This is a genomic window from Pedobacter hiemivivus, from assembly GCF_004331685.1.
GTDB lineage: Bacteria > Bacteroidota > Bacteroidia > Sphingobacteriales > Sphingobacteriaceae > Pedobacter > Pedobacter hiemivivus.
The window spans coordinates 1-57,671 of record NZ_SJSM01000029.1; the positions used below are offsets into that span (position 1 = coordinate 1).

The window sequence follows — 57,671 nt, forward strand, 5'->3', positions numbered from 1 at the left end:
TTTATACAAAAGACATTTTCTGGTAACCTGATCATCAATAGTAAAAGCTTCAATCCTGTTGCTGTATTCAGAGCTGTAATAGCGGATGGGACAGTCGATCAGGAACAGACAGAAAAATGGGATGATATCGAATTGGTGAGGGATTCTAAATTTTTTAATAGCCCTAAAATAGCACTTAAAGCGATTGAGCAGGAACATGAAAAAGTAAAAAGTGGAGCAGATTTCCCCCAGTACATTCAAGCGATCAAAAAGTTAGGCGTAGAAGAATTTGTGACCTATGTATCTGATAGCCATACCCAGTATTTTAGAAATAATGGCCCTCAACTAAGCTCCAAGGCAAAGTATGAACCTTTAGTCGTCGCTGCTGTAAGTCATAAGAAAAAGTTTGCGAAGTATTTGAAAATGCATCAGGCAGGGCAAACGGATTACCTCAGCTTTTGCAAACATTGTGCAGAAACAGGAATCGATAGATGGATAGTGAATTTATCATTGATGACCTGCACTTATTATGATCAGAAAGATCAGCTCATCCTGACAGAATCGATCCCAGGACCCGAATAAAATTGATTTTAATATTCTGTACTCTCCAGCCAACCGCTTGTCAAAACATCCGCTAAATGCATGGTTTTTAAAGGAATATTATTTTTATCGATGTAACCTTGTAAGTGCAGCAGACATGATAAATCTGTTGAAATGATATATTCTGCCCCTTGTTCCAGCGCATTATTCACTTTTTGCTGGGCCATGGCAGAAGAAATCGCGTCGAATTTAACGGAAAAAGTACCACCAAAGCCACAACACATGTCCGTATCTTTCATTTCAACCAGCTCCAGTCCATGTACTTTAGCTAGCAGTTGCCTAGGCTCTTCTTTAATCTTGCATTCACGTAATCCGCTGCAAGAATCATGATAAACAGCCTTACCATCCAATTCCGCACCAAAGTAATCCCGCTTCAATACATTCACCAAAAAATCAGACAGCTCAAATATATTACCCTGAATATTTCTGCATTTATTATGCAAATTGGTATTGGTAAACAGATCATTAAAACCATTCTTTACCATCCCCACACATGAGGCCGATGGTGCAACAATATAATCCGTTTCAGAAAAATCATTCAAAAACTTAACACCCGTCTCCTTGGCCTGCTCCCAATACCCTGCATTATAAGCCGGCTGTCCACAACAAGTTTGCGCAGAATTATAAAACACCTCACAACCAGACTTTTCTAACAACCTAATCGTATTGAAAGCGGTTTCTGGATACAATTGATCAACAAAACAAGGCACAAATAATTCTATCTTCATGTAGTTCTCTTTAAGAATGACGATCGGCACTAGCCAATTTCACTTCTACTCTTCTAAGCAGCACCAAAAATACCAAACCTATTATAAAAAACGATGCCAAAACGAGAATAGAATTACGCATACTCCCCGTTGCTTCCTCAATAAAAGCAAAACTGAAAAGACCAATCACAATAGCCAGCTTCTCCGTTACGTCGTAAAAGCTAAAATAAGATGCGGTATCAGGTGTGTTAACAGGCAAATATTTTGAATAAGTAGATCTGGATAAAGATTGAATCCCCCCCATAATCAGGCCAACAATTGCCGCCAAACCATAAAACTGATATTCATTGGTTATAAAATAAGCACATAAACAAGTAGCGATCCATATGATCACGACAAAGATCAGCACCTTAACATTCCCTATTTTTTTAGCAAAATGCGACATCAACATCGCTCCCGCGATCGCCACCAACTGAATAATTAAAATCACAGCAATCAGCTTTGCCGTCCCCAGATGTAACGTTTTCTCTCCAAAACCCGCAGCAGCAAGCATAATCGTCTGTACCCCCATCGAGTAAAAAAAGAAGGCCAACAAAAGCGTCTTCAAAAACTCCATATGCTTTAATTGTTTCCAAACTTTAGCCAGCTCCTGAAAACCACTATGAATTACCCGCTTGTTAATAGCTTCATGGTTGGGGCTACTAGCCGGCAACCATCTAAAAGAAATCTGAGCAAAGCCGATCCACCATAAGCCAACGAGTAAAAATGACAATCGCGGTGGAAAGGAAAGATCTACAATCCCAAAAAGCTCAGGTTTCAATACAAAAACAAAGCAAACAAGCTGTAACAATACACTTCCTATATAACCATAGGCATACCCCTTAGCGCTTACCCTATCCTGCTGATCAGGCGTGGCTATTTCCGGCAAATAAGAGTTATTAAACATCACTCCACCCACATAGCCCATTGCGGCTATAGCAAAACAGATGATCCCAAATTCCAGACTATCCAATTTGAAAAAATACAAACCAATACAAGCAAAACCACCCATATAGGTAAATAACTTCATAAAAAGCTTCTTATTCCCCCTATAATCGGCCATTGAAGACAATACAGGCAATAAAATAACCATAACTAAATAGGCTACAGAAAGCGCATAATTAGACAAAGCCGTATTGGTAAACGTCCTACCGAAAAAACTAACCTGATCACCATGTTCCTTGGTCGTAGTTATAATGGTATAATAGGCAGGAAATATAGTTGAAGTGATAACGAGATTGTATGCAGAGTTGGCCCAATCGAAAAATGCCCAGGATCGGATAACCTTTTTATTATTTTTTTCCATGTGTTAAATAAGGCCACTAAAGTAGCTAAAAAACCACAATCGGCACTAATTTACTTTCTCAAGCTTGGTCGCTCCTGATTTTTTTTCATCTACCTTCTTAGGATTCCCCTTATAATAGATCTCACTCGATCCTGAAGTTTTAACCTTCAACTCATTCAAGACATTAATATTGGCTTTTCCGGTTCCCTCAGTTTCGATATTGTATACCCCTACAACAAAATCAAAGGCATCGACCTTTGCTGTTCCATTAATTTTTAAATCATGTACTCCTGCTTGTCCGGTCAACGCTATTTTACCAACGCCATCCACTTTAGTAGTTACCTTGGCAGCACTCAAATCCAAACTCACATCAGATGCTCCAGAAAAAGTAAGCCCTACATCACCGGCGTAAATACGTCCATCCCCCACAACTTTAACCGCACCAGCCAAATCTAAACCTTTCAATTCACCTATCCCCGCATGAACCACAATAGAATCAGTACCACAATACTTATCATAATCTAGTTTTATCTTTAATTCAGATCCAGATACATCCGCTTTAACATAAGTAATGATGTTGGAGTCGGCATCAACCTGAATCCTATAACTACTATCCTGTGTCAAAACCAGCTTAATCGCCCCATCAACTTTTATTTTATCAAAATTCTTTACGGATACCGCTCTGCTGACATGATTACCAGAGTCTTCGATACACTTGTTTTCGCATCCTGCAAATAAAACAGGGATAAATAGGGCAATTAGGGATATGTTTTTCATAAGATTAAAGGTAATAATTTTTACCATCTGTTTTAATTTTTCCAGCGTCCAGCAATGCACGTATCCGTTCTAAGCGTTCGTTTTCTGTCCCAGTGGCCATTGCAGTAACCAAAGTATCGATGGTATGCATTTCCACTTGCAAAAGCGTGGCAATCTCAAAATCTATTTTATCTTCCAGTTGATCCGCATCATCCAGCTTTTTCTCTGCCAGACAAACATCACATATGCCGCATTTATCGGACTCTGGCTCATCAAAATAAGTCAACAGTTGGATACTTCTGCACTCCTTTTTAGTGGCATAAGCCAACACAGCATTGACCTGAGCAGTTTGCAATTGCTTTCGCTGTTCAATATATTTCACATCAATATCCATGTGATTAAAATCCAACCTCGGAAGTAAATATTGCAATTGTGGCTGATCTGATTGCGGCAAATAAGACAACAATCCTTGCTCCTGCAAGGTATTCAAATGGCGGACAACATCCTTAAACGAAGACCTGATTTTACCTGCAATATCACCCTCACTAATCTTTACATACTGCTCAAAAGCACCTCCATAAGATCTTAATATAGCTTTTATAAGCGGATCATAACCAGCATTCTCTATCTGAAACCGATAAATATCTTCATTACCTACAATAAACAATAACCTCGAAGGCAGAAATATATTCTCTGATAAAGTCAGATACCCATCATGCTCTAAAAATTTTAGTGCAGCCATGGTTTTAATGATTCCAATATTAAACCTTTTACAAAAATCAGCCAAATCAAAACCAAAGGTCAAGCCTTCACCAGCACCGTAAGCCAACTGATAGTAGTTACCCAAGTAATGGTAAACTTTTTTAATCTCATCAACAGAAGGAAAACTGTCAGCATACTTAGTCTTCAAAGCATACTCGTCCGACTTATTGGCCAGCAAAACGGTATATGCCTTTCGCTCGTCCCTACCTGCCCTTCCTGCTTCCTGATAATAAGCCTCTAAACTATCTGGCAGATCCAAATGCACCACAAAACGTACATCAGGTTTATCTATCCCCATACCAAAAGCATTGGTAGCCACCATTACCCTTATTCGATTGCGTTTCCAATCCTCCTGCTTCCTAAAGCGCTCTTCTTTTTCTACACCTGCATGGTAAAAGTCTGCTGCAATTCCATTCCTGCTCAAAAAAGCAGCAACCTCTGCCGTTTCCCGCCTATTACGTACATATACCAGCCCACTTCCTTTCACATTAGTGACAATCCCGAATAGCTTTTTATACTTATCTTCATCATCCAACACTACATAACTAAGGTTTTTACGGGCAAAGCTTTGAACAAATACTTTAGGATTTTTAAATTGTAGTTTTTCTACAATATCATTCCTCACAAAGCGGGTGGCAGTTGCTGTAAGTGCCAGTACAGGTACATCAGGAAGTATCGCTCTAATCTCACTCACCTTCAAATAAGGTGGTCTAAAATCATAGCCCCATTGCGAAATACAATGTGCCTCATCAACGGCAATCAAGTTGACATTCATGTAGGAGATACGTATACGCACCAATTCGGATAGTAAACGTTCTGGTGATAAATACAAAAATTTGATCTTTCCGTAAATGCAGTTGTCGAGCAATATATCAATCTCCCGTTTCCCCATTCCGGCGTAAATAGCCACGGCTTCAATACCCTTTGCTTTCAAGGCCTCCACCTGATCTTTCATTAAAGCTACCAAAGGAGAAATCACAATGCATATCCCCTCTTTAACCATTGCCGGTACCTGGAAGCAAATAGATTTACCTCCACCCGTAGGTAATAGCGCTAACGTATCATTTCCCTGTAAAACTGATCTGATGATCTCATCCTGTAGTGGTCTGAAACTATCAAATCCCCAATATCGCTTTAATATCTCTGCTTCGTTCATATGACCAAAGAGTCTTTATACTATCCTGCCGTCATTACGAATTACCAATGACAGATTGTTTTTAATCGGTCGTCATCCCGGTGAAGACCGGGATCTCGCAAGAGAAAAGCCGCTTTGCAGGTGCGAGATCCTGAAATGAATTCAGGATGACGACGAGCAAACAGCATGACGACGAGCATATAGCATCTCTGTCAAAATTGCAATCAAAATGTAGCTTTTATATAAACTCTAATCCTCAAAACTATAAAAATGAACTGATATTACTAAATTGCGGGCTTAAATTACAATCCGACTAGTATGAAACTATCGTTTTTACTGTTATCTCTGGTATTAATATTTCAATCGTCATTCGCTCAAGAGAAAAAATGGGAAGTAGACAAATATAAAGGTCCGACAAAAACCTTCACTTTAAACACGGATGAAGGCACCTGGATGAACCTGGATGTGAGTCCGGATGGTAAAGACATTGTGTTCGACATACTAGGTGACCTCTACATCATGCCCATTACCGGCGGTTCGGCAGTATTATTAAGCGGCGGACCAGCCTGGGACATACAGCCTCGTTTTAGTCCCAATGGCCGATACATTTCCTATACCAGTGATCAAAACGGAGGCGATAACATCTGGATCATGAACCGCGATGGCTCTGGCAAAAGGCAAATTACTAAAGAAACCTTCCGATTGCTAAATAACGCAACCTGGATGCCCAACAGTGAATACCTCATTGCAAGAAAACATTTTACGGCTTCTCGCTCTTTAGGTGCCGGAGAAATGTGGATGTACAGCATATATGGTGGCGAAGGCGTACAGCTCACCAAAAGAAAAAACGATCAGCAGGACGCCGGAGAACCTAATGTTTCACCGAATGGCAGATATCTTTATTACAGCGAAGATATGTCGCCCGGCCCTAACTTCGAGTACAGCAAAGATCCCAATGGGATGATTTATGCCATCAGACAGCTTGATTTAACAACAGGCAAAATAACCAACCTTATTGCGCAACCGGGTGGTGCGGCAAGACCACAGATATCACCCGATGGCAAAATGATGGCCTATGTAAAACGAATCAGACTAAAATCGGTACTTGTTGTACAAAATCTGCAAACAGCAGAAGAATGGCCGATATATGAAGACCTCTCCCATGATCAACAGGAAACCTGGGCTATTTTTGGCGTTTACCCCAACTATGCCTGGACACCAGACGGCAAAAGCATCGTGTTTTATGCCAGAGGGAAGATCAAAAAAATAGACTTAAACTCGCTATTCACCAACAACATCCCATTTCATGTAACCACTTCGCAAACCATACAAGAGGCATTACACTTTCCGCAGCAGGTCTTTACTAACGATTTTACGGTAAAAATGATCCGGCAGCTTACGACTTCTGCCGATGGAAAATTTGTGGTCTTTAACGCCGCCGGCTTCCTCTATAAAAAAGATCTCCCAAATGGCACACCTGAACGATTAACCAAGGGCCTTGATTTTGAATTTGAACCCGAAATTAGTGCCGATGGCAAATCAGTTATTTATGCCACCTGGAGCGACGAATTTAAAGGAGCCATAAAAAAAACAGACCTAAAATCAGGCAAAACGGTTACGCTAACCGAAGAAAAAGGCTTTTATTACTCGCCTTCCTTCTCCAACAAAGGGGATAAAATCGTATTTAGAAAAGGTGTAGGCAATGACGTATTAGGCTATGCTTATGGCCGTGGAACAGGAATTTTTACCATGTCAGCCAATGGTGGCCCTAAAACCTTGATTTCTGAAAGTGGCATCAGACCAATATTTAATACCGACGACACCAGAATTTATTTCCAATCCAATGAAGCTGGCAAAAAGGCTTTTAAAAGTGTAGATCTAAATGGAGGTAATGAACGTACCCACTACACTTCAACTTATGCTACCCAATTTGCACCTAGTCCTGATGGCAAATGGATGGCTTTTACCGAGTTATTTAACATCTATGTAACCCCAATGGTTACTGCCGGCACAGCACTCGAACTTTCCTCGACCAACAAAGCCATTCCACTTACCCGGATCACTAAAGATGCTGGGACGTACTTGCACTGGAGTCACGACAGTAACAAAATCTTCTGGACACTAGGTGAACAGTACTTTAGTCGCGAGATCAAAACAGCCTTCAATTTTACAGAAGGATCTGCACAAAGTATCCCTAAACCAGACAGCATTGGCCTTGCCATTGGTTTAAAACTTAAAAGCGATGCTCCCGTTGGATTAATCGCCTTAACCGGTGCCAGAATCATTACCATGAATGGCGATGAGGTGATTGAAAACGGCAGTATCCTTATAGAGAACAATAAAATTGTATCTATTGGCAAAAACCTACCTATTCCAGAAAACACCCGGGTGATTAATGTAACCGGAAAAACCATTATGCCCGGTATGATTGACGTACATGCGCATTTACGCACCAGTCCGGATGGCATAAGTCCACAGCAAGACTGGTCGTACCTAGCCAATCTCGCCTTTGGTGTAACCACCTCTCACGATCCATCCAGCAATACGGAAATGGTATTCAGTCAATCGGAAATGATAAAAGCAGGAAGACTCGTTGGCCCTCGCCTATACTCTACAGGTTCCATTTTATACGGTGCAGATGGCGACTTCAAAGTAGTCATCAATAACCTTGAAGATGCCTTATCAAACCTCAGAAGGCTAAAAGCTGTAGGCGCATTTTCGGTAAAATCTTACAATCAACCTCGCCGTGATCAGCGTCAGCAGATCCTCGAAGCAGCCAGACAATTAAAGATGATGGTTGTTCCCGAAGGTGGATCTACATTTTTCACCAATATGAACATGGTAGCTGATGGACATACAGGCATTGAACACAGCATCCCGGTAGCCCCGGTTTACAAAGATATTACCAGCTTCTGGAACAAAACCGCAGTAGCCTATACCCCAACGCTAATTGTAAGTTACGGTAGCCAATGGGGCGAAAACTACTGGTACGACAGAACCAATGTTTGGGAAAATGAACGTTTAATGGCCTTTACCCCTCGTTCTATCATAGATCCTCGTGCCCGAAGAAGAATGACCTCCGAGTATGGTGATTATGGCCACATCGAAGTAGCTAAAGCGACAAAGCAAATTGCAGACGGTGGCACAAAAGTAAACTTGGGTGCACATGGACAGATCCAAGGTTTAGGCGCGCATTGGGAATTATGGATGTTGGCACAAGGCGGAATGACTCCATTGCAAGCCATTCGTTGCGCTACAGTAAATGGAGCTGCTTATTTGGGGATGAGTAAAGAAATTGGGTCTTTGGAAGTCGGCAAACTGGCTGATCTTATCGTGATGGACGCCAACCCGCTTGACGACATCAGAAACTCCGAAAAAATCAAGTATGTGATGATTAACGGAAGGATTTACGATAGCTTATCGATGAATGAAATAGGTAGCCGTGAAAAAGTGCGTGGAAAATTATGGTTTGAAACTGGAAAAGGCATGGTATATACCTTCCCTACTGGTATTTCTGAAACCTGGACATATACAACTCCGAATTGCGAGTAATACCATATGTCCAGGTCATCAGGCCATCTTATTTTTGCAGCTCCAGATAAACTGGCCCTAATAGGCCAGCTCTAGGATTTCCACGGTAAGCAGAAGGAATCGTTTGATAATGATTAGACAATGTGCTATACACCAAAACCTCTACCTCATTATCGCCGGCTTTCAGAAACGAACTAATGTCGGCTTTATACGGCTTAGACATCAACGTTACTACTTCCTTTCCATTCACTTTAACAGCACAGGTGGCTACCACTTCCCCAAGGTCCAAAGTAATTTTTCCTTTGAGCTGGTCTGTAGTTATCGGCATAGTTTTACGGTAATAAAGTCCACCAGAATAATGTCTCATTTGCCCTGTTTCAGCCCAGTCGCCAGCAGCTAGTAAACCCGATGTACAGAACAATTTGATAGGGAAAGGGAATACCGCAACATCCTGAATACCGGTTTGAGTTTCAATTTCCATCGCTACTACTGCAACTTTTTCTTTCTTTTCTAGCAACGTAATCCGATAAGTATTCAACCCCTTCTCTGTTTTTAGCAATTCAATATTCTTGCTGGCCAACGGTTTGCCATCTATCCACACCTTAGGATTGTTTCCGTAAATACCCATTTCCATTTTCTCTAAACCAGGTGCCGATTTGAACCGATAGCTGTAGGTCTTATATTCCCCCTTATTAGGGTCGAACATGAGCTTGGGCGACATATACCAGCGCATAGCTAAGATTGTAGAATATGGCGACACTATTTCTGGCAACGGGCTTGATGCCGGCAAAAAAACAATTGCACTTCTTGGCCGCTCATCGCGGGAGTTCGGTCCAACTTTAAAGCCCTTTTTAGGCACATTTTCATAGCCAGCTAAAACCGAATGCCAACCTTTTGTAAGCTGGATTTCTCTGCCTTGGAGCAATTTCCCATCAACATAGAATCGATCAGGCTGCCGTTCTCCAGGTTCAACTTGATACAATTCTGACTTAGGAGCGTACACAAACGTACTAAACAGGTGGCTGCCAGCACCGTCTAAAATCAGGAAGCCATCATTAACTTTAGCTTTTAACCCATGATAACCTTGAGGTCCCGGATGATCCCAAACGCCAAAACGCCAGGAGAAGCGATACGGCTTCCAGGCACTTAGTTTTCCATCCAAAGCCTGTTGTATCAACGTATCGAATTTCCCTGTAGAGTCCAGTAACCACTGCATCTGGTATCCATAGTCATAAATTCCTTCTTCCCAATTCTGGTCAGAAAATGATGGAGATGTCCAATCTTTGGCAATGTCATTGCTGGTACTGAATTTAAAGGTACGCGCTTCCGTACTGATCTTTTCTGCAGTAGCAGGCAATCTGAAATCTCCCCATTTATTGTCCATTGTAGGTAAATAACTAATCATCCAATCACCATTAACAGGTATTTTCTCTATTGCCTTTGTAGCCAGCTGACCTTCCGTTGCAATCAAAGGAGTGCCGGGCGAAAAGACGATGATACTCGAATTACTATAACCGGCATCTGATCGGATATAGGTACCATCACTTGTTTGTTTAATGACAGGTAATATTTTTGTCTGCCCCGTCTTGGCGTCCCATAATTCAGGACGTCCCTGCATCCGGTAAAAAACTTCGTTACCAGGTGTTATATTCATGGTCATGTACAGATCTTTGTCACCAATTTTGCGGTGCAGCACCTTACCTCCTCCTTCACCTGGGATAAAATCCGGCGTAATGTGCTGTGCCAGTATGGCTGCAATATTCAGTGTATCGGCAAGTAAGCCTTTTCCACCGGAAGCATTCCGACGGAGACCGGACTTTTTACCTGCTTCCTGTTCCTTTGCCGTTAAACCGAAAATCTCCTTTACAATAGCATCAACTTCCTGATCGTTACTGCCTTTACGTGTACTGGCCATAGGTAATGCACCTGTGGCTACGACTATTCCTCCTTTACGGTAAAAATTTAGTGCCTGCTGCAAGGCCTCATAATGCATCGCCTTCATGTCAGGTAGGATCAGGATCTTGTAAGCCATATCTGATATTTTCAGGGATTTGTCACTGATTTCTGTTTTAAGGAGTGACCTGTAATCCATAAAATCATAATCCAGACCGGCATTGCTTAATGTTTTTGCGGTGGCAAAACTTACATTAGGTCTGGTACCTGGAAAAGCCTGCATCGGTTCGGTAGGATACATCAAAGCGATATCACTAACGTGAGTGCCCTGACTCATCACAAAACTTAAACGCTCGCCATATTCCAGCCATTTTTTCATATGCGGCCAGTAAGGCATGCGGTAGTGAAAATCTGGTGGCGCCCACTCCCACCATCCGCCATGGGTAGTGTAATAGAGGCCATGCATACAAATGAGATTACCTCCTGCAATAAAATGATGGTCCAGCTGTTCGGTCAGCCACTCGCCACTACTGCCCCAGCCCATGCTGTGAAAGGCCTCCAGCCAGGTACGTGGACGCTTGTACAAATGCGCAACGGAGCTGGACACTTTGGTTTGTATAAAAGAAGAGCCCCTGGCTGGGGCATCATTTCCCGGTGCGGTATACCAGCTTTCTACACGAAAGTAATCTACATAATTTAACGGCTCCAGTCCCCGATCCAGGTTATCTGAACCATAGATGAGGCCACGACTTGCATGCCAGTCATAAATGGGCTTAAAATATCTTTCTTCTGCCAGTTCCATCAGCACATCCGCATAATCCATACGTATCTTTGGGGTGATTGCGCCGATATTTTCTTTTAACGCGGGCAGATAAGGCAGTACATCATAGCCTTTTATTCGAGTAAATTGCTGAGCAAAATCTTCCGACCAGGTATTCATGTTAAACGGTATGAACAGCTCATCCTGAAAGAAATAGTTCATCCCTTTGCGGCCCTGGGCATCCATCTTGTCTTCGAAGCGCTGAAAGTAATGTTTAACCAATTCTTTACCATGATCTGGATGCAACATGTAATTATTTCCGGCCAAAACGGTATAAACTTTCCAGTCTGCCCCCTTAGGCGCCTTAAATTCTACGGTCCCATTTTTGACTTTATCCTTAAGGTTTATGAACGTAGCTGAGCCAGGTTTTACTGGCCATGCCGTGATGCTCACCACATTAGCTGGAACCACAATTTTTAAGCTTGTATTTGCTACTATGCTATCTACCTTGATCGTTAGTGCTCCTTTATACGACTTGAATTTATCAAGATCACGCACCTCATCTGTTGAATATCCATTACCTACCCACCCAATTGTGTAATCGTCTAAACCTACAGCCATCCCCCTTTTGGCAGCCTCACCTGAAAACCAGTTCCATGTTTTCCACCATTCATCTGAATAAACAGCTGGATTACCAGCCTCAGTTCTTCCATAAAGTCCGTAGCCATTTTTTTTATTAAATTCATAATCAGCACCCTTCGGATCAGTATGAAGATAACTAACAGCGAATCCATCCGTCGCCGATTCTTTGAGTATATCCAGTTGTTCGGTCAAACGTGCACGGGACAGTGTATCACCATTCCACCAGAAAAAAGGAACATTACCATATCCTTTAGGCGGATTAGCGAAACCCGGACGCACATCAAAGCCTGGCTCCCTACTGGGGTAACCGCTATATTTCGTATCATGAGAAAGGTCATTTTTCATCTGTGCATCAACTACTGCACAATAAAGTACCAGACCAAATATCAACAAGAACTTAAGTTTAATTTTCATGGTTTGCATAACTCGTTATTTAAGGAATTGAATGATCAGCTGGCATATTTACCCCGCCCCATATTTTCTTAGCCGTCCATGGTTCCGGACTTGCTGTCCAGAACCTATCGTTTGCTGGTAAACCTAGTGGCAACAAGCCCACCGTGCATAAGTACAGACTTCCTGTAGACATATAATATTCCCCCATATCAATCTGGTGCCCGCAAAAACCTATCGTTAGCCAACCGTTTTTATCAAATGTGCCTGGGGCCTCTATCATCCGTTTAATCACCAGAGACATGGCGCCCCTAACTTGTACCGGACTGATGAATGAGGGCAGTTTGTCCATTAAAGTAATCTGGGCAAGACCCTGTAATGCACCAAATCGGTACACCAACGACCTACCCACCGGCGGAAACGTACCTTCAGGAGATATAGACCTTTCCTGAATATCTGCATACCTCACAGCTCTTTTTAAAATGGTATCGTATACCTCCGATTTTTCAAGCCCTTTATCAACCATTGTTTTTACAATATCAATAAGCATGGGGTGTATTACATAGCTATTATAGTAATCGAAATGAAACTTCGGCCCATCGCCATATATCCCATCCCCCTTATACCATTCTTCTAGTTTTTTAATAGCATAATCTATCCTGACCACATCCGCACCTTCATCAATGCGCATCAGAAAACTTTCTATCATTGCTGTAAAAAGGAGCCAGTTGTTATAGGTGGGCTTGATGTTACGTGTTGACTTAAGCGCATTGATCACATCGCTTTTCGTTTTAGCGGATAAGGGTCCCCAAAGTTCTTTAGGTGCCCTTATCAGGGCTTGCGCTAAAAAAGAGGCATCTACCAGTGCTTGTTCATATTTTTGAGAAGTAAACTGCATGAAGTCTGGCGACATGGGGTCGACAGCATTCGCCAGGCTTTTGCGAGCCAGTAAAATGTACTTTCCTCTTAACTTTCCTTCTTCTGTTTCATCAGCTCCAAGTTCGAGCCAAGGTGCCATTCCCGCCATTAGTCGGCCAAATGCTTCCAGATAAGTTACAGTTCTGCGATCGTAAGTGCTAGCGGGATTTACCTCAACCGGCATATTCTTTTTAAGTGTCCCCTCGCTTAAGTTGTTTAAGACAGGCGCAGCGATCCGGGTCATTACATTTACCCAATATTTTCTGTCCTCTGGATTTTGACTTCCATTATATGGTTTCTGAGCAGCCACTTCAACAGCAGTAGCATTTAACCCTATCCCCAGCAGTGTCGTAGAAGGTATTAAAGATAAAAAGTGCCGTCTATACATATTTAAAGCTTTAAATTGTCATTTAGTGAACTAGCTGCAACTTAATTGTTTTGAGTTCCTCAGAATTTGGCCCCATCATTACAGTGAAACTACCCGGTTCTGTGATCCATTTACCATCTTTCCAGAATTCTAGCGCGCGCGAAGAAATCGGTAGAGACACTTTTTGAGCTTCGCCGGGACGTAGACTGATGCGCTTAAATCCTTTTAATTCTTTAATTGGCCGTGCCAGTGAAGAAATATCATCACGAAGATAAAGCTGTACAATTTCGTCGCCCGCCATTTTACCGGTATTGGTGACTTCAACCTCGGCAAAAACGCTTTCATTGGCTTTCATACTGGCTTTAGAGAGTTTTACTTCCCCATACTTAAATTGGGTATAGCTTAATCCATAGCCAAATGGATAAGTAGCACCTTCAACAGTACCCCACATCATTCTTGGTCTACCTGGTATTAAAGTATTGTAAAACGCAGGAACTTGCCCTACATTACGAGGAAAAGTAACAGTTAATTTTCCAGATGGATTGATGTCGCCAAATATGGCTTCTGCGATAACAGTACCTGTTTCTTGACCAAGAAACCAACCATCTAATATCGCTGGAACATGATCTTTGGCCCACTGGATGGCGGCCGGTCGACCGTGCAATAAAACCAGCACTACCGGTTTGCCAGTAGCCATAATGGCTTGCATCAACTTATCCTGGTCGCCCGGTAAAGAGATATCATCCCGATCTACATTTTCCATAACGGTTTTATCGTCATCTCCCAATACCAGAATGCACACATCAGCCTCTTTGGCAATAGCAACCGCTTCTGCGATCTGCACGTCTTTAGGATGCTGTATATCGGTACCTTTTGCATACAATACCTGTGCATTTTTGCCGACTGCTTTTTCAATCCCTTGTTTTACAGTGATGAAATGTTTAGGCTGCTGGGTTGAATAAGTCCCTAACCTGATGGTATCGGCATTAGGACCTATTACAGCTATCTTTTTGAACTGACTTTTTTTAAAGGGCAACAAGTTGTTATTCTTTAACAGAATAAGACTTTTTCGAGCAGCTTCAAGTGCCAACGCATCATGTGCAGGATTGTTTAATACAGTTTTATAGTTTGACCTGGGACTGGATAATGAACCATCAATCTGCGAAAAAAACACATCGGCATTTACATCCGCGTCTTTTGTGCCTTTCTGCAATTCGGTCATTTCTTTACCCAAAGGATTTTCTTCTTCATCAAGGTGTAAGGCGATTTTAAATTCCAGCACCTTCCTAACGGCATTGTCCAGTAGTTTTACAGGTACTTCTCCGCTTTTAACAGCCGCAACCAACGGTGGGCCGTACATTCTTTTATCCGCCCAGGTCTGTTTAAAAGCCAGCTCGGTATGTACACCTGCTTCGAGCGCTTTTCTGATTGTTTCTTCCCTAGTTTCAGTAGCAAACAAACGGTCTTGCACCCACCTCAGGTCATTGTTATCAGAAACACCCAATCCATTAAAACCATATTCTTTTCTAAACACATCGTTTAAAGTATAAGTATTGATATGACAAGGCACACCATTTAAGGTATGATGGGCAGGCATAACCGAACCTACCTGTGCCTCTTCTACCGCAGCCCGAAAAGGTGGAAGATGAACTTCATGTAAACTGCGGAGAGAAATTTCGACCGCAGCACCGTTAGCACCTAGCAAAGGCTCACTGTCAGCAACAAAATGTTTGGCCGTTGCCACTACCCGATCTTTACCGAAACGGTCTTTACCACGACCTTGCAGGCCGTTGATAAAAGCCGCACCAATCTTACTCACCAGATAGGCATCTTCAGCGTACCCTTCTTCAAAACGACCCCAACGGGCGTCGCGCAATACACCGAGCATAGGGGTATAACAATGGTGAATACCTAAAGCCCTGGCCTCTTTTGCGATCACTGTAGAAACCCTTTCTACCAATGAGGGATCCCATGAACTGGCTATTGATATCGCTTGTGGAAAGGAAGTGGTTCCGGCAGCAACCACACCATGCAAGCATTCGCCAGCCTGCATATGAGGAATATTTAACCGCTTATTAGCATTTGGGTAAAACGATGCGAGTTGATGTGCTTTTTCTTCTAAAGTCATTTTGCTCAGCAGCACTTCAACCTTTTGTCTTTCCTGTTGTGTTAACGGAATATAACCGCTTTTTTCTTGTGCCTGTGCACTTAAAAGCTGCAGAGCGGTAAAGAAGAATAATACAAATTTAATTAACCTCATAAGCATTTAGTTGTTGCCTGGATTTCGAAAAAAGAATAAACTGCGCAGGAATTCACCTGCACAGTTTGGATTTGTGCGTATTTAGAAAAAATTAATAACCTGGGTTGTTCAACATTTTAGCCCCCACGTTTAGGTCAATTGCGGCTTGCGGAAGTGGCATCAAGTTATTGTTTAGCGATACAGATGCTCCAGATGCGGGATTACCAAATCTTTTGGTCCTGTCATAAAGCAGACCGAGACGGGTTAGTGTTAGCATTCTGAATTCCTCTCCAAATAATTCCCGGGCACGTTCATCCAGAATATAGTCAATTGTGACATTAGCTGGATTGGTCAGTAATGTTGCTTTTGCACGGTCTCTTACCACATTTAAATCTGCCATTGCTAAATCAGTTCTTGATTTACCCAGATAAGCTTCAGCTCTTAAGAAATAAGTTTCCGGAAGACGCGCTACATAGAAATCTCTCACATAGCCATTATCAGGTAATCCACCAATATGTCTATCTGTTCCAAACTTTGCCCAGTTAGGATAAACATATAACATTGTATCTTCACGAGTAGTCAGGAAAGATTTTGGGATCAATTGTCCTGGGTTAAATGCAGGATTCACTGTCTTAATATTTGGACCAAAATAGAATTTGCGCTTGATATTGGTTTCATTCGTTCTCATGTCGGTTCCAGCGTTTTTCCAGATATCATAGATCGTATAATTCGTGGGCCTTACGAAAGCTACGCCACGTCCGGTAGAATCATGCGCCACATTTGTATAACCAGCCTTAATCAGTGCCCAAGGTTGGGACCACATCATCCGCTCTATTAAGGGCCTGGTAAAACCAGTAACACCACCCGGTATTACTCCACCTGTCGGAGTAACCTCAAATTGAGCCACCAACAGACCTTCCGTATTACCGGTCTGTCTATTCTGATTCCCCATAGCAAAAAGGTCATAGTAATAATCTTTATTTACATCATATACGGCCGAAGTATTTCTCGACCCAAAACGGGCTTTTACCAGCGCATAACTACCATCAGTGCCATCAATAACTCTTGTTGCCGCAGCAATTGCGCCATCATAATCTTTCAAAGAAATATTTACTTCAGCAAGAAAATGATCCGCCGCAGCACGTGTTACCCGTCCGATCACAGTAGTGGTTAAGGGTAAATTTAACCTTGCATATTCCAGATCAGCTTTAGCAAAGGCCCAGCATTCTTGCCGCGTTGCTCTTACAAAATCAACTTTAGGAGTAGTTACCGCCTCTGGTACAATAGGCACTCCCCCGTATGCATTAGCCAGATTACGGTAGGCAAAACCTCTGAAAAATCGACCTTCAGCAATTGTGGCAGCCTTCTCTGCTTCGCTTGCCCATACGACCTTAGGATTTGATGCAGCACCAATTAATGTATTGGCTACCTTTATATTGTCATACATCAGATTGAAGAAATCTGTGGCAAACTCTTCCTGTGCATTAACCAATCCCCAGTTATTAAACTTAACCGAATTATCTCGCGGATCAAACATGACATCAGTTCCGAGACCAAGGACAAATGCCTCATGGGTCTGATCTTTTGAAGAATATAAAAGTTGTAGATTTTTGTAGAATGTAGCACTTAAGCCGTCAAACTGAGCCTTGCTTGTAAAAGCCCCCGCAATAGTCAACTTGTCTTTCGGTTCTTCTCTTAAAAATTCATTATCCTTGCAGGAAGCGATCATTAACGAACCTGCTGCCAAGATGGCGAGTATATTTTTATATGATTTCATAATTTGTCTTATTTAATTAAAAGCCCACATTTAAACCAAATGAAACAGTACGCATTAATGGCAGTGAGGTATTGACAGTACTGCTAGATGAACCACCGTTACCTCCGATTTGAGCACCATTTGCCGGATCCAATCCGGTCCAACCAGTTAACGTAATCAGGTTGGTGCCACTTACAAAAGCTTTCAGGTCATTCACCTTCAATTTTTCTGTGATCGGTTTAGGAAAAGTGTAGCTTAATGACGCATTTTGTAATCTTGCAAAAGTTCTTGACTGATAAAAACCATATCCATAGGGATTTGAATAATTAGGCCTTGGATTTTTATTACTTTCTCTATCCGGCATCCAATATTCGTCATTTAACCAATTAGCCTGAGTAGGTAAGGTTTGCCCGGGATTTAATCCTCTTAAATTAGTAGAAGAGAAAAAGTTATTCTTTCCACCCCCAACTATAGAGTTGATGCTAAAATACAACTGAAAATTCTTGTACATGAACGTATTAGAGATGTTAAAATTAAAATTCTCTTTTCCGTAACCTATTATTGAACGGTCTTTAGGGTCAATCACACCATCATTATTTAAATCACGGATTTTCAGGTCACCAGGAGCAAAAATATTGACACCAGATTGGGTTTTATATTTATTCATATACTCCGTATCTGAACTTTGAACAATACCGTCTACAGTATAATCATAATTAGCCCCTAAAGATTTTCCAATGAATAAACTTAGGCCAACATTATCATCTTCTATACCATTGCCGTCAACATCAGTTCCATAAAGATGAACAAGTTTATTTCTATTCATCCAGAAGCTTAAACCAGATTGCCATTTGAATCCACCTTCAGATTTAATATTTACGGTATTTACGGTGATCTCTATCCCTTTATTTTGTACCTCGCCCATATTGGCATTTACTTTACTGAAGCCGGTAAAGACTGGAAGCCCCCGAACCAGCAGTTGATCCGTTGTTTTACTTTTATACACATCAATATTTCCTGATACCCTGTTATCGAATAAGCTAAAATCCAACCCAAAGTTCAACGCTGCTGTTTTTTCCCAGGTGAGTATTTCATTAGCTAAGGTAGATGGGGTCATGTATGCTGTACTTGTGCTTCCGAATACAGTAAAGCCTGGATCAACAAGTGCCTGAGTAGCTAAGGGAGCAATTCCTTGATTCCCCGTATTCCCATAGGAAATCCTAGCCTTCAGATAATTAACAAATTTTAGCGACTTCATAAATCCCTCTTCACTTAAAGCCCATGCCACAGATCCTCCGGGAAACCATCCAAATTTATGTCCCTCTGCAAAAGCTGAAAAGCCGTCCCTGCGTACATTTAACGTAGCATAGTATTTTTGTGCATAATTATAATTTAACCTGCCTATATACCCTACATTGGCATATCCCCCATTTCTTGTATATCCGGTTTTAGTAGTCGCAAATTCCAGCCCGTTATAACTTAATGCGGTAGTCCCGGCATTTGTAAAATCAAGACCATTTAAACGAACAGTCTCACTCTGGTAACTCTCCCGCGTATACCCCAGTAATGCGTCAATGTTATGCTGACCAAAAGAGCGTGTGTAAGACAATAAATTGTTAATTAGCCAACTGGAAGACACTTCATTATCTTTAAATCCGCTTGTTTTGTTTAAAAACTGTGTAGGGTTTGCAATTTGTGCAGGGACTAAAGTATTCACTTCCGCACCTTCATGGTGGAAATTGGCAAGATCCGATGTAGATTTCCTTCCTGTTACGTCGAAACGGTAATTCAATCCTTTAATAAAAGGAACCTTTATATTTAGAAAACCTGTTCCCTGGATGCTATAAGATCTTTCCAGATTATCGTCATACACGCCCCTGGTAAGTTCAGTATTATTGCCCCACAATGGATTAAACAATGAAGTATTACCTGCCGGATACCTTTGTAACAAATCTCCTTCTCTTCCTTCAACATACTTGTAACTGTAAGGCGACATATATGTGGCCATATATAGACCTGGCGAATAACCCGAATAATCCAGAGATGAATAATATCCATTCACACCATATGAAAGCCAATCAGTAATGTTATTTTCCAGTTTAACAGTGAAATTAGGCTTTTTGAAAGAATCATTATACATTACACCCTTCTGATTCAGATATCCTCCGGAAAAATAATAATTCAGGTTATTTGTTTTGCCCGAAACACTTAACTGGTAATTCCCAATAGGCGCATATTGGCTAACCTCGTCCATCCAATCCAGTTCATGACCTTCATTATATGCTTTAAGCTCTAAAGGACTAAGCACCTTAGTGATATCTGATATATCAGTACCACGAATAGACAAATTATCCTTTCTCCATTGTAAAAAATCCTCACCTTTACGCATTTCGGGCACTCGAGTCCAGTTTTGAATGCCATAATAAGTACTAAAATTAATTGTTGGCTTATCCGTCCTTCCACGTTTAGTCGTAATGAGCACAACCCCATTTGCTGATCTTGAACCATAAATAGCCGCTGAACTTGCATCTTTTAAGATATCGTAAGTGGCGATATCATTCATATTGATGTCATTCAGGTTTCCGTTAAAAATAACTCCATCAAGAACAATTAATGGCGAAATATTTGCATTGATAGAGTTCTGCCCCCTAACCACAATGTTTGGTGTTGCACCAGCACTGGTTGAGGGACCAATATTAATACCAGCCGTCCCCTGCATAGCTTCTAAGGGATTTATAAAAGGAACAGCAGATTTTGGACTGTCCTCTAATCTGATTGTAGTGATTGCACCGGTTACATCCTTCCGTTTCTGAGTACCATAACCAATTACAACCACATCATTTAGCTGATTAAGTGAAGAAGCAAGCGTAATGTTGATTTTTGTTCGGTTGTTTATCTTTATCTCCTGACTCACATAACCGATAAAACTAAAGGTAAGTGTGGCATTACTTTCTGTCTTTAGTGTATAATTTCCGTTTGCATCAGTCACCGCTCCCCCGCCTGCCGAACTTTTAATCGTTGCGCCAATAATGGCCTCACCATTTGAATCCACAACCTTTCCGGTGATGTTAATTGGTGCCAGCATTCCTTTCGCGGTAACAGCATCACCGGTGCAAACCAGTAAGACTATAAAAACAGAAGCAAGCAACGTTTTTGCAACCCTTAGACTTAAAAGGTTACATTTTTTGAGTTTGAGTTTGATCATACTTCAAGGTTTTAGATTGATTAATCTTTCTATTTGGTTATTGTTGTATTTCCACAGGACCACTCGTCTGGTCTTGGTTCGTGGAAAAAATTGGCACTCAGATCGAAAGTGTGCGAACACATAGTCACCCCCTCATGCTTACACAAACATAATAAATTATTAATGTGTGCGAACACAATTTTGAAAATATTTTTTATTAACGGTTTTTTGTTGTTATGTTTGGTTATTGCGTTTCTATTTTCAGCAACAACCGGAAGGAAGAAAAAAAAGAATATACAATCTACCTCTAAACCCTCTGAAAAGCATAAACCATAACAACCAGATATAAACCAACGATTTGTTTTAATAAATCAACTTGTATGAAAAAATCACTATTCCTTTCTCTGATGCTAATTGCCCCCATTGTGTACGGACAAAACAAGGACAAACTTCTTCATGCTATAGATGTAGATGCCATACGGGAAACAAAACTCACTGGATATATAGGATTAGGACCAACCATAATGTCGAAACCCGCAAAAACGGAACAAACAAATAGCTTATTAAGAAAATTTCCCGCGAAAGCATATTTTACTTTTCCTGAAAGCCGGGAAAATCCAATCAGGTTACTGGACAGCCTTCCTGAAAAATGGACAAACTATTCTGCAACAGAACTTGTGTCATTTAAGGGCAGTGCTCAGCCAGGAGAATATTACGTCTTTCAAATCGGACTGTACGCTCCTACTCAGCCCTTAAAAAATATAAAAGTCCGCTTTTCTCCACTAAGTAATAGCAAGGGTCAATCGATACAAGATGTCACTTGTTTCAATAGCGGTGGAATCTCTTTCAAAGGTGAACCTTTTTCAAAAGCACTACAGGCGCAAGCAAAAACAGTATTACCATTATGGTTTGGGATTCAAGTACCTGAAGATTTCAAGGGAACATATAAAGGCGTAGTTGAGATTTCAGCAGCAGGAAAGCCTAATACAACAGTACATATATCAATTGATGTAAATGGAGACATCATTGCAAATCATGGATATAATGACGAAACAAAGCTATCTCGGTTAGCCTGGCTAAATACAAAAGTTGCCCTCGACAATGGCATAACCAATGGTTTTAAACAGGTTGACAGAGCACAAAAAACAATTTCTATACTGGGTAGAACCATAAAACTGACTGATCAGGGCTTACCAATGGACATTCAGACTTATTTTGATAAAAATAATGAACTGATCCTTCCTAAGGGTGAACCAATCATTGCCGCAGCCATCCAGTTTATTGTAACACAAAATGGCAAAGACCTGCTCCTTAAAGCAAGTCCATTAAAGTTTGAAGATCACTTCCCCGCATCTACACGGTGGGAAACCACATTAACGAATGGCGACATCAGCATTTTAGTGAAGGGCCGTGCAGATTACGATGGTTTTATCGGTTATAGCGCTACAGTCAGCGCATCACGAGATATTCCAGTTGATGACATCAGACTACAGATACCTATGCGTCCAGAAAAGGCAACCTATATGATGGGACTTGACAAAGACGGTGGTTTTAGTCCGAAAGAATGGAAATGGAAATGGGATGTAATTGAAAAACACCAGGATGAGGTATGGATGGGCGCAGTAAACGGAGGTCTTAAAGTAAAATTAAAGGGCAAAAACTATCAGAGACAACTGGTTAACTTGTACTATCCATTTGGACCACTACATGAACCCGAATCCTGGGGAAACAACCACAAGGGCGGTGTAGATATCTATCATCAGGATAAAACAGTAATGATCAAGGCTTATTCTGGTCAGCGTGTTTTAAAAAAGGGTGAAACCTATCAATTTGATGCTGAATTCCTGGTAACTCCGTTTAAGCTGATCAATAAAGACATCCAGTTTAACGACCGCTATTATCATTCTGATATTGACACCACCAGCAACACCATCAAATTAGCAGTAGAACATGGTGCCAACATCATCAATGTACACCATAAAAAAGATATTTATCCATTTCTGGATTATCCTTTTGCGAATGACAATGTGCCAGACCTAAAAGCTTTTATAGACAGCACACATACAAAAGGAATAAAAACAAAGATCTACTACACCACTCGTGAGATCAGTGTAAATGCACCCGAATTGTGGGCCATGCGCGCATTGGGCGATGAAATCATTTATCCCGGACCTGGTATGGCAACCAGAACCCTGGTAAACCCAAATGGCGTACACCCCTGGCTAGGACAAAATCTAAAAAAAGATTTCATACCAGGCTGGGTAGCCACATTTACCTCCGGAAAATACAAAGGAAGGCAGGATTTGGCCGTACTAACAAGACCGGATTCCCGATTAAACAACTTCTTCCTTGGTGGGCTCGAATGGATGTGTAAAGAACTAAACATTGACGGGATCTACATGGATGATCTGGCATTGGATCGTGAAACAATGCAAAGAACCCGTAAAATTCTGGAAAGAGATAGGCCCGGTGCTAAAATTGACATGCACACCTGGAACCATTTCAACAAGTACGCTAAATGGGCATCCTCCCTAAATCTGTATATGGATATGCTACCTTATATTGACCATTTATGGGTTGGTGAAGCAAGGGATTACGACCGCTCATCAGACTATTGGCTCATAGAAGTTAGCGGCGTGCCTTTCGGCCTTTCTTCACAAATGTTAAATAAAGGCGGAAATCCATGGCGAGGAATGGTATTTGGCATTACCAATAGATTAGGCTGGTTCAAAGCAAAAACACCAGAACACATCTGGAAATTCTGGGATGACTACCACATAGAAAGAAAGCAAATGATTGGCTTCTGGAACAATGAAATCCCTGTTAAAACCAACAACAACAAGACTGAAGCGACCATTTTTAAGGGTAAAGACGAGGTGATTATTGCCTTAGCAAACTGGACAGCAGAACCACAAAAATGTAAGCTAAACATAGACTGGAATGCGCTTGGTTTCTCAGAAAATGAAGTAACAGCTGAAATACCTGAAATTATTGAATTCCAGTCGGCCAAAAAAATTGACATTAAAAACGAGATCAGTCTGGAAGGAGAAAAAGGATTCCTTATTGTCCTGAAGAGAAAATAGCAATTAAACACGTTTATTGATGAGAAAGACACTTACAGGCTTACTGCTTTTAAACATGGCTATCACCATATCGGGATTTGCCCAGCAGCAGATTGAAATATATGTATCCCCGAATGGCAAACCTAATGCTAGAGGAAAAATTAAGAGCCCGGTAGCTACGCTTGAAAAAGCAATAGCATTGGCCGATAAACAAAGTAAGAAAAAGAAAATACCTGTAGCGATCATTTTGCGAGCTGGTGTGTACCCACTTTCTTCAACCTTGGAAATCGTAAAAGGCAAAACATGGAACTCAGGAATGCCACTTACCATAAAATCTTATGATAATGAAAAGGCAATTGTTCATGGCGGCAGGGTTGTTCCCATGAACTTAATCAACCCTGTATCTGATGAGGGATTCCTAAACCGTTTCTTACCTGAAGTAAAAGATAAAATCAGACAAGTATCCCTAACAGCTGCGGGCATACACAATATCGGAAAACTAAGAATGATTGGCTTTACAAGAGGCTATGCGCCTGCCCCATTAGAGATATTCGCCAACGATCAACCAGGCACAATAGCGAGATGGCCAAATAAAGGAAGTATACCTATTCACACGGTATTGGACACTGGATCTATCTCAAGATGGGGAGATTCCACCAACCGGGGCGGTGTATTTACCTACAAAGACATTAATCGACCATCTAAATGGAAACAGCCTGATCAGGCATGGATCTCAGGTTTTTTCCGATGGGGATATGCGGAAGATGCCCTTCCTTTGAAGAGTATTGACACCGTAAACAAAACAATTTCCTCGCTTAAACCCCATCCCTATGGCTTTGCCACCGGCAAGCCATGGAGATCCTGGTACGCCTATAACCTACCAGAAGAAATTGACCTTCCGGGAGAATATTATGTAGATGCAGCTACTAAAACCCTTTACTTTTTACCACCTGCAAACCTGGAAAAACTCGAAATATCAGAACTGGAAACACCCATGTTTGCTATTGAGGATGTGCAGAATGTGAACATCAAGAACCTTAGCTTCACTTGTAGCAGGGGAATTGGCATCACCATGGAACGAACTGAAAACGTAGTCATTGACGGGTGCAAGTTTACCAACCTTGGCCTTGTCGCTGTTTTTATGGGCAAAGGGGTCGAATTGGAATCAGATAGCCTAAGCGTATACGCCGTAAAACCAGCATCCAGACAAATAGGTAGTCTTTTCCAATATGTTTATGAAAATACCGTATTCAACCGCGAAGCCGGAAAAAACAATGGAATCATCAATTCCGAAGCCTACAATATGGGCTCCGGTTGCTTCTTGATCAGCGGGGGCGACCGGCTGACACTAGAACCAGGGAATAACTACATAAAAAACTGCAGTGCACACGACTATAACCGACTTGAACGGACCTACAGACCTGGAATATGGGTCACTGGTGTCGGCAATTCTGTTTCTAACTGTGAAATTTATAACGCGCCATCTTTTGGTTTGACCTTACACGGTAACAATCACCTCGTAGAATACAATAACCTTCATCATATCGTCATGGATTCTGATGATATGGGCGCATTATATTACGGCCGAAACCCGTCGGAAAGAGGACATATTGTACGCTATAACTATTTTCACCATATCGGCGGTGTGCATAAAACGATGGCCATTTACCATGATGATGGCGCTTGTGGCATGGAAGTATACGGCAATGTGTTTTATAAAGCAGGTACAGTTGCAGGTTTCATCGGCGGCGGTAGAGACAATTCCTACCATAATAACATTTTCATTGAAACGCCCTATGTTGCACATATTGACGACCGCCTGAAACATTGGGCTAAAGCAATGCTAATAAAAGATGGCACATTCCAAAAAAGATTAGAAGCCGTAAACTACAAAAAACCACCCTACGCTATCCAATACCCACAATTACCGAATTACTTTGAAGACGATCCAGAACTACCAAAACGAAATCCATTCTCAAAAAACCTATTTGTTAAAATGGGGAAACGAGTAGAAGGAAAAGCAAGCCTACTCCCTTTTATGGACAACAACTACGAAACTACTGAAGATCCTGGCTTTGAAGATTACACTAAAGAAAACTTTAAACTGAGAAAAGATGCCGCGGTATGGCAAAAAATCCCGGGCTTCATAGACATTCCATTTGAAAAGATAGGCTACAAGAATCTTTAAAACCTATTGTATAACATAGAATCTTCAATATAATAGTTCAGGTTTTCTTTAGTCACAATATCCAATGGAAGGAATTTTATGGCAGAAATCTCCTTTTTAAACACCAGGTGGCTTACCAGCTGATTGATACCCCAATACCCCTGACCTAAAGGATTTTGGTTAATTAAAAAGCTAATCGCTCCTTTATTCAGGTAATGCAGATTCTGAGGAATAAGGTCATACCCAACTATTCTGATGTGATTTATGAATTTCTGTTCAAAATATTTGGCTATTTCAAAGGCTTTGGAAGTCGTTACAAAACAGAATTGTAGTTGTGGATTACTTTCAAATATGGAATCCAGTTGTTCTACAAACATCGCATAGTTCCTGAGATTTAGCTCCGCTTTGATGATCTCATATTGATGATCAAGATTATTCTGAATAAAGTAATTCCTTAATCCTTGCTCTTTCTTGGTAAGGTGCGCTGAATTACTGATCTCTTCATCAATATGAGCGATTAATATGGATGAGCCCTGTGGTTGTCCGTAATGAATCAATTTGCCGGCTACTTGTCCGCTCTGATAAGAATCCTGACCGATGTAACTAAGCGGATCAAACTCGGCAATCTGCGTATTGAACAACACAAAAGGTATTTCCTGTTTTTTCCATGCTTCAAAAAATGGAAGTACTTCACGGTAAAACATTGGCGCCAATAAGATCCCATCCGGATTTAACTTACTCGCCTCTTCTGCCTTCTTGACAAATGAAGTAGCATCATAAGGATTGAACATACACAGCGTTACTTTTACCCCATATTGTCTTGCTTCCTTAGCCGCCTTTTGGATACCTGCCTTTGGATCGAGCCAATAGGCATCATACCGCGGATCACCAATTAGTGCAACAAAATGATATTCCTTTTTAGTTCCAAGCGCACGAGCCATCAAGTTAGGCTCATAATTCATCTCCTCTATAATCTTGAGAATCCGTTCTTTTACTTTTTCTGAAACATTCCCCCGATCGTGCAATACCCGATCAACAGTACCTGCAGATACCTTTGCTTTGGCGGCTATATCCTTAATACGGATGTTCTTCATTTCCTTGTTGTATTTTATAATATAGTTGAGCACATTAATTATTTCTGATTTTACTCAGCCGAATTCCAGAATTAGGCTGTAGCCAGAGTTCCAAAAAAAATTTAACAAATGTATCTAATTAGTTCGTAACATAATTAAAAATAAAAAGCATTTTTTTTAAATCGACACGCTCCGATATTAAAATGTATACGCATTACAATTAAAACTAATTATATCGCTTATTTAGATATAAAACACATTGTGTCCGCACACATTTTTTATTATAAACCTTGTTTCTTAATTATTTCTTAGTTAAGTTTGATCATACCAAATATGCTGAGTTTACATGCAGCCCTGCTCTACCAAGACAAGCAAATGAAAGACATCAAAACTATTGAAAAAGCCAACATCAGGAAGGAGCTGATCACACTTAAAACCTATCCTTACTCAGACCCGAGCCCGATTCCTGAGTTTGGCCGGTTATACCCATATAACAGGTTTGATGGCTATACCACAAAGGGTGCAGATCAGGCTTGGGAAATGATTGTATTGGAAAACGCCTACATAAAGTTGTGGGTAAATCCATCTGTTGGTGGTAAAATATGGGGTGCTATAGAAAAGTCCACAGGAAAAGAATTCATTTACTTCAATCATACTGCAAAATTCAGAGATGTCGCCATGAGGGGGCCCTGGACTTCGGGTGGGATGGAGATTAATATGGGAATTATTGGGCATACCCCCTCCTGCTCGGCTCCAGTCGACTATAAAATGGTTGAAAATGAAGATGGCAGTGTGAGCTGTTTTATTGGCGCTACAGACTGGCCATCAAGGACTGAATGGCGTGTTGAAATTAAATTAGAAAAGGATGCGGCATATTTTAGCACAAAAAGTTGGTGGCATAACAACAGCTGTCTGCCTCAATCCTATTACCAATGGAATAATGTTGGCATTAAAGCCTCAGGAAACCTGGAATACATATACCCGGGCCAACAACGCCTTGGGCACGACGGCAGTCCTTTAAGCTGGCCGGAAGATGAAGAACAAAGGAAAATATCCTTTTATGAGCAAAATAACCACGGTGAATATAAATCCTATCATGTTATTGGCGCTTATACGGATTTCTGGGGTTGCTACTGGCACGACGACCAGTTTGGAATGGGACATTTTGCGCCTTACGATGAAAAACCAGGAAAAAAGATATGGATATGGGGACTCTCAAGATATGGGATGATATGGGAAGATCTGCTTACCGATCAAGATGGACAATACACTGAAGTACAAAGCGGTAGATTATTTAATCAAAGTGTTGCTGCCAGTTCTAAAACGCCATTTAAACACCGTTCGTTTTTACCCGCTACAACCGACAGTTGGGAAGAGCACTGGTTTCCTGTAAAAAACCTAGGCGGACTCAGCTATGGAACCCCACAGTTATCCTTTTATTTATCACTCAAGGACGAGCATCAACAGATTCAGCTCTGCGCAAATAAACCACTGAACCATCAATTTAGAATTTTGCACCTGCAGCAAGAGATATTGAACCAGACCATTACACTGGCGACAATGGAATCCTGTGACTTTAGTCTGCCTTATGCTGTACCAGAGGCAGAACTAACCGTTTTACTAAATGATGAAATAATTTACAATGGCCCAGAACTGCACACTCCACTAAAAAGGCCTTCAAAAATTGATGAAGATTATAACTACGATTCAGTTCAAGCATCCTGTATTCAGGCAAAAGAATGGGAAAGGCAGCGCTTTTTTGACCGTTCTATAGCCCAATACAAACTTTGTCTGGAAAAAGACCCCTTTTTTACGGATGCATTGAATGGCCTCGCTGGACTTTATTTTAAACAGATGAGATTCGCAGAGGCCCTTGTACTACTCAGGAAGTCGCTATCTGTAGACACATACGATCCAGAAGCAAATTATTTATATGGTCTGATAAACGATAGGTTACAAAAAACGGCCGACGCAAAAGACGGCTTTTCAATAGCCAGCCAGTCCGTAGCATATAGGAATTCCGCACTTATTGAACTGGCTAAGTTACTGATGCGTGAAGGCCAGATTGAAAAGGCCTACACTTATGTAAAAAAAGCGCGACAGTCAGATTCAGCGAATCTCCAATCCATATATTTAAGCATCATCATTAATAATTTGAAAGGTCATAAAGATAAAGCGATGCAATTTATTCAGCAGTTACTTCTTATAGATCCAATCAATTATCTGGCAAGATTTGAATTGCAAAAGGTTCAGAAATCTACTACTGAACCGCTCACCAGCAGCGAACTTCCTTACGAAACGTATATAGAGCTGGCTGCTTTTTATGCCAATTTAAACTTGCATCCCGATGCAGTTCTTATCCTCAATACCGCTCCGGAGTACCCAATGGTATACCTTTGGAAAGCCCATTTATATACGATCCTGGATTTAGACAAACTAGCTAATCTGGCACTTGACCATGCTGCAGCCCTAAACGCCGACTTTGTTTTCCCCCATAGGGAAGAGGACATTGTTGTTTTGCGCGAGGCAGTTATCCGTCATACTTCCTGGAAATTTAAATACTTCCTGGCTTTGGCTTACATCCAGAATCTACAAAAAACTGAAGCCTTAAGCTTATTAGACAGTTGCAATTCAATCCCGGATTTCTATCCGTTTTATATAGTGAGGGCTAATTTAAGGGAAGAACTGGGGGCAAAAGGTACTTTAAGCGACCTTAAAAAAGCTTATCAGCTGACACCTGAAGAATGGAGAACCATCTTAAACCTTTCTAAATATTACGCAAACCATAGCGACTGGGCGTCCGCATTGTCTATCACCCAAAAAGGATACAAACTTTATCCTGAAAATTACTATTTAGGCTTAAAGCTGGCAAGGTGTTTTATGCACACCAAAAAATTTGAACAAGGCATCTCGCTAATGAGCAATATGACGGTATTGCCTAATGAAGGTGCTTCGGCAGGTCGCAATAGCTGGCGGGACACCCAATTGCGCTGTGCATTTAATGCAATAACAACAAAAGACCTGGAAAAAGCAATCTTTCATATCCGAATGGCCAGAACCTGGCCAGAAAACATGGGGATTGGAAAACCTCATCATGTTGACGAACGACTTGAAGATTACATGGAACTCATTTGTCTTCCAGCTGAGGACAAAACGACACGCCAGAGATTAATTCAGCGGATAGTGGATTACAGAACACATAATACCCCCATTCCCTACAGTTCACCAGATTTAATCAGCATTATATTAATGCAGGGAACAGGAAATATAGATACCATCTGCAAAATGTTAGACGAATGGCATGGACAAGATCCTGATGCTTTGCCGCTAAAATGGAGTCTGGCTTTTTTATCTGGCAATCAGCAGGAAACAGACCTACTTTCCGAACAAAAAATGATTATTAAGGAAGTACTACCCTATGAGATTCCTTTCGAGGATAGGTCTTTCTACTTTATAAAAAAGCTACACAAAAGCGGATTACTCAATAAACACACCCATTTGCAAGCAATGAATTAACAGATTATTGGATTATAAAACCAGCAACATGAACACCGATCAACTTAAAGACCTATCATCCTACCATCATCCTGTTTCAGACTTTTTTAAATGGCCTAAAAACAAAACTGAATGGGAACAATACTTACTTAGTGATGAACAGATCAGCTTTTTTAAAGAGAATGGTTACCTGAGCGGTATTAAATTTTTAGAGGACTGGCAGGTAGATCAGCTCAATCATGACCTTATCCGCATCTCTGATCCCAATCTTCCGGATCACACCTTATTTCATCAGTTTTTCTCTAATGCTTCCACAGATCCTAATTCTGTATTATTCCATGCATTAGGCGCCTGGCGCATCACTCCTGCTTTTCATGACGTTTTATGGAACCCGACGTTTGTAATGGCCGCCAGCCAACTATTAGGCAATAATGCCGTGAGGTTCTGGCATGATCAGCTTTTTTGCAAACCAGCCAAACATGGTGGCGTTGTTGCCTGGCATCAGGATTATTCTTATTGGACACGTACCATTCCTTTGCAACACCTTACCTGCTGGGTAGCCCTAGATGACGCCACTACAGAAAATGGTTGCATGCACTATGTACCTAAAAGTCACCATTGGGGTTTACTGGAAAAACCAGAGCTTGCCGGAGAAATGGACGGCTTAATGGAATTTTTAACGGAGGAGCAAAAGGCTGCATTTAAGCCTATTCCCATTGAACTCGGAAAAGGTTACGGCACATTTCATCATCCCTTACTGATCCATGGCTCTTATGAAAATAAATCAGACAGATCAAGAAGTGCATTTGTGCTCAATATGTTCGCTGATGGCACCATTTCAGATACAGATAAAGAACTAATGCCCGGAACTCCGCCTGTACCTAAAGGAGAAAAAATAAGCGGTCAGTATTTCCCTATATTGATAGATCCTAAAAAGGAATTACTTTAAATCAGATATTATGCCGATTGAAACTACAACCGCTATACAGCTTAATAATAAGCGTAGCCTTTCAATTCAAATAGGAACAATTGGTGCCTTCTTTTTTATTTTTGGGTTTATTACCTGGGTAAATGGGACGCTGATCCCCTATCTTAGAATAGCCTGCGAACTGGAAGAGTGGCAAGCCTATCTTGTTACTTTTGCTTTTTACATTTCTTATACGGTAATGGCCATTCCCTCAAGTAAACTACTAGAGCGTACAGGGATGGTGAAAGGAATGCGCATAGGATTGGCGATCATGGCAGCAGGTTGTGCACTATTTATTCCGGCTGCATTGATGCGTTATTACCCTATATTTTTACTTGCTTTATTTATAGTAGGCACGGGAACTACGCTGCTACAAACCGCAGTAAATCCTTACATCACCTTATTGGGCCCTACAGAAAAAGCCGCGCAGCGGATCAGCATTATGGGAATCTGCAATAAATTTGCTGGTGTAATGGCTCCACTGATTTTAGGCGCAATCATCCTACGAAATTCAGATGGGCTAATCGAGGAACTTCAAAATATGGACAGCATTACCCGAAGCTTCCGTTTAGATGAGCTGGCACATGCAGTAATTATGCCTTATAGTATCCTTACCATCATCTTACTCCTTATTTCCTATGTAATCAAGTTTGCACATCTACCCGAAATAACAGCCTCATTGCCCGTTTCTGGAGAAGAAGATCTCTTACCGAAGCAATCTGCAAAAATGAGATTAAACTTTACCCTGGGCTTCATTGCAACATTTTCTACAGTTGGACTAGAAGTCATCGCCGGAGACACCATCGGAAATTATGGTATATACCATGGTCTGCCATTAAGCATCGCTAAAAACCTCACTTCCTATACCTTAGCCAGCACCATGATTGGCTACATACTTGGCGTATATGCCATACCGAGATACATTTCCCAGGAAAAAGCATTTACGTATTCCGCTTGGTTGGGAATAATTATCTCTATACTGGCTATATTTGCTCCCGGAACAGCATCCATTGTTTTCATTGCCTTACTTGGCCTAGCTAACGCATTATTGTGGCCTGCGATATGGCCACAGGCGCTAAAAGGCTTAAAAGGTAAAATGCTAAACAGGGGCTCAGCTATATTAATTATGGGAGTTGCAGGCGGGGCCATTATGCCCTTAGCTTATGGTGGTCTGGCACAATACGTCAACAACCAGTACGCTTATATTATTTTAATACCATGTTATCTATTTAACTTGTATTACAGCTTGCGCGGTCAGCGACAATAATATTGGGCTTCCCCTATAAATTTTGTGCAATTACAAAGCCACTTGCCCAAGCCCATTGAAAGTTATAGCCACCTAGCCATCCGGTCACATCAACACATTCACCACCAAAATATAATCCGGGAACCTTTTTACATTCCAGCGTTTTAGATGATAGCTCATCGGTTGCTATTCCGCCCCGCATTACTTCGGCTTTATCGTAACCTTTATCACCTGCAGGCTTCACCTTAAACCGGTGTATAGTCTCTTCAATCAATTCCAGTTCAGACTTAGTTAAGCTAGCAACCTGTTTTTCAACGGGTAAATACTTGCCCATAGCATCAGTAAACTTCTTTGCGTAAAATCGGTTAAACAAAGTAGACAATAGTGTTTTTCCACTCTGTTGGCGTTCTGCATCAATTAACGCTGTAATATCTTGATGAGGCAACAAGTCTATATTAAACACCTCTCCTCTTTTCCAGTACGATGAGATTTGCAAAATTGCAGGTCCGCTTAAACCCCAATGGGTAAAGAGAATATTTTCTTCAAAGGCAATACGATCATTGCTCACCTCACAAAAAACACTATTTCCAGAAAGCTGCGCATACCATTCTTCGTCTTTTCCAGTTATAGTTAGCGGTACTAAAGCTGGTACTGTCTCCACAATTTTCAACCCATGTTTCCTTGCAAAACGCAAGGCAAAATCAGTGGCTCCCATTTTTGGAATAGGCAAGCCGCCAGTGGCAATAACCAGTTTAGGAGCCGTTATTGTACGTGATTTACCTCCCTTTTCATATTTTATGGTAAAGCCATCAGTTAGGATTTCTATATCACTTACATCGGCATTGCAAATCAGCTGCTGTCCAAAATCTTCGCAAATTGAAGTAAAAACGGACACCACATCTTTGGCATTCTTTCCATCTGGAAACAACTGCCCAAGGGTTTTCTCTTTCCCATCGATGCCGTAAGTTTCGAAAAAGCTAATGGTATCAGCTACCGTCCACTGCGTAAATGCCGATTTAACAAAATGCTTATTTTCCGAAATAAACTGTTCATCGGTTGCGTACGTATTGGTATAATTACATCGTCCCCCACCAGAAATCAGGATCTTAGCTCCCGGCTGATCATTTTTTTCTAATAAAATCACCCGCTTCCCCAAGTATCCCGCCTGTACTGCACACATCAACCCACAAGCTCCGGCTCCAATAATTATAGCATCTGCCTCCATCAATCCGTTTATAATTGTTATTTTTGTGCAAAATAAGCATAACTTTTTCATAGTAGATATGGCAAAACAAATAAGTGATTTAAAATTAGGGATATTAGGCGGCGGACAATTAGGCAGAATGCTGATACAAGAAGCCATCAATTATAACCTAACTACCTTGGTTTTAGATCCAGATACCGACGCTCCCTGTAAACATCTTGCAAATTACTTCGAATGTGGCTCAATTACCGATTTTGATACCGTTTACAACTTCGGAAAAAAGGCTGACATCATTACCATCGAAATAGAAAAGGTTAACATAGAAGCTCTTGAGCAATTGGAGAAAGAAGGAAAACAAGTTTTCCCACAATCAAGGGTAATCCGTTTGATTCAAGATAAAGGGGTACAAAAACAATTTTTCAAGGAAAACAATATTCCTACAGCGCCTTTTAAATTGGTAAACACCAGAGAAGACATTTTTAACTGTGGCTTTGCTTTTCCTTACATCCTTAAACAACGTAAGGATGGCTATGATGGCAAAGGAGTTATGAAAATCAGTGATGTAGCTGATATCGACCATGCTTTTGATGCTCCTTGCTTAATTGAAGAACTGATAGACTTTGAAAAGGAAGTAGCAGTTATTGTGACACGTAATTCTAAAGGTGAGATGAAGACATTTCCTATGGTGGAAATGGAGTTCAACGCCGAGGCCAATTTGGTAGAATTCCTGATCTCTCCATCTACTTACCCAGCTTCGTTACAACAAAGAGCTGAAAAGATTGCGATGGACATTGCTGCTTCACTAAACATTACAGGCATACTAGCCGTAGAAATGTTCGTAACCAAAAATGGCGAATTACTGGTAAATGAATTGGCACCAAGGCCACACAATAGCGGTCACCACAGCATAGAAGGCAATTACGTTTCGCAGTTTGCACAACATCTACGTGCCATTTTTAACTTACCATTGGGCGATACCCGTGCGATTAACAATGCGGTAATGATCAATTTGCTGGGTGAAAAGAACCACGATGGAGTAGCAAAATATCAAGGATTAGAAAAAATCATGGCTATAGATGGTGTTTACATACACCTTTATGGTAAAAAATATACCAAACCGTTCCGCAAAATGGGCCACGTTACTGTGGTCGATCAAAACAGGGATGGTGCAATAGAAAAAGCCAATTACATTAAAAACACACTAAAAGTTATTTCATAAATGAGCGTACAAGTAGGCATTATCATGGGCAGCAAATCAGATCTTCACATTATGCAAGATGCTGCTGATATTTTTAAAGAGTTTGGGGTTGAATTTGAAATGACTGTAGTATCAGCACATCGTACACCTGAAAGGATGTTTGATTACGCTAAAAATGCGGCTTCAAGAGGTCTGAAAGTAATTATTGCTGGTGCTGGCGGTGCAGCCCATTTGCCAGGCATGGTTGCTTCTATTACGGTATTACCAGTAATCGGAGTTCCTGTTAAATCTTCAAATTCTATTGACGGATGGGATTCTATCCTTTCTATTTTACAAATGCCTAATGGTATTCCTGTAGCAACCGTTGCGCTAAATGCAGCAAAAAATGCAGGTTTATTGGCTGTTCAAATCCTTTCTACTGCTGATATATCTTTAGCTGATAAAATGCAGACTTACAAAGATGATTTGAGAAAGAAAGTTGAAGAGAGCGCAGCTGACATGTAATAAACAGATCGTCGGTCGTCATCCTGAATTTATTTCAGGATCTCGCAGGAGAGGGTCGGCTTTGCAGGTGAGAGATCCTGAAATAAATTCAGGATGACGGAGTGCATACTTAATTCAAATTTGGGTCCTGAGGAAAGTTGCTTACATGCGCATATTTCGGTCCCAGATTAATAATAACTTCCCGCCAAAGGTTTTCTTCATTATTGGAGAAAACCACATCGGGATGAAATTGATCCGATACAATCCAGGTATTGGTTTTCATCTCCATATTCAATTGTGATTGGCCCCAGCCTGAATAGCCTATGAAAAATTTAATATCATCTTCATCGATTTGATGATTTTGTATCAACACTTTTAGGGTCTCGAAATTACCACCCCAATATATCCCTTTTACCACTTCTTGTCCATCTGAAATCAGATCCGGGCATCTATGTAAAAAATGTATGGTATCCGTCTCAACAGGTCCACCAAGATATACTGGAAAATTTGCTTCCGGCAGTCCAGGAATCACATCTTTAAGCGATAAAGTACTAGAATGGTTAAGAATAAAACCAACAGTCCCCTCCTCTTGATGCTCTGTAATAAGAATTACAGACCGCTTAAAATTAGGGTCCATTAAAAATGGTTCGGATATTAGTAATCTGCCTAACGTTGGCTCTAACCTGCTTATCATTTCGGAAATTTAGGGATAAATTTGAATAAACTAAAACCTATTTTTGTGCATGGAGCATAACAAGAAAAAATTACATGATTTAAGGCAGGAATATCGCAGTGCACAGCTCACAGAAAAAGATGTGGAAAGCGACCCTATCCTGCAATTCGGAAAATGGTTTTCAGCAGCCGTAGATGCACAGTTATATGAACCCAATGTAATGACGCTAGCAACAGCCGACCGCTATGGTAAACCCGATGCGCGTATCGTATTGCTAAAGGAATTTGATGCAAATGGTTTTGTCTTTTATACAAATTATGAGAGTAAAAAAGGTCAGGATCTCGTTGAAAACCCACAAGCAGCTTTGGTATTTTTTTGGCCAGAACTGGAACGTCAGGTGCGTATTGAAGGTGTAGTGAGTAAAGTTGATGCCGAAACATCTGCAGATTATTTCCATTCGCGCCCTGTAGGCAGTCAAATTGGCGCCATGGCTTCTCCACAAAGTAAAGTGTTGGATAGCCGTGAATCTCTTGAAGAAAAAGTTGCAGACTTGACAAAAGCATACGAGAACAAAGAAATTCCACGTCCGCTACATTGGGGTGGATATCTGGTAGAGCCTATGCATATTGAATTTTGGCAAGGAAGACCAAGCAGACTACATGACAGAATTGTTTACGACTTAGTGGATGGTTCGTGGATTATAAATAGATTAGCGCCGTAAAACATTTTAACTAACATCATAAAAAGAAACGAAATGAAGAACATCGCAGTAATCGGCTCTGGCACGATGGGCAATGGAATAGCGCATACTTTTGCTCAATTTGGCTTCCAGGTAAATCTTATCGATATTAATGCTGAAGCCTTAGAAAGAGCTATTACAACCATTAGCAAAAATCTTGATCGTCAAGTTACTAAAGGAACCATAACTGAAGCGGATAAATCAGCCACATTAAATAACATCTTAAGCTTTACAGATCTGCAAACTGGTGTTGCCAATGTAGATCTTGTTGTAGAGGCGGCAACTGAGAACCTTGATCTTAAACTCAAGATCTTTAAAGAACTCGATGCCTTTGCTAAACCCAATGCTATTCTGGCCAGCAATACTTCTTCTATTTCTATTACTAAAATCGCTTCGGTAACTGGTCGTGGTGATAAAGTAATTGGGATGCACTTTATGAATCCAGTACCGGTAATGAAATTGGTTGAGGTGATCCGTGGCTATGCGACCAGCAATGAAACAACCGAAATAGTGATGGAGCTTTCCAAAAAACTAGGTAAAGCACCAGTTGAGGTAAATGACTATCCTGGCTTTGTAGCCAACAGAATATTAATACCAATGATTAACGAAGCTATCTATACTTTATATGAAAATGTAGCTGGTGTAGAAGAGATCGATACCGTGATGAAATTAGGGATGGCGCATCCAATGGGCCCATTGCAATTGGCTGATTTTATTGGCTTAGATGTTTGTCTGGCTATTCTTCGCGTATTACAAGATGGTTTTGGGAATCCTAAATATGCTCCATGTCCTTTATTGGTTAATATGGTAACAGCAGGCAATAAAGGAGTTAAATCTGGCGAAGGCTTTTACAACTATGCCAATGGGGTTAAAGAAGCCACTGTAGCGGCCAAATTTAGCTAGACATTACAATATTTCTAATTTTTAAGCGTATTTTTGAGCAATGAACGAGAATCTTGATCCTTCCGCTGAAAGCTTATCACCCATAGAACGCGATATTGAAAAAGTATTGCGGCCACAGGCTTTTGATGATTTTACGGGACAGGAAAAAGTGATGGAAAACCTAAAAATCTTTGTACAAGCTGCAAAGCTACGTGGTGAACCTTTAGATCACGTTTTACTCCATGGCCCTCCGGGCTTAGGTAAAACAACCCTTTCCTACATCATTGCCAATGAAATGAGTGTGGGCATAAAGGTTACTTCCGGACCGGTATTGGATAAGCCAGGTGATTTGGCAGGTCTATTAACTGGCCTTGATGAAGGAGACATCCTGTTTATTGATGAGATACACCGTTTAAGTCCTTTGGTTGAAGAGTATCTATACTCTGCGATGGAAGACTTTAAAATAGATATTATGCTGGAGAGTGGGCCTAATGCCCGCTCTGTACAGATCAGCTTGAATCCTTTTACGCTTGTTGGCGCAACTACCCGTTCGGGCTTGTTAACCGCACCTTTAAGAGCGAGGTTTGGAATCAATTCCAGACTGGCTTATTATGATGCAAAATTACTGACCACCATCGTTTTAAGGTCTTCAGAGATTTTAAAAACACCGATTACAGATGAGGGTGCTTACGAAATTGCACGCCGGAGTCGCGGTACTCCTCGTATCGCGAATGCTTTATTAAGACGTACACGTGATTTTGCACAAATTAAAGGCACTGGTGAGATCAATACTGACATTGCCCGCTATGCCCTAAAAGCCTTAAATGTGGATGAGCACGGTTTAGATGAAATGGACAACAAGATTCTGACCACCATCATCGATAAGTTTAAAGGTGGTCCTGTAGGTTTAAAAACCATTGCAACTGCTGTTGGCGAAGATGAAGGTACCATTGAAGAAGTTTATGAGCCATTCTTGATCCAGGAAGGTTTTCTAATGCGTACATCGAGAGGTCGCGAAGTTACGGAGGCTGCTTACAAGCACTTGCAACGAAATTATCCCGGACAAACCGGAAGATTGTTTTAATAACAGAATTTAGGCATCATTTCTGTTCATATTAGCTAAATTTGCTGATATGAACATTGAAACCAGAAAACTTACTTTAGAAGATTATGATGACTTAAAAGAATCCATGCAGCAAGCGTACGATACGCTAGGTGGGCAGATATGGAGTAAAGTTACCATTGCAAAGCTTTTAAAACTATTCCCGGAAGGACAGTTGTGTATAGCTGTTGATGATAAAGTAGTTGCATGTTCCTTATCCATTATTGTCGATTACGATGAGTATGGCGATAAACACACCTACCAATTGATTACTGGTGATTATACTTTTTCTACCCATGATCCAAATGGTGATACTTTATACGGAATTGAAATCTTTGTTTCCCCTGAATTCCGGGGACTTCGGTTGGGGCGCCGGCTTTATGAAGTAAGAAAAGAACTCTGCGAAAGTCTTAATTTAAAAAGTATTATTGCCGGCGGACGTATACCGGGTTATCATCAACATGCGGAAAAGCTAAGTCCAAGACAATACATTGACAAAGTAAAAGCAAAGGAGCTCTATGATCCAACGCTAACCTTTCAACTGTCCAATGATTTCCACGTCAGGAAAGTTCTTAAAAACTATCTTCCAGGTGACCATGAATCTAAAGAATTTGCAACGCTGATTGAATGGAACAATATCTATTATCAGGGTATAGATGCCTCAGCACGCTCAGCAAAAACTATTAGAATAGGTTTAGTGCAGTGGCAAATGCGTTTATTTCCTGACATTGATGCCTTTTACGAACAGGTTGAATTTTTTGTAGACGCAGTAAGTGGTTACAAATCTGATTTTATCATGTTCCCGGAATTCTTTAACACCCCTTTATTGCAGCCATATAATCATTTACCGGAAATGGAGGCCATGCGCAAACTTGCCGAGCAAACTAAAGAAATTGTACAACGTATACAACAGTATGCCCTTTCTTACAATGTAAACATCATATCCGGCAGCATGCCTATAATTGAAAACAACAAATTATACAATGCAACCTACCTTTGCCATAGAAGTGGAAAAACTGATGAATATAGAAAAATTCATATTACTCCAAATGAGCAAAAATACTATGGAATGGTGGGTGGGGATAAAATCAAGGTATTTGATACCGACTGTGGTAAAATAGGTATATTGATCTGTTATGATGTAGAATTTCCAGAGTTGAGCAGAATATTGGCAGATCAGGGTATGCAAATCTTATTTGTTCCTTTTCTAACAGATACACAAAATGGATACACCAGAGTTAGACATTGTGCGCAGGCTAGGGCAATAGAAAATGAATGTTATGTAGCTATTGCCGGTTGTGTAGGTAATTTACCCAAAGTAAATAATATGGATATCCAGTTTGCGCAGTCAGCTGTATTCACACCTTCCGATTTTGCCTTCCCTACAAATGCCGTGAAAGCTGAAACTACTCCGAATACAGAAATGATGCTGGTCGTTGATGTAGATCTTCATCTCTTAGACGAGCTCCATCACTTTGGAACGGTTAAAATATTAAAAGACAGACGGACCGACCTGTATGAAGTCAGGTTATTAAAGTAATTTATTTATGAAAAAACAGCCAATAAATCAACAAGGCAATAACTAGTAACGGTATAAGCCATCTTAATACTACGGCAGCACCATTGATATCCTTTTCCTCTACGGCTTCACGGGGTGGTCCGGGATCTGCCTTATGTTTGTCATAGTCATGTTCTATTGGTTTGTGTTTGTGGGGATGGTCTTCGCTATGTTGCTCCTCTTTATTTTCCATGACTTTAAGTTTTGGTTTATTAAATTAATAACAAATGAGCCCATAAAAAGTTTACAATACAAAGCCTTATCTTTGCGGCTTATGATAAGCAATGCTTCCAAATACAGCAAAATAATTAAAGCCGAAGCCCTAAGGCTAGGTTTTATGCAATGCGGTATTGCCAAAGCAGATTTTTTAGAAGAAGAGGCGCCTAAGTTAGAAAGTTGGTTACAACAAAACCATCATGGCCAAATGGCCTATATGGAGAATCATTTTGACAAACGACTAGATCCAAGGTTGCTCGTAGATGATTCCAAATCAGTGATCTCGCTTACGCTTAATTACTTTCCTGATGCGGAACAAACTGATCCTGATGCCCCAAAGATCTCTAAATATGCTTATGGGATGGATTATCATCAGGTGATTAAAGATAAGCTGTTCCAATTGCTAAGCTTTATTAGTGAGGAAATTGGAGAAGTTGCAGGTAGAGCTTTTGTAGATTCAGCACCAGTGCTAGACCGCGCCTGGGCAAAACGTGCAGGTATTGGATGGATTGGTAAAAACAGCAATCTCATCAATAAAAAGAGTGGATCGTTCTTTTTTTTAGCTGAACTTATCGTAGATCTGGACTTGGAATATGATAACCAATTCGAGACCGATCATTGCGGCACTTGTACAAAATGTATCGATGCCTGCCCTACTGACGCCATTTTATCACCTTATGTGATAGACGCAAAGAAATGTATCTCCTATCTAACCATTGAGCTAAGAGAAGAAATTGATACGGGATTTAAAGACAAAATGGACAACTGGATGTTTGGTTGCGACGTTTGTCAGGATGTATGTCCCTGGAACAGATTTTCGGCCCCGCATACCGAGCCCCTATTTAAACCTAATGAGCAATTATTAACGATGAAACGTGAGGATTGGCTAGACATAACAGAAGATGTTTTTAAAACCATCTTTAAAAACTCGGCTGTTAAGCGCACCAAATTTAAAGGACTAACCAGAAATATAGATTTCATAAAAAAGACCCTATAAAAGGGTCTTTTTTAATATTATAATGATTGTATCTATTTACCAAACTTCATTTTCAGCTGTTCTAACATATCGTTAGTCACATCTACAACAGGCTTTTCTTTCTTTACAGGAGCAGCTTGTGCTTTTTCCTGAACTTGTTGCGGTCTTGGCGGTTGTTTTGCTCTATTGGCTTCGGCTAGCTGTTGTCTTTCCTGCTTAAGCAAGTCTTTCTTTTTGCTCCACCTTGCCCAGATCTCATCTAGCTTTTTCTTAGTATACAATGGAAAATCACCTTGTTTCATCCAGGCATAATAGCTAGGCTCGGTATCGAATACCTGCTCTACAGTTTTGCCTTTGTGTTTACCAAAGTTGAATATTTCTTCTTCATTTTCATTAAAAACCATCCTTCCGGCAAAATCAACCGGCTTGTTCATATTGGTAAATGTATGAAGTGCGTCTACATCATTTTGCACAGGTCTGGATATCTTACCTTGTTTATCTTCAAAATCAACGTCTTTATAACGCTCAATTTGAGCCAACAATACATGGTAAGTAGCTGTAATATCAGCTTCAGCTGAATGCGCATTAATGATGTCTTTACCACAATAGTACTTATAAGCGGCACGTAAAGTACGCTGTTCCATCTGGTGAAATATATTCTGAACATCAACAAATTTACGGTCAGACATATCAAAGTCTATTCCTGCCCTTAAAAACTCTTCCAGTATTACTGGAATGTCAAATCGGTTAGAATTATAGCCAGCAAGATCCGCATCGCCAATAAACTCAGACAATTCGGCTGCAACGGCTTTAAAAGTAGGCGCTGTAGCAATATCCTCATCATAAATTCCATGTATCAATGATGAATGCAGTGGAATTGGCATCTCTGGATTAATGCGCATGGATTTGATTAGCTCAGATCCATCAGGCATAGCTTTTAATATAGCAATTTCAACAATACGATCGGCACCAACATTTACTCCTGTGGTTTCCAAATCAAAAAATGCGAGTGGGCGTTTTAAATTTAATTTCATTTCAATCTTTTTGGTAGCACTTCAAAAGTCGTAAAAATCATCCATTAATCCTTAACATATTTGATAACACATTAATTTCTATCTGAATAATTTGCAATGCATTTTTTTATTCAGATTTCTACTTTTATCTTGCAGTTTATAATTATACCTTAAACGCTCATTAATGAGGAATCTTTTCTTTCTACTCTCTTTTTTTTCTTCTACCACCCTATTTGCACAGGATTTCGACTACCTTAAGGTGAGTCAGGCTGACCTAAATTTTACCAAAACAAAACTGGATAGCAATGCCAATGCAGTAGTATTGCGTGAATTTGGCACAGCTGCAGTTAGATTCGATGATAATTATGGCAATTTATATATAGACTTTGAATACCATGTCCGGATAAAAATCCTGAACAAAAAAGGTTTTGAAAGTGCCAATATTGTCATACCCTTGTTCAGGAGTGGAGACAAAGAAGAAACAATTGAGGAACTGAAAGCAAGCACCATCAACTACGTAAACGGTATAATCTCTCTGACAGAGCTTGATAAAAAGAAAATATTCACAGAAAAAATGAATAAGTATGTTACGCTTAGCAAGTTTACCATGCCTAATCTGACCGAAGGAAGCATCATAGAATATAGTTATCGGTTACACTCCCCAAGAATCTTTAATTTCAGGACCTGGGAATTCCAATCCAATATCCCAAAGTTACACAGTGAATACATTGCCATGATTCCAGGCTTATATAACTATAATGTTGCTTTGCGAGGGGCGCAAAAGCTAACTTCACAAAATGCAGAGCTAAGTAGGGAGTGTCTCAGAATTGCTGGAAGAGCTATTGATTGTTCAAAAATGACGTATATCATGAAAGACATACCCCCATTTATTGAGGAGGACTACATGACTGCCCCAAGCAATTTCAAATCGGCTATTAATTTCGAATTGTCGGACTATATCACCTCTAATGGAGCTAAGCAAAGTATCACCAAAGAATGGAAAGATATAGATTATCAATTGGTTGATGACAAATCTTTTGGTAGCCAGATTAAAAAAAAGGATCTTTTTAAACCACTGCTACCCGATATACTAAAAAATACAACCGACCCGCTGAGCAAGGCTAAAGCGATCTATTCTTATATAAAGCATAACATTAAAGAAAACGGTTTTATTGGAATATACAGTGAAAACACAATTAAAAAGGCATTAGAAACACATACGGGGAATACCGCTGATATTAATCTGGCACTAGTTGCGGCATTAAATTCGGCTGAAATTGATGCCGAAGCTGTTATCCTTTCAACTCGTGTAAATGGCCTTGTCAATACACTATTTCCGGTAATCAGCGACTTTAACTACGTCATCGCAAAAGTAAATATCGATGGCAAATCTTATTTATTAGATGCTTCAGAACCCTTAATGCCATTTGGCTTACTTCCTTTGCGTTGCATAAATGGTCAGGGACGAGTAATTCCATTAAAAAAACCATCCTATTGGTATGATCTTACTGCCAGTCAGAAAGAAACAACACGGTATAACTTAACTGGCGAACTTGGAAAAGACGGTAAAATAAAAGGAGTATTAACCACCTACTCCATCGGCTATGCGGCTTTCAATAAACGCAGAAGGATCATGGCCGCCAACTCTATAGATGAATTTGTAGAGAAGCTTGACGAAAGTATGCCAACGATCAAGATTGTTAAACATGAGATAAAGAATCTGGATAGCCTCGAAAACCCGCTTACTGAAATTTATGATGTCGAAATATCAGCCTTTCAGAACATCAATCATGATCCCCTATTCTTCAATCCTTTTTTTATTGATAGGACTACCAGAAACCCATTTAACTTAAATGAACGTACCTACCCGGTAGATTTAGGGAGTCAAACGGAGCAGCGCGTCTCTATGTCCATTAAGCTACCCGACAATTACACCTTAGCCGATAAGCCCAAGGAATTAAATATAGGTTTACCAGGCGCAGGGGGCAGATTCTTGTGTACAACGTCCTTAGAAGATGGTATATTGGTATTCAATCAACTATTGCAGTTCAACAAACCTATATATGGACCCGAAGAATACCTGGGACTTAAGGAATTATACAGCAGAATCATTCAAGTTCAAAAAACCGATATTATCCTTAAAAAGCAAGGTAAATGATGATCAAACAAATCGGCCTAACAGCCCTTATTTTCTGTTCTTTCAACAGTTTTTCGCAGGTTGAATATCCGACGGATCAGATCTCTGCAAACCTGAAAAACCGCGCCAATGCTGTAGTCAGGAAGATGGAGACCAGGGTTGACATGCGCTCAGGCGACAATGTGATCATGAACATAAAAAAGGTAGTTACGGTACTCAATAAAAATGGGGACTCACAAGCAGAGATTGCTTTATTATATAATAAAAACACAGCTATTAAATCTGTTAAAGGTTTAATTTTTGATGCTTTTGGTAAGGCTACCAGCAAATTTACGCTTAGTAATTTTACCGATCACAGTGCCGTGAGCGATTTTTCGTTGTTTGAAGATGACCGCATGAAGCATTTTGAACCCACAGTACTTTCTTATCCCTATACAATAGCCTACGAGTATGAGGTCAGATTTAAACAAAACCTGATTATACCTGACTGGTATGCCAGCCGTACAGCCGATGTAGCAGTGGAGAACAGTAGTTACACATTTATCTGCAAACCTGATGATAAAGTAAGGATAAAGGCCTTTAATTATAAAGGTGAACCAGAAGTGGTCCTAAATGACAAGTTCAAAAGTCAGACCTGGACAGTCAAAAACCTGGCTGCTTTTAAACCTGAACCCTACGCTCCTGATCCTGAGAATTATCGCTGTCACGTTAAAATAGCACCTGAGGATTTTAGTTATTACGGCTATAAAGGAAAATATCAAAACTGGGATGAATTAGGAAAATGGATCTATACGGAACTGGTTAAAAACAGGCAAACCTTGAGCCCTGCTACCGTAGAAGAGGTTAAAGCTTTAGTAGCGGGTATACAAAATGACAAAGACAAAGCACGGAAGGTTTATGAATATGTACAGAAAAAGACCCGTTACATTAGTGTACAGGTAGGAATTGGGGGCCAGCAGCCTATGTTAGCCAGCGAAGTCCATCAACTGTCGTACGGAGACTGTAAAGCACTGGTTAATTACACCCAAAGTTTACTGAAAGCCATAGATATCCCATCCTTGTATTGCATCGTAAACGCAGGAAGTTTTAAAAAGGACATGGAACCTGAATTTGCGAGCATGAACCAGGGAAACCATATCATTCTTTGTCTACCGCTAAAAAATGACACCACCTGGTTAGAATGCACAAATCAGGAAAGCCCTTTTGGCTTTCTAGGCAGTTTTACGGATGATCGTACCGTATTGGCTTGTACGGAAGATGGTGGAAAAATACTCAAAACCCCAGCCCTATCTACACAAATGAATTTGCAAAACCGCAAAGCAGAACTTGTACTTGATGCGGAAGGAAACATCAATGGAACGATGCAAACAACTTGTAGCGGCTCGCAATACGACAACTATGCTCAATTTGTGAATCAACCAATGAAAGAGCAGTTGAAATTACTGAAGACAACCTATGATGTAGATAATATTGATTTCGATGCCTTTAAATTGACACAAGATAAGGGCAACGCACCTGTCACAATGGAATCGCTACAACTCAGCATTCAGAAATATGCACCTAGAACCAATAATCATATATACCTGGTCCTAAATGCATTCAATAAAAAACGCAGTATTCCAGAAGTAAGAAACAGAACCTTACCAGTTTTTATCAATAGAGGCTACACTGATATTGATGAGCTTACTTATACCCTTCCAAATGATGTTGTAGTTGATATGCTACCTCAGGGCACTGAAATTAAGACGGTCTTTGGTTCGTACGGCATTAGTGTAAGGAAAGTAGACAAGAAGATAATATACCGCAGAAAGCTTGTTTTGAATAGTGGAACCTACCCGGCTGATAAATATACCGACTTCGCAGATTTTATGAGCTCAGTAAGCAGCTATGACCAGATGAAAGCTATTTTTAAAACGGAACTAGCTAAGAATTAGAATTCCTATGCCTATTCCAATTACCATAATCAAGTACATCAGGATCTCTGTAGTGGCAAACTTTTTATACTTGGTCCAGAATGAGATGTCGTGTTTTGGCTTGTTCATGGTTATTTTTTTAATGATCCTGCCTTAACAAAAGCTCTTTGATAAGCTGGAATGCTTAAATCATCTACAACTACTCCTCGTGTGGTTGAAGCATGCACAAAAAAATTATGGTTAAGGTATACGCCAACATGATCCACCGTATTACCACCAAAAGAAAAGAAGATCAGATCACCTTCATTTAAATTGGCTATACTTTTCTCGTTTACCACATCAGCCTGATCTCTTGATCTTCTTGGCAGCACACTGCCATAAATATTTTTTTGTAATAAAAAGGCAAAGCCCGAGCAGTCTACTCCTGTCTTATCCAATCCTCCCAAAGCATATTGCACCCCTGTCCAATCATTTATAAAGCGATACAATTCCTTGCTTTTTAAATGCGACATGGCTTCGGCCGCCTTAGCAGCTATAGTTGATCCTGCAGCAGGTCTTGCAGTATATTTTCTTGAACTACAGGCAGAAAAAATCAGCATCACTACTATCATCAATAACAAGCTTTTATTCAGCGCCTTTAGCTCCTTCATATTACTCTTTAATTAAACGTTGTATCTCATCTAATTTCAACAATGCCTCTACTGGAGTCAATACATTTACGTCCAGATTATTGAGCATATCCCTGATTTTAACTAAAACAGGATCATCCACGGCAAACATATGTAACTGATATGCCTGATTTTGAACCTTTTTAATGCTGTCTTTTATACTCTGACCTTCAGTGCGATCTATCTCTAGTTTCTTTAAAATCTCGTTAGCCCTGTTGATCAGTTTTGGTGGCATACCAGCCATTTTAGCCACATGGATACCAAAACTATGCTCACTACCACCTGGAATCAACTTCCTTAAAAAGATCACTTTATTCCCTACTTCTTTTATAGAAACATTAAAGTTTTTAACGCGGTTCATGGTGGTAGCTAACTCATTTAGCTCATGATAATGCGTTGCAAAAAGCGTTTTAGGTTTTGCTGTTGGATGCGTATGCAGGAACTCAGCAATAGCCCAGGCAATGGATATTCCATCATAAGTACTTGTACCCCGACCAATCTCATCCAGTAAGATTAAGCTGTTATCAGAGATGTTATTCAGGATACTGGCAGTTTCATTCATCTCTACCATGAATGTACTTTCTCCAGATGATAAGTTATCAGAAGCACCTACACGGGTAAATATCTTATCCACCAGACCTATTGTGGCCGCTTTAGCGGGCACAAAGCATCCCATCTGGCCCATCAGTACAATTAAGCCTGTTTGTCGCAGTATGGCCGACTTACCGGACATATTGGGACCGGTAATAATAATCAGCTGCTGCGTATCGTTGTCCAAAAATACATCATTGGTGATGTACTCTTCCCCTACAGGAAGGCGTTTTTCTATAACCGGATGTCTACCACCCTTAATATCCAACACTTTTTTCTTGTTCAGTACAGGTTTTACATAGTGGTTTTTAACCGCAAGCTGGGCAAAGCAAAGCAATACATCCAGTTGGGCGACTAAAAACGCATTCAGTTGTATTGGTCTGATATAAGCAGCGACTTGATTGATCAATTCGGTATAAAGTCTTACCTCTATTTGTTGAATCTTTTCTTCGGCTCCTAATATCTGCTCTTCATATTCTTTTAACTCCGGAGTGATATAACGTTCGGCACTTACCAGGGTCTGTTTCCTGATCCAGTCTGCCGGCACTTTATCCTTATGCGTATGCGTAACCTCCAAATAGTATCCAAAAACATTATTAAAGGCTACTTTTAAGGAAGGAATACCTGTTATTGCGGCTTCTCTCTTTTGAATTTCTACCAGATAATCTTTTCCACCAAATGAAATCTTACGCAAACGGTCAAGCTCTTCATCTATTCCATCTGCAATTACATTTCCTTTAATCAGCAATGCTGGTGGATCCTCCTGTAACTCTCTCTCCAGCTTTTCTCTGATGCTTAAGCAAGGATCCAGCTGATCGGCCAATGCCGTCAGAAAAGGATTCTGAGTTTCTTCAGCAAGCTTCTTTACGGTTTCTATGTGATACAAGGATTTCTTTAACTGACACAATTCCCTCGGGCCAACCCTCAGCAAGCCAACTTTAGAAATTAACCTTTCCAGATCACCAATTTGCTTGATATGTATTAAAAACTCTTGTAGCAATGGATCATTTTTCACCAGGAAATCGACCATCCCTAAGCGTTCTTCAATGGGTTTTAGTTCCTTTAATGGCATAATTATCCACTTATGGAGCAAACGGGCACCCATTGGAGTACTGGTTTCATCAAGTATCTGGAAAAGCGTTACTGCATTCTCATTGGCCGAACTTACCAATTCCAAATTGCGAATGGTAAACCTATCCAACCACATATACTTATCTTCTTCCAAGCGGGATATGGAAGTAATGTGCTTTAAATTGCGGTGCTCGGTTTCGTTTAAATAATGTAAAGCTACACCAGCTGCAACGATACCAGTTTGCAACCGATCTACTCCAAAGCCCTTTAAGGAGTTAACTTCGAAGTGTTTATTTAAAATTTCATTGGCATAATCGCTGGTAAAAGCCCAATCATCCAAATGATAAGTATAAAACCGATTGCCAAACAGCTCTAAAAATTCTTTTCTTTTGCTTTTTTGAAAAACAACCTCATTGGGTTTGAAGCCTTGTAAAAGCTTATCAATATACTCCGTACTACCTTGTGCGACATGAAATTCACCTGTAGAAATATCTACAAAAGAAACACCCAACTGGGTTTTATCAAAGTAAACTGCAGCTAAATAGTTGTTAGACTTCTGACTAACGATATTGTCACTATAAGCCACCCCTGGTGTAATCAGTTCAGTTACCCCTCTTTTTACAATGGTTTTAGTTGTTTTAGGATCTTCCAGTTGGTCGCATATCGCCACCCTCTGTCCTGCTCTAACCAGTTTTGAAAGGTAATTATCTAATGAATGGTGGGGGAAACCGGCCAATTCGATTGCTCCATTTGGTCCTATCCCTCTCCGCGTTAGTACAATCCCCAGAATCTGGGCTGTCTTTACCGCATCCTCACCAAACGTTTCATAAAAATCGCCTACTCTAAAAAGCAATAATGCACCCGGATACTTTGCTTTAATAGCGTTGTATTGTTGCATTAACGGGGTTTCCTTAGTATTATCTTTAGCCAAAATGATTTCAGTTTACAAAATCGTAAAGATACTATTTGAGGCGTAGGCTTTACGTTTTGTTGAAAATTAAAAAAATGTGAATAGGTTTATAGTTTTGCTATGTACGATAAAAACAAAGCCAGGGCCTCGCGCTTTTTATCGGTTAGCTCAAAATCCAGTTTATGCAACAGGTAATCTTCCAGATCAAAATTATCGAGTTTAGGCAAGTCCAGCAGCAGTTCTTTGCGTTTAGACAAGCCAAAAGCCAGTGCCTGATTAAAATCATTAATAAATCCTTGCGGAATAGCTTTATTGGCTACCCATGCCGCATAAACAAAAGGCAGACCGGTAAAATTCATCCACTCCTCGCCCATATCGTAGGCAAATGGAAAATCATCCCTTCTACCAAAAGTGCGGTCGCCAATTAAAACAATTGCATCTGCATCAATGGGCTCATCTGTAACGTAGCTTACGGCCTGTTTAAAATGAAATTTCAATAAAACCTTAGCCAGGTTATTAGAGGTTCTTGATTGACTATCCAGTCTTACCGTTTTGATTTCGGCAACTGGCACTTTACTAAAGATGAACACGGAATTTACCGCGCCTACAGATCCGATACAATAGTCGGCAACAATGTTGGCATTGGGTACATGAGGAATTGCAGCTACAGGGATCAATCCGATATCAACCTGTCCATCAATCAATTTAGCAGCGCAATCTGTAGGAATATCTAAGCTCAAATCGATCTGATCCAATAAGGCTGAATGTTCAATTCCGTAAATAAAAGGTTTGGTATTGGTATAGGAAACGGCAGAAATTTTAATCTTATTCAACAGTAAATGCTATTTTAAATGATCAGTATTGTTAAACGCCGTAATCACAAATTGATCACCGGTAAGTTCAACTTTATATAGGGTAGTATTTTGATGCGGAAATGAAGTCATTTCGGAGATCGGCATGTTGGTCAACAAACATAAAAACAAGCGCATTGCGCGACCATGCATGCAGATCAAAATGGTTTTCTCGTCGGTTGCGCTTTTGATAATCTCAAGCGCTTCTTTTTCACGCAACAGCACATCATTCGGACTTTCGCCACCTTCAAAATGGGCATCGTAATCTCCGCCATCCCATTGCTCCACGATGCCTTTAAAAGCAGTAATGGCATTTTCATCATTAGGTTTACCTTCCCACACACCCCAGGCAAGTTCATCCAATCCAGCAAGTTGTTCCCATGGCGTTCCTCCATCAATAAAACCTTTAACAGTTTGATGCGTACGCTTTAATTTAGAGGTATATACCTTATCAAAAGACACATCTTTATAAGCAGCATAAAATGCAGCAGCCTGTGCCCTTCCGGTATCATTCAGATCGCTATTGATACCTCTACCTTGAACTATTCCTTGTTTGTTTAAATCGGTTTCACCATGCCTGATGATGTATATTTCCTTATCCATTTTAATTGATTACGGGCAATTTATAATATTGTGGTTTCGCTTCATCTTCAAATACAACGTTGGTATAATCAGTTACCACATTGTATAAAGTATCCCGTTCAATCGGCTTACGATTTACCTGTTTAATCAGGTTTACCAGTTCCTGGGTATTCATAGCTGGGGTTTGCTCTTCTGCTCCTGCCATAGAGTAAATCTTAGTGGTATCGTCTAAGGTACCATCAATGTCATCTACACCAAAATTCAAGGATAGCTGTGCAGTTTGCCTGCTGATCATCGCCCAATAAGCCTTGATGTGATCAAAATTATCCATATAAATACGGGCAATGGCGTAATTCCTCAAATCCTCAATCACTGAAACCTCTGGTACATTGTCCATCTGGTTGTTCTGATTTCTGAATTTAAGTGGTATAAATGCCTGAAAGCCCCCACTCTTGTCTTGTTGCTGACGCAGGCGTTCCATGTGGTCTACTCTATGCCAAAACTGTTCTATGTGTCCATACAACATCGTTGCATTGGTCTTCATACCTAATTTATGTGCTTGCTCATGTATATCAAGCCATTGCTCGGCATTGCATTTATCATGAGCTATCTTTTCTCTTACTTCAGGATGGAAGATTTCAGCACCACCGCCTGGCATAGAATCCAGACCGGCTTCCTGCATATATTTCATACCATCATAATGACTTAACTTCGCCTTTTTGAAGATATAGTAATACTCTACCGGAGTAAGGGCTTTGATATGAAGATCAGGACGATGTGCTTTTGCTTTTCTAAAAAAATCGCTATAAAACTCCAGGTTCTGCTTTGGCACTACACCACCGGTAATGTGCACTTCGGTAACTGGCTCATTGTCGTATTTCTTCAATACATCAATCATACCATCTACACTCATCTCCCATCCTGATTCACGCTCTTTAATCAGACGCGAATAAGAACAAAATTTACAATCGTATACACAAACATTTGTAGGTTCGATATGAAAATTACGGTTGAAATAAGTATTGTCGCCATGTCGCTGTTCCCGGATGTAATTTGCCAGTACACCAAGGTAGCCTAGCTCGCCATGTTCATAAAGGTAAACACCTTCATCAAATGTAATCCTTTCCTTATTTTGAACTTTGAGGGCAATTGATTTTAGTTCAGCTGAAAGATCAGCATCAGCTAAGATCAAAGCAAGTTTTGAAGTCGTATCCATTTATGATGTATAATGAGCAAAAATAGTATAAAATCATTAGATACCTCTTTTTTTAACCGATTTTACCTGTCAGTATTATGTAAAAGAGCTTCTCTTCAGAAAAGGAAATACATACGTTAAAGAATCTCAATATTTGGCTACATTTGCAACATGACAATTGACGAACTAGAAGCCCATTTTTCAGGAATAGATTTACCCCAGTCACTAGAACTTTATCCAGGCACCAAGCTAAACAATGTAGCCCAGTGCATCGACACCCACATCACCCTATTAAAAATACACGGAAACGTAAGACCCTTCGAATGTTTTTACGACCGTCTCATAAAAATCAAAGAACTTATTGAAAGTCAACATGAATAAACTATCCATCCTCTTTCTCGCCTTACTAATGCCCATTAGCTATCTTTATGCAAATAATGGCAGCAGAGATTTCTACCAAATAAAAGTCTACCATTTAAAAAGTAGCGAGCAAGAGAAAACAGTGGATGATTTTTTAAAAACGGCCTACCTGCCAGCTTTGCATCGCGCCGGAATAACCAATGTAGGTGTTTTTAAGCCCCTGCAAAATACAGACACAAAAGGGACTGAGAATAGTGAAAAACTGATTTATGTTTTTATCCCCTTCAATTCTTACACGCATTTCACTAAGACTGAAAACGCCCTTGAAAAGGACCTCAAATTCAGGAACGAAGGAAAAAGCTACCTGGATGCGCTACACACCGATGCTCCTTACGAAAGAATAGAAAGCATCCTACTTAATGCTTTTGAAGGTAGTCCGAAGTTCAACACACCAAAATTAAGCGCCCCCAAAAAAGATCGTGTTTACGAACTCCGTAGCTACGAAGGTCCAACTGAAAAGCGCTATAAAAACAAAGTTGAGATGTTCAATAAAGGCGGGGAAATCGGTCTCTTTAAAAGACTTAATTTTAACGCTGTCTTTTATGCTGAAGTAGTCTCTGGAAGCAGAATGCCTAACCTTATGTACCTGACAACCTTTGAAAATAAAGCTGACCGTGATGAACACTGGAAAACATTTGGAAAAGACGAATACTGGCTGAAACTGAAATCTATGCCTGAATACCAAAACAATGTATCTAAAAACGATACGCGCTTCCTCACACCAACCGATTACTCCGACATTTAAGAGAACAAGAATAACGCAAGAAAAAGAACACACAAAAAAAGGAACCTACCAAAGTAAGTTCCTTTTTTTGTGTCTTTTAATGTTGTTCTTTTTTTGTGTTTACACAATACTGTTGCGCTTTGTGACCAGAAAAATTACCTTCACTGAAAGAGCCTCAGCGTTCTTCGCTTTTCAGCGAAGCAATGCAGCTCTTGAAGAGAACGGTTATTTTTATTTTTGAGCCTTAGCGAAATTCAACACTATATAAGCCGTTCCACTACCATATTCTACAGGCGTTTTAATCACCATACCATCGCCATTAGCAGATGCGATCACCAATCTATAACCTTCTGTTACATTTTTAGCTTTATCACCTTCATACAGTTTTTTAAATTGGAAAGTATCGTCTTTAGGACTAGCCGACCAATAAATAGTTTGCATTTTAGCACCACATTCACCACCTAATGTATAACTACCATTACCACTATTGGTTAATCTCCAGGTACTACCCACAAAACACTTGTACGATGATTCACCAAACAACGATTTAACAGAAGCTTGTGGAACCCCATCAAATGTAATATCATTTAAAACCCAGTTACCGGTTATGTCACCTCTTCTTACGGGTTGAGTTGTTGCTGCACCTTTTGGCGAGCAACTTTGCAACACCATTATTGCACTGCAAAAAATGGCTGCTATCAGGAATATTCTTTTCATATCAAGTATTTTTACTTTTTAAATACATAAATCTTGCCAAAACTTCAGCATAATAATTTTTACCTTTAACCTGATCATCGCTTAACGCAATTATTTAGTATTTAACCCCATAATAATGAGAGCAGAAACCTTAGCAATACATGCCGGAAATTTATATAACATCAGCACACAAGATGTTACACCACCGATAAATTTATCTACAACTTTTTTAAGAAATGAAGATGGTGGATATTCTGGTGGACACATGTACAGCAGAGTCAGCAACCCAAACAGATCTGCTCTTGAAAACACTATCGCTGAGTTAGAAAAAGGAGCTGATGCCTGCGCCTTCTCCTCCGGAAATACTGCTGGAATGTCCGTTTTCCAGGCCTTTAAGCCCGGAAGCCATATCATTGCGCCCGACGATATGTATTGGGGCTTTAAAAGACAACTACAGACCATTTTTGCCGACACCTTATCTATTGACTTCATCGACCTCACAGATATTGAATTGATTAAGCAGCACATCAAACCAAATACCGTGATGATCTGGACAGAAACACCATCCAACCCCTTGTTAAAGATCACTGATGTGGCCGCTATAGCCGAAATAAGTAAAGCAAATGGATTGATATTGGCCTGCGATAGCACCTTCGCCTCTCCTTGCCTGCAAAATCCAATTGCGCTGGGTGCCGATATCGTGATGCACTCTTCAACCAAATACATTGGTGGCCATAGTGATGTGCTTGGTGGCGTTTTGATTACCGCTGAGAAAAATGAGTTCTGGGAAAAGATCAGAAACATACAACAGATTGGCGGAGCAGTCCCTTCTCCTTTCGACTGCTTCTTACTGGTTCGAAGTATTAAAACATTGTCCTATAGAATGCGCGGACATTGTGAAAATGGAATGGCACTAGCCCTTTACCTTCAAAATCATCCTGCAGTTGAAACTGTATATTATCCCGGACTACCTACTCACCCTGGACATGAGATTGCAAGGAAACAAATGAGTGGTTTTGGGGGGATGCTATCTATCCTTGTTAGAGGTGGCGCTGCAGAAGCGCGTAGAATTGTAAATCAGGTAAAGCTATTTGCACAGGCAACCAGCCTTGGTGGCGTTGAAAGCTTAATAGAGCATCGCGCATCTGTAGAGGGTCCAGACACCAAAACCCCACAGAATTTAATTCGGATCTCCGTAGGCCTTGAGCATATAGACGACCTAATTGCCGATTTCGAGCAAGCTTTAGCAGTAAAACAGTTATAAAACGAACCAAACAAATAACTTTATATCACTAAATATTAGATACTTACAAAGTATTCAGAATTAAATTTTGGATATTTTGTAAGTTACGCCTACATTTGAATTATTATTTAGCGAAAGCTAATCAAGTCAACCTTCTTAATTCAAGGTTTGATTTATAAAGAAGTGGCGAGAGACAGGCTCTTTGACCCACTGGCAACCCTCCCAAAATGGAGAAGGTGCCAATTCCTGACCAGCCGGCATGGTGCCGTTTGGAAAGATAAATTTAAACGTATGAAAACTATTACTTCTAATCTTAATCATTATTGTTGCCCGCCACTTACCATGTGTATGTGCTGTTGCATGCAATAATCATTAAATCTTCCTTTTGCATTTCTTGTAATCCATCCGGAAGGCCCTTTAGGGGTACGCTAAACTACTATATACTTTCATGCCTTTTTATGCCTGTTGGTATCCTCCTAAGAAATTAATTACACCATATAAATTAAACACAATATGTCGGCTTCTCATAAATTTGAAACATTACAAGTACACGCAGGTCAGGTAATCGATCCAACAACCGGTTCCAGAGCTGTACCTATATATCAAACTACTTCTTACGGATTTAAAAGCTCTGAACATGGTGCAAACCTATTTGCCCTGAAGGAATTTGGAAACATCTACACCCGGATCATGAACCCGACTACGGATGTATTTGAAAAACGTGTAGCAGCCCTTGAAGGTGGCGTAGCAGGCTTAGCAGTAGCATCTGGACAAGCAGCACAATTTATTGCATTAAACAACATTTTAGAAGCTGGCGATAACTTCGTTTCCTCATCTCACTTATATGGTGGTTCTTACAACCAGTTTAAAGTTGGCTTTAAACGCTTAGGTATTGAAGTTAAATTTGCCAATGGCAATGATCCTTCAGATTTTGAAGCTAAAATTGATGCCAATACAAAAGCAATCTTCCTGGAAAGTATAGGTAACCCTGCTTATAGCATCATTGATTTCGAAAAGATATCAGCTATTGCCAACAAACATGATTTGCCTTTAATTGTAGACAATACTTTTGGTTGCGCAGGATACCTGTTTAAACCATTAGAGCATGGTGCACACATTGTAGTTCAATCTGCGACTAAATGGATTGGCGGACATGGAACCAGCATTGGCGGTGTAATCGTAGATGGTGGAAACTACAACTGGGGAAATGGTAAATTCAGTCAATTCACTGAACCATCTGAAGGTTACCATGGATTGGTATTTAATGAGGTGTTTGGAAATGATGGTCCTTTCGGAAATATCCAGTTTATCATTCGTGCCCGTGTAGAAGGTTTAAGAGATTTTGGTCCTGCCATCTCTCCTTTCAACTCCTTCCAACTGCTGCAAGGCTTAGAAACCTTGTCACTACGTGTACAACGTCATGTTGACAATGCACTTGCATTAGCGACCTGGCTTGAAGGCCATGAGGCTGTAAAAAGCGTAAACTACCCAGGCCTGGAAAGCAGTCCATACCACGCCAATGCTAAAAAGTACTTGCAAAATGGCTTTGGTGCTGTATTGTCTTTCGAATTACATGGCGCTAAAGAAAAAGCTACTTTATTGGTCGACAGCCTTAATTTGGTAAGTCACCTGGCCAATGTTGGAGACGCAAAAACACTAATCATACAACCTGC

The 57,671-nt window shown here is 40.4% G+C and carries 41 protein-coding genes and 1 riboswitch (1 of these 42 running past the window's edge); of the genes, 20 read left to right on the top strand and 21 right to left on the bottom strand.

What is annotated here, in order from left to right; all coding sequences use genetic code 11:
• The coding region (locus tag EZ444_RS24355) for a DUF1398 domain-containing protein (protein WP_225874835.1) at window positions 1-561 on the top strand (561 nt) is incomplete at its 5' end.
• A gap of 8 nt (window positions 562-569) precedes the next feature.
• Here the strand turns inward: EZ444_RS24355 and EZ444_RS24360 are convergent.
• From EZ444_RS24360 to EZ444_RS24375, 4 genes are read right to left on the bottom strand one after another with little or no spacing between them, the layout of a single operon-like run.
• On the bottom strand, window positions 570-1,307 hold the full coding sequence (locus tag EZ444_RS24360; RefSeq protein WP_131612281.1) for a (Fe-S)-binding protein: 738 nt from the start codon (window positions 1,305-1,307) through the stop codon (window positions 570-572).
• A gap of 10 nt (window positions 1,308-1,317) precedes the next feature.
• Window positions 1,318-2,631, bottom strand: a complete 1,314-nt coding sequence (locus EZ444_RS24365; protein ID WP_131612283.1) for an MFS transporter — start codon at window positions 2,629-2,631, stop codon at window positions 1,318-1,320.
• Window positions 2,632-2,676: 45 nt separating this feature from the next.
• Complete coding sequence (locus EZ444_RS24370) at window positions 2,677-3,387, bottom strand: head GIN domain-containing protein (RefSeq protein ID WP_225874836.1); 711 nt, start codon at window positions 3,385-3,387, stop codon at window positions 2,677-2,679.
• A 4-nt stretch (window positions 3,388-3,391) separates the two neighbouring features.
• Window positions 3,392-5,284, bottom strand: coding sequence for a RecQ family ATP-dependent DNA helicase (locus EZ444_RS24375; protein ID WP_131612287.1), 1,893 nt, complete (start codon window positions 5,282-5,284; stop codon window positions 3,392-3,394).
• A 297-nt stretch (window positions 5,285-5,581) separates the two neighbouring features.
• On the opposite strand from EZ444_RS24375, the gene EZ444_RS24380 reads away from it, so the two are divergent.
• Window positions 5,582-8,815 carry an amidohydrolase family protein gene (locus EZ444_RS24380; RefSeq protein WP_131612289.1) on the top strand — a complete coding sequence of 1,078 codons (3,234 nt, stop codon included), beginning with the start codon at window positions 5,582-5,584 and terminating at the stop codon, window positions 8,813-8,815.
• Window positions 8,816-8,843: 28 nt separating this feature from the next.
• On the opposite strand, the gene EZ444_RS24385 is transcribed toward EZ444_RS24380, so the two are convergent.
• The 5 genes from EZ444_RS24385 to EZ444_RS24405 form a co-directional block, all read right to left on the bottom strand.
• Window positions 8,844-12,503 carry a glycosyl hydrolase gene (locus tag EZ444_RS24385; protein WP_131612290.1) on the bottom strand — a complete coding sequence of 1,220 codons (3,660 nt, stop codon included), beginning with the start codon at window positions 12,501-12,503 and terminating at the stop codon, window positions 8,844-8,846.
• A gap of 19 nt (window positions 12,504-12,522) precedes the next feature.
• The gene (locus tag EZ444_RS24390) at window positions 12,523-13,785 is read right to left on the bottom strand and encodes a DUF2264 domain-containing protein (protein WP_165503717.1); all 1,263 of its coding nucleotides are present in this window, start codon (window positions 13,783-13,785) and stop codon (window positions 12,523-12,525) included.
• Between the two features lie 22 nt (window positions 13,786-13,807).
• A complete protein-coding gene (locus tag EZ444_RS24395) occupies window positions 13,808-16,024 on the bottom strand; it encodes a glycoside hydrolase family 3 C-terminal domain-containing protein (protein ID WP_165503718.1) in 2,217 nt (738 codons plus the stop codon).
• A 91-nt stretch (window positions 16,025-16,115) separates the two neighbouring features.
• Window positions 16,116-17,780, bottom strand: coding sequence for a RagB/SusD family nutrient uptake outer membrane protein (locus tag EZ444_RS24400; RefSeq protein WP_131612294.1), 1,665 nt, complete (start codon window positions 17,778-17,780; stop codon window positions 16,116-16,118).
• Window positions 17,781-17,796: 16 nt separating this feature from the next.
• On the bottom strand, window positions 17,797-20,964 hold the full coding sequence (locus tag EZ444_RS24405; protein WP_131612296.1) for a SusC/RagA family TonB-linked outer membrane protein: 3,168 nt from the start codon (window positions 20,962-20,964) through the stop codon (window positions 17,797-17,799).
• Between the two features lie 359 nt (window positions 20,965-21,323).
• Here EZ444_RS24405 and EZ444_RS24410 point away from each other — a divergent pair, with 359 nt between their 5' ends.
• Window positions 21,324-24,026 (top strand): glycoside hydrolase domain-containing protein, encoded by a 2,703-nt coding sequence (locus EZ444_RS24410; RefSeq protein ID WP_131612298.1) that lies wholly within the window; start codon window positions 21,324-21,326, stop codon window positions 24,024-24,026.
• A gap of 19 nt (window positions 24,027-24,045) precedes the next feature.
• Window positions 24,046-26,193 (top strand): right-handed parallel beta-helix repeat-containing protein, encoded by a 2,148-nt coding sequence (locus EZ444_RS24415; RefSeq protein WP_131612300.1) that lies wholly within the window; start codon window positions 24,046-24,048, stop codon window positions 26,191-26,193.
• On the opposite strand, the gene EZ444_RS24420 is transcribed toward EZ444_RS24415, so the two are convergent.
• Window positions 26,190-27,266: a substrate-binding domain-containing protein gene (locus tag EZ444_RS24420; RefSeq protein ID WP_131612302.1), complete on the bottom strand. Its 1,077-nt coding sequence runs from the start codon at window positions 27,264-27,266 to the stop codon at window positions 26,190-26,192. The genes EZ444_RS24415 and EZ444_RS24420 overlap by 4 nt on opposite strands.
• Before the next feature lie 354 nt (window positions 27,267-27,620).
• Here EZ444_RS24420 and EZ444_RS24425 point away from each other — a divergent pair, with 354 nt between their 5' ends.
• Genes EZ444_RS24425 through gluP form a run of 3 tightly spaced genes read left to right on the top strand, consistent with a single transcriptional unit; the run spans window position 27,621 to window position 32,974 of the window.
• Window positions 27,621-30,761, top strand: coding sequence for a DUF5107 domain-containing protein (locus EZ444_RS24425; RefSeq protein WP_165503719.1), 3,141 nt, complete (start codon window positions 27,621-27,623; stop codon window positions 30,759-30,761).
• Between the two features lie 28 nt (window positions 30,762-30,789).
• Window positions 30,790-31,689 carry a phytanoyl-CoA dioxygenase family protein gene (locus tag EZ444_RS24430; RefSeq protein WP_131612306.1) on the top strand — a complete coding sequence of 300 codons (900 nt, stop codon included), beginning with the start codon at window positions 30,790-30,792 and terminating at the stop codon, window positions 31,687-31,689.
• Between the two features lie 10 nt (window positions 31,690-31,699).
• Window positions 31,700-32,974, top strand: coding sequence for a glucose/galactose MFS transporter (gene gluP / locus EZ444_RS24435; RefSeq protein ID WP_131612308.1), 1,275 nt, complete (start codon window positions 31,700-31,702; stop codon window positions 32,972-32,974).
• A 13-nt stretch (window positions 32,975-32,987) separates the two neighbouring features.
• On the opposite strand, the gene EZ444_RS24440 is transcribed toward gluP, so the two are convergent.
• Complete coding sequence (locus EZ444_RS24440) at window positions 32,988-34,178, bottom strand: BaiN/RdsA family NAD(P)/FAD-dependent oxidoreductase (RefSeq protein ID WP_131612361.1); 1,191 nt, start codon at window positions 34,176-34,178, stop codon at window positions 32,988-32,990.
• Between the two features lie 58 nt (window positions 34,179-34,236).
• Between EZ444_RS24440 and EZ444_RS24445 the strand changes: the two genes are divergently transcribed.
• Together EZ444_RS24445 and purE are read left to right on the top strand one after the other, a co-directional pair.
• Window positions 34,237-35,376, top strand: coding sequence for a 5-(carboxyamino)imidazole ribonucleotide synthase (locus tag EZ444_RS24445; RefSeq protein WP_131612310.1), 1,140 nt, complete (start codon window positions 34,237-34,239; stop codon window positions 35,374-35,376).
• Entirely contained in the window at window positions 35,377-35,859 is a 483-nt protein-coding gene (purE, locus tag EZ444_RS24450; RefSeq protein ID WP_131612312.1) for a 5-(carboxyamino)imidazole ribonucleotide mutase, read from the top strand. It begins immediately after the preceding gene.
• A 109-nt stretch (window positions 35,860-35,968) separates the two neighbouring features.
• Here purE and EZ444_RS24455 read toward each other — a convergent pair whose 3' ends face one another.
• Complete coding sequence (locus EZ444_RS24455) at window positions 35,969-36,475, bottom strand: YqgE/AlgH family protein (protein ID WP_317130145.1); 507 nt, start codon at window positions 36,473-36,475, stop codon at window positions 35,969-35,971.
• Between the two features lie 106 nt (window positions 36,476-36,581).
• Between EZ444_RS24455 and pdxH the strand changes: the two genes are divergently transcribed.
• From pdxH to EZ444_RS24475, 4 genes are read left to right on the top strand one after another with little or no spacing between them, the layout of a single operon-like run.
• Window positions 36,582-37,232 (top strand): pyridoxamine 5'-phosphate oxidase, encoded by a 651-nt coding sequence (gene pdxH, locus EZ444_RS24460; RefSeq protein ID WP_131612316.1) that lies wholly within the window; start codon window positions 36,582-36,584, stop codon window positions 37,230-37,232.
• A gap of 33 nt (window positions 37,233-37,265) precedes the next feature.
• Window positions 37,266-38,153: a 3-hydroxybutyryl-CoA dehydrogenase gene (locus EZ444_RS24465; protein ID WP_131612318.1), complete on the top strand. Its 888-nt coding sequence runs from the start codon at window positions 37,266-37,268 to the stop codon at window positions 38,151-38,153.
• Between the two features lie 40 nt (window positions 38,154-38,193).
• On the top strand, window positions 38,194-39,216 hold the full coding sequence (gene ruvB / locus EZ444_RS24470; protein ID WP_131612320.1) for a Holliday junction branch migration DNA helicase RuvB: 1,023 nt from the start codon (window positions 38,194-38,196) through the stop codon (window positions 39,214-39,216).
• Between the two features lie 49 nt (window positions 39,217-39,265).
• A complete protein-coding gene (locus EZ444_RS24475) occupies window positions 39,266-40,774 on the top strand; it encodes a carbon-nitrogen hydrolase family protein (RefSeq protein WP_131612322.1) in 1,509 nt (502 codons plus the stop codon).
• A gap of 1 nt (window position 40,775) precedes the next feature.
• Here the strand turns inward: EZ444_RS24475 and EZ444_RS24480 are convergent, their stop codons facing one another.
• Window positions 40,776-40,985 carry a hypothetical protein gene (locus EZ444_RS24480; RefSeq protein WP_131612324.1) on the bottom strand — a complete coding sequence of 70 codons (210 nt, stop codon included), beginning with the start codon at window positions 40,983-40,985 and terminating at the stop codon, window positions 40,776-40,778.
• Window positions 40,986-41,066: 81 nt separating this feature from the next.
• Between EZ444_RS24480 and queG the strand changes: the two genes are divergently transcribed.
• On the top strand, window positions 41,067-42,005 hold the full coding sequence (gene queG / locus EZ444_RS24485) for a tRNA epoxyqueuosine(34) reductase QueG (protein WP_131612326.1): 939 nt from the start codon (window positions 41,067-41,069) through the stop codon (window positions 42,003-42,005).
• Window positions 42,006-42,037: 32 nt separating this feature from the next.
• Here the strand turns inward: queG and EZ444_RS24490 are convergent, their stop codons facing one another.
• Complete coding sequence (locus EZ444_RS24490; protein WP_131612328.1) at window positions 42,038-43,018, bottom strand: 3'-5' exonuclease; 981 nt, start codon at window positions 43,016-43,018, stop codon at window positions 42,038-42,040.
• Between the two features lie 163 nt (window positions 43,019-43,181).
• Between EZ444_RS24490 and EZ444_RS24495 the strand changes: the two genes are divergently transcribed.
• Complete coding sequence (locus tag EZ444_RS24495; protein WP_131612330.1) at window positions 43,182-45,155, top strand: DUF3857 domain-containing protein; 1,974 nt, start codon at window positions 43,182-43,184, stop codon at window positions 45,153-45,155.
• Window positions 45,152-47,068, top strand: coding sequence for a DUF3857 domain-containing protein (locus tag EZ444_RS24500; RefSeq protein WP_131612332.1), 1,917 nt, complete (start codon window positions 45,152-45,154; stop codon window positions 47,066-47,068). Before EZ444_RS24495 ends, EZ444_RS24500 begins: the two co-directional genes overlap by 4 nt.
• On the opposite strand, the gene EZ444_RS27785 is transcribed toward EZ444_RS24500, so the two are convergent.
• From EZ444_RS27785 to mqnE, 6 genes are all read right to left on the bottom strand, one after another.
• Window positions 47,054-47,176: a hypothetical protein gene (locus EZ444_RS27785; protein WP_256375307.1), complete on the bottom strand. Its 123-nt coding sequence runs from the start codon at window positions 47,174-47,176 to the stop codon at window positions 47,054-47,056. The two genes, EZ444_RS24500 and EZ444_RS27785, sit on opposite strands and share 15 nt — an antisense overlap.
• 2 nt (window positions 47,177-47,178) lie before the next feature.
• The gene (locus EZ444_RS24505) at window positions 47,179-47,697 is read right to left on the bottom strand and encodes a C40 family peptidase (RefSeq protein WP_131612334.1); all 519 of its coding nucleotides are present in this window, start codon (window positions 47,695-47,697) and stop codon (window positions 47,179-47,181) included.
• Between the two features lies 1 nt (window position 47,698).
• A complete protein-coding gene (gene mutS, locus EZ444_RS24510; RefSeq protein WP_131612336.1) occupies window positions 47,699-50,308 on the bottom strand; it encodes a DNA mismatch repair protein MutS in 2,610 nt (869 codons plus the stop codon).
• Between the two features lie 86 nt (window positions 50,309-50,394).
• On the bottom strand, window positions 50,395-51,120 hold the full coding sequence (locus EZ444_RS24515; RefSeq protein WP_131612338.1) for a menaquinone biosynthetic enzyme MqnA/MqnD family protein: 726 nt from the start codon (window positions 51,118-51,120) through the stop codon (window positions 50,395-50,397).
• A gap of 9 nt (window positions 51,121-51,129) precedes the next feature.
• Complete coding sequence (locus EZ444_RS24520; RefSeq protein ID WP_131612341.1) at window positions 51,130-51,741, bottom strand: histidine phosphatase family protein; 612 nt, start codon at window positions 51,739-51,741, stop codon at window positions 51,130-51,132.
• Between the two features lies 1 nt (window position 51,742).
• Window positions 51,743-52,936, bottom strand: a complete 1,194-nt coding sequence (gene mqnE / locus EZ444_RS24525; RefSeq protein WP_131612343.1) for an aminofutalosine synthase MqnE — start codon at window positions 52,934-52,936, stop codon at window positions 51,743-51,745.
• A 150-nt stretch (window positions 52,937-53,086) separates the two neighbouring features.
• Between mqnE and EZ444_RS27920 the strand changes: the two genes are divergently transcribed.
• Entirely contained in the window at window positions 53,087-53,296 is a 210-nt protein-coding gene (locus EZ444_RS27920; protein ID WP_394347794.1) for a DUF6965 family protein, read from the top strand.
• The gene (locus EZ444_RS24530; RefSeq protein WP_131612345.1) at window positions 53,289-54,080 is read left to right on the top strand and encodes an NIPSNAP family protein; all 792 of its coding nucleotides are present in this window, start codon (window positions 53,289-53,291) and stop codon (window positions 54,078-54,080) included. The genes EZ444_RS27920 and EZ444_RS24530 overlap by 8 nt, the downstream gene beginning before the upstream one ends.
• A gap of 210 nt (window positions 54,081-54,290) precedes the next feature.
• Here EZ444_RS24530 and EZ444_RS24535 read toward each other — a convergent pair whose 3' ends face one another.
• Window positions 54,291-54,776, bottom strand: coding sequence for a lipocalin family protein (locus tag EZ444_RS24535; RefSeq protein WP_131612347.1), 486 nt, complete (start codon window positions 54,774-54,776; stop codon window positions 54,291-54,293).
• A gap of 115 nt (window positions 54,777-54,891) precedes the next feature.
• On the opposite strand from EZ444_RS24535, the gene EZ444_RS24540 reads away from it, so the two are divergent.
• Entirely contained in the window at window positions 54,892-56,019 is a 1,128-nt protein-coding gene (locus tag EZ444_RS24540; protein WP_131612349.1) for a trans-sulfuration enzyme family protein, read from the top strand.
• A 149-nt stretch (window positions 56,020-56,168) separates the two neighbouring features.
• Window positions 56,169-56,282: riboswitch (SAM riboswitch) on the top strand.
• A 229-nt stretch (window positions 56,283-56,511) separates the two neighbouring features.
• Window positions 56,512-57,671, top strand: partial view of an O-acetylhomoserine aminocarboxypropyltransferase/cysteine synthase family protein gene (locus tag EZ444_RS24545; RefSeq protein ID WP_131612351.1) — the 5' portion only. Its footprint extends 145 nt past the window's final position; the window shows 1,160 of its 1,305 coding nt (coding positions 1-1,160); the start codon lies at window positions 56,512-56,514; its stop codon lies off the right edge, out of view.

What these genes read in the sequence shown, in the direction of transcription:
- queG (WP_131612326.1), top strand. Translation starts at nt 41,067, where the DNA reads ATGATAAGCAATGCTTCCAAATACAGCAAAATAATTAAAGCCGAAGCC.
- mqnE (WP_131612343.1), bottom strand. Translation starts at nt 52,936, where the DNA reads ATGGATACGACTTCAAAACTTGCTTTGATCTTAGCTGATGCTGATCTT.
- EZ444_RS24445 (WP_131612310.1), top strand. Translation starts at nt 34,237, where the DNA reads ATGGCAAAACAAATAAGTGATTTAAAATTAGGGATATTAGGCGGCGGA.
- EZ444_RS24370 (WP_225874836.1), bottom strand. Translation starts at nt 3,387, where the DNA reads ATGAAAAACATATCCCTAATTGCCCTATTTATCCCTGTTTTATTTGCA.
- EZ444_RS24500 (WP_131612332.1), top strand. Translation starts at nt 45,152, where the DNA reads ATGATGATCAAACAAATCGGCCTAACAGCCCTTATTTTCTGTTCTTTC.
- EZ444_RS27785 (WP_256375307.1), bottom strand. Translation starts at nt 47,176, where the DNA reads ATGAACAAGCCAAAACACGACATCTCATTCTGGACCAAGTATAAAAAG.
- EZ444_RS24360 (WP_131612281.1), bottom strand. Translation starts at nt 1,307, where the DNA reads ATGAAGATAGAATTATTTGTGCCTTGTTTTGTTGATCAATTGTATCCA.
- EZ444_RS24540 (WP_131612349.1), top strand. Translation starts at nt 54,892, where the DNA reads ATGAGAGCAGAAACCTTAGCAATACATGCCGGAAATTTATATAACATC.
- EZ444_RS24380 (WP_131612289.1), top strand. Translation starts at nt 5,582, where the DNA reads ATGAAACTATCGTTTTTACTGTTATCTCTGGTATTAATATTTCAATCG.
- EZ444_RS24455 (WP_317130145.1), bottom strand. Translation starts at nt 36,475, where the DNA reads ATGGACCCTAATTTTAAGCGGTCTGTAATTCTTATTACAGAGCATCAA.
- EZ444_RS24410 (WP_131612298.1), top strand. Translation starts at nt 21,324, where the DNA reads ATGAAAAAATCACTATTCCTTTCTCTGATGCTAATTGCCCCCATTGTG.
- EZ444_RS24520 (WP_131612341.1), bottom strand. Translation starts at nt 51,741, where the DNA reads ATGGATAAGGAAATATACATCATCAGGCATGGTGAAACCGATTTAAAC.
- purE (WP_131612312.1), top strand. Translation starts at nt 35,377, where the DNA reads ATGAGCGTACAAGTAGGCATTATCATGGGCAGCAAATCAGATCTTCAC.
- EZ444_RS24430 (WP_131612306.1), top strand. Translation starts at nt 30,790, where the DNA reads ATGAACACCGATCAACTTAAAGACCTATCATCCTACCATCATCCTGTT.
- EZ444_RS24390 (WP_165503717.1), bottom strand. Translation starts at nt 13,785, where the DNA reads ATGTATAGACGGCACTTTTTATCTTTAATACCTTCTACGACACTGCTG.
- pdxH (WP_131612316.1), top strand. Translation starts at nt 36,582, where the DNA reads ATGGAGCATAACAAGAAAAAATTACATGATTTAAGGCAGGAATATCGC.
- EZ444_RS24440 (WP_131612361.1), bottom strand. Translation starts at nt 34,178, where the DNA reads ATGGAGGCAGATGCTATAATTATTGGAGCCGGAGCTTGTGGGTTGATG.
- EZ444_RS24495 (WP_131612330.1), top strand. Translation starts at nt 43,182, where the DNA reads ATGAGGAATCTTTTCTTTCTACTCTCTTTTTTTTCTTCTACCACCCTA.
- gluP (WP_131612308.1), top strand. Translation starts at nt 31,700, where the DNA reads ATGCCGATTGAAACTACAACCGCTATACAGCTTAATAATAAGCGTAGC.
- EZ444_RS24420 (WP_131612302.1), bottom strand. Translation starts at nt 27,266, where the DNA reads ATGAAGAACATCCGTATTAAGGATATAGCCGCCAAAGCAAAGGTATCT.
- EZ444_RS24535 (WP_131612347.1), bottom strand. Translation starts at nt 54,776, where the DNA reads ATGAAAAGAATATTCCTGATAGCAGCCATTTTTTGCAGTGCAATAATG.
- EZ444_RS24395 (WP_165503718.1), bottom strand. Translation starts at nt 16,024, where the DNA reads ATGAGGTTAATTAAATTTGTATTATTCTTCTTTACCGCTCTGCAGCTT.
- EZ444_RS24400 (WP_131612294.1), bottom strand. Translation starts at nt 17,780, where the DNA reads ATGAAATCATATAAAAATATACTCGCCATCTTGGCAGCAGGTTCGTTA.
- EZ444_RS24385 (WP_131612290.1), bottom strand. Translation starts at nt 12,503, where the DNA reads ATGAAAATTAAACTTAAGTTCTTGTTGATATTTGGTCTGGTACTTTAT.
- EZ444_RS24415 (WP_131612300.1), top strand. Translation starts at nt 24,046, where the DNA reads ATGAGAAAGACACTTACAGGCTTACTGCTTTTAAACATGGCTATCACC.
- EZ444_RS24475 (WP_131612322.1), top strand. Translation starts at nt 39,266, where the DNA reads ATGAACATTGAAACCAGAAAACTTACTTTAGAAGATTATGATGACTTA.
- EZ444_RS24480 (WP_131612324.1), bottom strand. Translation starts at nt 40,985, where the DNA reads ATGGAAAATAAAGAGGAGCAACATAGCGAAGACCATCCCCACAAACAC.
- EZ444_RS24365 (WP_131612283.1), bottom strand. Translation starts at nt 2,631, where the DNA reads ATGGAAAAAAATAATAAAAAGGTTATCCGATCCTGGGCATTTTTCGAT.
- EZ444_RS24405 (WP_131612296.1), bottom strand. Translation starts at nt 20,964, where the DNA reads ATGATCAAACTCAAACTCAAAAAATGTAACCTTTTAAGTCTAAGGGTT.
- EZ444_RS24505 (WP_131612334.1), bottom strand. Translation starts at nt 47,697, where the DNA reads ATGAAGGAGCTAAAGGCGCTGAATAAAAGCTTGTTATTGATGATAGTA.
- EZ444_RS24425 (WP_165503719.1), top strand. Translation starts at nt 27,621, where the DNA reads ATGAAAGACATCAAAACTATTGAAAAAGCCAACATCAGGAAGGAGCTG.
- EZ444_RS24490 (WP_131612328.1), bottom strand. Translation starts at nt 43,018, where the DNA reads ATGAAATTAAATTTAAAACGCCCACTCGCATTTTTTGATTTGGAAACC.
- ruvB (WP_131612320.1), top strand. Translation starts at nt 38,194, where the DNA reads ATGAACGAGAATCTTGATCCTTCCGCTGAAAGCTTATCACCCATAGAA.
- EZ444_RS27920 (WP_394347794.1), top strand. Translation starts at nt 53,087, where the DNA reads ATGACAATTGACGAACTAGAAGCCCATTTTTCAGGAATAGATTTACCC.
- EZ444_RS24375 (WP_131612287.1), bottom strand. Translation starts at nt 5,284, where the DNA reads ATGAACGAAGCAGAGATATTAAAGCGATATTGGGGATTTGATAGTTTC.
- EZ444_RS24530 (WP_131612345.1), top strand. Translation starts at nt 53,289, where the DNA reads ATGAATAAACTATCCATCCTCTTTCTCGCCTTACTAATGCCCATTAGC.
- EZ444_RS24465 (WP_131612318.1), top strand. Translation starts at nt 37,266, where the DNA reads ATGAAGAACATCGCAGTAATCGGCTCTGGCACGATGGGCAATGGAATA.